The organism is Epilithonimonas tenax DSM 16811 (assembly GCF_000428485.1).
GTDB classification, from domain to species: domain Bacteria; phylum Bacteroidota; class Bacteroidia; order Flavobacteriales; family Weeksellaceae; genus Epilithonimonas; species Epilithonimonas tenax.
Genome location: NZ_AUAA01000018.1, coordinates 1 through 57,671, shown reverse-complemented (window position 1 = coordinate 57,671; position 57,671 = coordinate 1). Strand labels below are relative to the sequence as shown.

The window sequence follows — 57,671 nt, the reverse complement described above, 5'->3', positions numbered from 1 at the left end:
TACGGTCTAAATAGGGTTCTATAATAATATCTTTAGGTAAAGATTTTTGAATAACTGGCAATTTTTCTTTGATGCGATTTACAACGTCGCTACTGTTTGACCCCTTGAGCATCATCACCACACCACCTACGGCATCTACTTCGCCATTGTAGGTCATTGCTCCATATCTTACCGCATTTCCAAAACGTACATCTGCCACATCTTTAATAAAAATTGGGATACTTCCTACATTATTTTTCACACTGATGTTTTTTACATCATCCAATGAAGTTACCAATCCAATCCCTCTAATGAAATAAGCATTTGGTTTCTTATCAATATAAGCACCACCTGTATTTTGGTTGTTTTTTTCTAATGCAGTAAAAATATCAGTAATGCTTACACCCATAGCTTTTAAGCGATTAGGATTTACAGCTACTTCATATTGTTTCAGTTCGCCACCAAAACTATTTACTTCGGCAATTCCAGGTGTGCCGAAAAGCTGGCGGGCAACAATCCAATCCTGCATCGTCCGCAGTTCTTTAGCATTATATTTTTTCTCACTTCCTTTTTTAGGGTGAATGATATATTGGTAAACTTCGCCCAAACCGGTGCTTACAGGGGCAAGCTCCGGTGTCCCAATTCCTTTTGGTATTTTTTCTTCGGCATCTTTCAGTTTTTCATTAATAAGCTGACGGGCAAAATAAATATCTACTTTATCTTTAAATACTACAGTAATTACCGAAAGCCCAAACCGTGAAATGCTTCGGGTTTCTTCCAAATCGGGAATGTTGGCAATACTTTGCTCAATGGGAAAGGTTACTAATTGTTCTACTTCCTGACCTGCCAACGTAGGGCAAACCGTAATAATCTGTACCTGATTATTGGTAATATCGGGTACAGCATCAATGGATAATTTGGTAATACTCCAACTTCCCCAAATGATAAGTAACAAGGTCATTATTCCAATAACGAGCTTGTTCTTGATACTAAATTTTATAATATTATCTAACACGTATATCTGTTTAAATTTTTGTAATAGAAAACTTGCTTCCCCTTTAGGTAAGCCCGCAGATAATTAAATAACTAACTAATGAGGTATATAATGCCTATAATTATTTGTCTAAATGAATTGTGTATTGTGTCGTACGAGGGGTACTAACAACAATACCGTAAACAGTAAACATATAATTAAATTTAGCTTGCAATATCCTTCAATAGTATTTAAAAACTCTGCAAAAATTAAACAGTAAGCTTAGGGGGTTGCCAAATATTTCCATAGAAATTGGAAATGAAAGATAATTCTCGAACAGGGAATTTGAGTAGAGGATTAATAATAGGTTTCTTTACTTTAAGTGCAAAAACATCAAATGTTAAATGAACGGGTGTATTACAATGGCTACAAGTGCAAAAAGGGCTGCAAATATCATTGCTTTTTGTTTGATTATTAGCACGTCGCACAAACTCATTTTTTTTTGAAGTAGTGTTTGTGTTCATACCACACGCATCAGTACAAGGCATTACGGATAGTGCCAAGAAATAGAATGTCAATATGAGTCTTAAAATTTTCACCTTACAAAAGTATTAAATTTTAATTTATGTTTTACTTTTAAAAGATAAAAGGAAAGAGTGGTTCAATAGAAAATTCATTCCGGCTATTTCACCTATAACATTGTATGCTTTGCTGTTTACCATAGTATCGATGTTTAGTTTGAAGGGAGACAAAATTTTAGAGCTACCAATGGACGTTGTTAAAGTTGCTATACCATTAGTAATTTACTTTGTTCTTACATTCTTCATCAGTTTTTTCATTATTAAAGCATTGAAATTGCCTTACGACAAAAATGCATCTATTGCTTTTACAGCCACTGGAAATAATTTTGAATTAGCTATTGCTGTTGCTATAGCGGTTTTTGGAATCCATTCTTCACAAGCATTTGTTGGGGTCATCGGCCCTCTTGTTGAAGTACCTGTTTTAATTTTATTGGTTAGGGTTAGTTTATGGTTAAAAAGAAAATACTATTCTTAAAAAAATATTAGCTGAAACTCTAAAAAACAAGTTCCGCAGTTTTTTCCCCTTTTTGCAAAAAAGGCAAGATCGTCTTTGGATATCAAACTTGAAAAGTTTGTATATACAAAGACACATCTTGCTCAAAAAAAGCCGCTTATTTTTCGGAGTTCTGAAAAACGATTAATAGTATTGATAATCAGCAGTTTTGATTCTTTTATTGTTTTTATTGGAAATGTGTGGAAGTGAAGTCTGAGCATACGAAAGTAAATAATAAATCCTTTCAAAGTGATAATTTATCTATCGTATTGTAGATCAAATCGTAAGGATTTTGACCTGTACTTATCTTAAGCAGGTGACCTGTATATGATTTACGCAGGTATGAACTCCAGCTGTATGTGTATTACGCAGGTTTGATGATCGGCATGATTCTATTTTATGATGATGATCTGTATCTTATTTACACAGGTATGAATTTAAAGCTGTATTTATTTTATGCAGGTTGATGACTAGTATAATCCTTTTTATACAGTTTGCAGGGAAAGCTACAGCAGAGTTCACAATACATTCCGTCAAATTAAAAAAGGGAAGAGAACCTGACATCCCCTCAAAGCTTTTTTGTTCGGAAAAACGTAGGACTTTAGACTTTGGAATTGCGTTTTGCAAAAAAGCGAAGTGGCTTTGAAAGGACATCCAACAAAACCAACCCTAAAAGCAACCGCCATCATTGCCCGGAAATCAACAACAGGATATCTTTACTGAATTACCGCCAGATAAAAATAAACATTGTAAATATTATTGAAAATGAAAAAGAGCGGATAAAAAAAATGATCCGAATTTGCAACATTTGGTGCAACAGGGGTAAACTTCACTAAATATTTTTTTAAACAATTTTGGTAGTTAAAATATTAATCGTAATATTGCGATGTATAATTTTTGATAAAAATGGGAGTTACAAAAACTGAAATATACACGGAACAGCAGAACCGTTTAGCAACTTCGCTAAAGGCATTGGCTCATCCTGCACGCATAGCTATCCTGCAATATATCATTAAACAAAATGCCTGTATTTGTAATGACTTGGTAGAGGAATTGGGATTGGCACAAGCTACCATTTCGCAGCATTTGAAAGAACTAAAAAACATTGGTATTATCAAAGGAAATATAGAGGGAACCAGTGTATGCTACTGCATTGATGAAAATGTCTGGCAGCAGATTAAGAAGGAACTCAATACTTTCTTTGTTGACGATATAGGTATTGATAAATGTTGCTAAGCATTTATTTTAACCAAATCAATCGTAATAATGCAATATAACAATTAAATAATGAAATTATGAAACTATCAAAAATCAAAGAAATCTTACCAACATTAGAGCATGTTGAATTTCAATTAGAGAACGGAACGTTTGTTCCCGAACATTTCCACGTTACCGAAGTTGGGCAAATCAATAAAATTTTTATTGATTGTGGTGGTGTAATCCGCAATGAAAAAGTTGTCAATTTCCAATTATGGAATGCTGACGATTACGAACATAGATTGAAGCCAACCAAACTATTAAATATCATCAAACTATCCGAAGAAAAATTAGGTATGGAAGATGCCGAAATTGAAGTAGAATATCAAATTGATACTATCGGGAAATATGATTTGGATTTCAACGGAAAAACATTCGTACTGAAAAGTAAAACAACAGCTTGTCTTGCTCAGGATGCTTGCGGTATTCCTGTCGAAAAGCAAAAAATAAAATTATCAGCGTTGAATAATGCTTCCTGCACACCTAATTCAGGATGTTGTTAAACCCTTTAAATCAATCAAAATGTATAAGAATTTAGTTGAAACAATAAACAATGTTACTACTTTTCAAAACATCAGTGAAGAACGCAAAAATATATTACGACCACTGATAGATTTTGTACAGCAAAAAGTAAACAATAGTCAGGAAATAAGTATCAACTTCATTTGTACCCACAATTCCCGAAGAAGCCATTTATCGCAGGTTTGGGCACAGGTAGCAGCAGCACACTATGTTATCCCAAAGGTACATTGTTATTCGGGTGGTACAGAAGAAACGGCATTATTCCCGAAAGTGGCAGAAACATTGACACATCAGGGATTAAGTATTTTCAAAATAGCAGATACCGACAATCCTGTATATGCCATAAAGTATAGTGATAATTCTTTGCCGATTGTTGGTTTCTCCAAAAAATATGATAGCCCTTTCAATCCTGTATCAGCGTTTGCAGCTATTATGACCTGTTCACAGGCAGACGGCGGATGCCCTTTTATTGCAGGAGCAGAAAAGAGAATACCTATCACATTTGAAGACCCTAAAATTTCAGACAATACACCGGAACAATCAAAGGTCTATGCTGATAGAAGTTTACAGATAGCAACGGAAATGTTCTATGTTTTTTCAATGATTAAAATGTAGCCGATGCAACCAAAACTAAAATTCTTAGACAGATACCTTACCTTATGGATATTCCTTGCAATGGCAGTAGGTATAGGATTGGGATATATTTTTCCCGGTATTTCAAAAATTACAAATGCGCTATCCGTAGGCACTACAAATATTCCGTTGGCAATAGGTTTAATATTGATGATGTATCCGCCATTAGCAAAGGTTGATTATTCATTATTGCCTATGGCGTTTAAGGATAAAAAAGTAATTGGTATATCCTTATTGCTGAATTGGGTTATCGGTACAGTGCTAATGTTCGGGTTAGCCGTTTTATTTTTAAGGAATGAACCCGATTATATGACAGGTTTGATACTGATAGGTTTGGCAAGATGTATCGCAATGGTAATCGTTTGGAGTGATTTAGCTAAAGCAAACAGAGAATATACAGCTATGTTAGTTGCATTAAACAGTATCTTCCAGATATTTACTTACAGTTTTTTAGTATGGTTATTCATCAACGTATTACCTGCAAAATTAGTATTAGCCAATTTCAATGTAAGCGTATCAATGAAAGATGTTACCGAAAGCGTATTGATATATTTAGGTATTCCTTTCTTGGCAGGTTTTTAAGCCGATACATCCTTGTAAAATCAAAAGGTATAGAATGGTATAACCGGAAATTTGTACCCAAAATATCGCCCATTACATTGTATGCTTTACTGTTTACTATAGTATTGATGTTCAGTCTGAAAGGCGATAAAATAGTAGAGTTGCCAATGGATGTAGTAAAAGTAGCAATACCGTTAATCATCTATTTTATACTTATGTTTTTCGTGAGCTTCTTTATCAATAAATCTCTTAAAGTTCCTTACGATAAAAACGCATCCATCGCATTTACAGCCACAGGAAACAATTTTGAATTGGCAATAGCCGTAGCAATATCGGTTTTCGGTATTCATTCGCCACAGGCATTTGTGGGCGTTATCGGCCCATTGGTGGAAGTTCCTGTACTGATATTATTGGTACGTGCAAGTTTGTGGCTAAAGAAGAAATATTATGACCAAAATGCTCATTGATGCTTTGAATAAAGAAATGATATAAAGAAAGTCAGCAAACTACTTGACCAGTTTTCCATTTGGCAGATATAAATTTAAGCAATATTAAAAATGAAGAATTGGACAACGCAGTGGATAAATACATCAATTGACAACTGTTCTACAATTACAAGAAAATATTAATTGTAATTTTATAGAGCTTATTTTAAGCTAATTTCAAATAAAGCACAAAATATATGACAACACTCTTTATAAAAAATATGGTTTGCAACCGTTGTATTATGGTAGTGCAGAATGAATTGGAGAAGCTTGGATTGACTGTGAAAAATATAAAGCTGGGAGAAGTTACCTTGGATAAAGAATTAGCTGAAAACGTTAAAACCAATTTAGTGCAAGCACTGACTGTATTAGGTTTTGAATTAATAGATGATAAAAAAAGCCGAATTATAGAAAAAATAAAAAATATTATTATTGACCTCGTTCATCATCAGGATGGCGAAACAAAATACAATTTGTCGGATGTTTTAAATAGCAAGATACACCACGACTATAATTATCTCTCTAATTTATTTTCAGAAATTGAAGGCACTACTATCGAAAAATATTTTATTGCCCAAAAAATAGAGAAGGTAAAAGAATTATTGGTATATGATGAACTATCTTTGAGTGAAATTGCTTTCCGTTTAAATTACTCAAGTGTAGCCTATTTAAGCAACCAATTCAAAAAGGTAACAGGACTTACCCCAAGTTATTTCAAGCGAATACGAGAGGATAAAAGAAAACCTTTGGATAAGGTCTAAGTAAATCTTACAAATCATTCCCAAAATTCCACAACGAAAAAATGGAAACAATACGGAACTTTGTATCATAAAACTCATACAAAATGGTACACAAATATCAAGTAACAGGTATGACCTGTGGAGGTTGCGAAGCAAAGGTGAAATCAGCTTTATTAAAGGTTGAAAATGTGACAAATGTTGAAGTTTCAAAAGATGAAAACTCAGCTACCCTGACAATGGATAAACACATTCCAACTACACAATTGCAAAAAGCATTAACCGTTGTTGGAAAATATACCATAGAAATGAGCAATAACAAAAGCCCACAACATACCACGACAAATGAACCAGTGGCAAAATCCTGCTGCTCTGCTCATTCTCACGATGATAAAAAAACAATCGAAGTGACTAGCAATATAAAAGGCAAATACTATTGTCCAATGCATTGTGAAGGCGATAAAACTTATGATAAAGCTGGCGATTGCCCTGTTTGTGGAATGCATTTGGTAAAAGAAGCAGAATTGAATGTAAAGAAAACGATGTACACCTGCCCAATGCATCCCGAAGTTATTCAAGATAGTCCGGGTTCATGTCCTATATGCGGAATGGATTTAGTACCCATGGAACCAAGCGATTCCGAAGAAAAAAAAACCTATCTGGATTTGCTTAAAAAAATGAAAATTGCAACCCTCTTTACGGTGCCAATTTTTATTATTGCCATGATGGAAATGGTACATAACAATCCGTTATTTCAAATAATGGACAGCAACATGTGGAACTGGGTGCAATTTCTGTTTTCAATTCCTGTTGTTTTCTATGCTGGTTGGATGTTTTTTGTACGAGCTTGGAAATCCATAATCACTTGGAATCTAAATATGTTTACCCTTATCGGAATAGGAACTGGAGTTGCATTTTTGTTTAGTATTGTAGGAATGCTGATTCCGAATATCTTTCCGGAAGAATTTAAAACCGAACACGGAACCATTCATCTTTATTTTGAAGCAGCAACAGTAATCATTACACTGGTCTTGTTGGGACAATTGTTAGAAGCAAGAGCACATAGCCAAACCAGTGGAGCTATAAAAGCGTTATTACAATTAGCACCAACCGAAGCTACTTTGATTGGTGAAGGGGGCGATAAAGTGATTTCCATTCATGATATTAAGAAAGGTGATTTATTACGCGTAAAACCAGGAGATAAAATTCCAGTTGACGGAAAAATAACCGATGGTGAAAGCAGTATTGATGAAGCAATGATTACAGGAGAACCAATTCCCGTTGACAAAAAGAAAGACGATAATGTAATTTCGGGAACAATCAACGGGAACAAATCATTTGTAATGATGGCCGAAAAAGTAGGTTCTGAAACATTACTTTCTCAAATTGTACAAATGGTTAACGATGCTTCTCGTTCAAGAGCACCCATTCAAAAATTAGCCGATAGTATTTCTAAATATTTTGTACCCATTGTAGTAATCATTTCAGTAATTACCTTTTTTGTTTGGGCACTATTTGGTCCAGAACCAGCGAAGGTTTATGGATTTATAAATGCCATTGCAGTTTTAATCATAGCTTGTCCTTGTGCTTTAGGTTTAGCCACGCCGATGTCTGTGATGGTGGGTGTGGGCAAAGGAGCACAATCTGGAGTATTAATTAAAAATGCCGAAGCCTTAGAAAATATGAATAAGGTGGATGTTTTAATAACAGATAAAACAGGAACGCTAACTGAGGGAAAACCTTCTGTAGAAAAAATTTACGCATCAACTAATAACGAGGATGATTTATTGCAAAATATAGCTTCCTTAAACCAATACAGTGAACATCCATTGGCACAAGCAGTAGTCAATTATGCCAAAACAAAATCTATTTCATTAATTGGAGTCAAAGATTTTGAAAATGTTACAGGAAAAGGAGTTACAGGAACGGTTACCAATAGAAAAGTAGCATTAGGCAATAAAAAACTAATGGAACAGGTTAAGGCAACTATTTCTGACGATTTAGAAACCAAAATTATTGCAGAACAAAAACTTGGTAAAACGGTTTCTTACATTGCTGTTGATGATGTTACAGTTGGTTTTGTTTCAATTACCGATGCGATAAAAACTTCGAGTGCAGCAGCGATAAAAGAACTAATGCTCCAAGGTGTAGAAGTAATTATGCTTACTGGCGACAATGTTAATACAGCCAAAGCAGTAGCGGATGAATTAGGTTTATCTTCCTATAAAGCAGGATGCTTACCCGAAGATAAACTCAACGAAATTAAACGTTTACAAGCAGAAGGGAAAATTGTAGCTATGGCTGGTGATGGTATAAATGATGCTCCGGCATTAGCACAAGCCAATATCGGAATAGCTATGGGAACTGGAACTGATGTAGCCATAGAAAGTGCCAAAATAACTTTAGTAAAAGGCGATTTATTAGGTATCGTTAAAGCAAAAAATTTGAGCCATGCTGTTATGAAAAACATCAAGCAAAATTTATTCTTTGCCTTTTTCTACAATGTGCTTGGTGTTCCAATTGCAGCAGGTATTTTATATCCGTTTTTCGGAATTTTATTATCTCCAATGATTGCAGCTTTAGCAATGTCTTTAAGTTCTGTATCGGTAATCGTAAATGCATTGCGATTACGCAGTTTTAAACTTTAAATGAATTATTCAATAAACAAAATGGAAAAGAATAATCAAGACTTACGATTCAAAACAAATATTAACTGTGGTGGATGTGTAGCATCTGTAAAACCTCATTTGGATAATACCATGGTATAATATGCCATTGGGAAGTAGATACAACTAAAGACAAGGTGCTTACCGTAAAATCAGAAGGAATTACACAAGAACAGGTAATTGAAACTGTACAGAAAGCAGGTTTTAAGATAGAACCATTAAACAAAGATAATTTCCTTATCCTAATAACCTGTTTAGTTATTTAACTTATAACAAACACTTTAGGTAATTAACTGTATATTTATTTTAATAAGCATAAAAAGGACTATGCAGACTAGTGATTTAGATATTTTATCTATAATTCTGTGTTTGCAGTTCACGAAAGTGCAAAATATAGCAATTAAAAGAAATAATTTCATAATTTTGTAGTGTTGAAAAATTTGAGTAAACATATCAGCTTTGTCATCTTACTATGTTTGGGCTTTTTCCTAATGCCAAGCATAAGCTATGCTTGTGCAAAAAAAACAACTAAGACAGAGCAAAAGTCCTGCTCAAAAGATCAATCTGCAAAAGCAGAACATAAAAGCAGTTGCAAGGACAAGTCCTGTAAAAAATGCAAAAATGGTCACGACTGCGACGGCAATTGTAAGCACAGTTCATGTGGATGTAGCACTTCTTCATCTTCTGTAAGCTTACCAATACCAATAGATTTAAAAACAGCTAACCCTTTTGCTGAAATTAAAAAGCAAAAATTCGGTTTCAAAGAAGCCTACTATTCTTCAGGCTACTCTTCCATTTGGCAACCACCTAAAATAAGCTAAAACGATGGCTTGTTAGCCATACGTGTGCCTTGTCGAAAGCTGAATCCAGTTTTCGCAAACTCTTCGTATATCTTATTAAATTAAAAAAAATAAAAATGAAATCAATATCAAAAATATTGATGGTAATCATCGTATTACTATCAGCCGTAAACAGTTTTGCACAAATCAAAAATGCAAAAACAGAAACTGTAAAAATATATGGCAACTGCGAAATGTGTAAAACAACCATCGAAAAAGCAGGAAATTTAAAAAATGTAGCCACGGTAGATTGGAATAAAGATACCAAGATTGCTACACTCAACTATGATGGTAAAAAAACAAATCAGGACGAAATATTGAAACGCATTGCCTTAGCAGGTTATGACAGTGAGAAATTTTTGGCTCCAGATGATGTATATGCAAAATTATCCGACTGTTGCCAGTATAAAAGGGAACTAAAACCAGTTGCAAAAACCAGAGATGCAGGTATGGATATGAAAAATGAACACGCCAACCATAACCAAAGCGATATGGCTCAAAAAAATACCACTGAAACACAAAATGTACCGCAATTAAAAGCCGTTTTCAATAACTATTTTTCAGTGAAAGATGCGTTGGTAAAAACTGATGCAGGTACTTCTTCCGCAAAAGCTACCGAATTGGTAAAAGCCATTAAAGCAGTAGAAATGACAAAACTTTCCAACGAAGAACATACCGTTTGGATGAAAGTAATGAAAGATTTAACTGCTAATGCAGAAAAAATTGCTATAGCAAAAGATGTTACCAAACAAAGAGAAATTTTCGCTTTACTGGCTAATAATATGTACGAATTAGCCAAAGTTTCAAAACAAGAAACACCTGTTTATTATCAACATTGCCCAATGTACAATAATGGTAAAGGAGCAAATTGGCTAAGCAAAGAAGAAGCAATTAAAAACCCGTATTACGGCTCTCAAATGCTCACTTGTGGCAGCGTACAAGAAACTATTAAATAACAAATAAAAAACAATTGTTATGGAAAGTATGAAAAACCAACACGGAATGCAACATACCCAAAAGAGTGAAGAAAATAATCCCAATCATTCTTTAGCAATGTACAAACGCTTTGCTATAATGGCTGTTGCAATGTTTGTAGTTATGTACTTTATTATGTATGCTATGATAGACGGATTGGACAATCTTATCCCGAACATCAATAATTTATATATGACCCTGCTAATGGTTTCGGCAATGTTGGTCATTGAAATATGGATAATGAAAGGAATGTATCAAAACAAAAAAATCAACCGGGTAATCATTACATTTTCCCTTGCAATTGGTGTTTTTTCTTGGTTTGGTATTCGGGAGCAAATAAATGTGGGCGACAAACAATTTGTAAAAGGTATGATACCACACCACGCAGCAGCAGTGCTGATGTCTGAAAAAGCAAAGCTAACCGACCCCGAGCTGATAGAGTTGCAAAAAAACATACTCGAAACACAGGCAAAAGAAATCGAACTTATGAAGCGTAAGCTGAAAGAATTTGAAAACAAATAAATAAGATAAATTCCTTTAATAATATTAGAAATAAATAAAATGAAAAATATAATTTTCTCAATCATTACATTAGTAGCAATTGCAGTTGTAACAATTTCCTGCAATCAATCTTCAAATAAAAATAACAACCAGCAAACTAATGATAGCACAGCCATAACTGAAACCCAAGATTTGTCAGCAGCAACACAAAATGATACAACAGCTGCCGTTACTTCAAGAGATACACTATCTCAAAAGGTGGAAAAATCCGCTGTAAAAGAGCAGGCACAAAACTTCTCTATTGAACCAATTGTAAAAGATTATCTGGTTTTAAAAAATGCACTCGTTGCAGATAATGACAAAGCAGCTGCTAATGCAGGAAAACAACTTTTTGCTACTTTAAGCAAGGTGGATATGAAAACCATAGCTGCAAACAAGCATAAGGAGTTTATGGATATTTTCGAAAATGCTAAGGAAAATGCAGAACACATTGGCGATAATGCAGGCAAAATAGACCATCAAAGAGAGCATTTAGCATCGTTAAGTAAAGATGTTTCCGACCTTATTGCATTATTTGGGACTACACAAAAACTATATCAGAACTATTGCCCAATGTACAATGATGGTAAAGGTGCTGTTTGGATTAGCGAAGCTAAAGCAATAAAAAATCCATATTACGGTAATCAGATGCTTACCTGTGGCTCTGTAAAAAAAGAGTTCTAAATGAAGAAAGTATTAAAGATAATATTGGCAATAGTTCTGTTTATTTTTATTGGAATACAATTTTATCAGCCTGCCCTTAATGTAGATAAAGGGCAGGTTTACACAACAGATTTTACCCAATTCTATAAAATGCCTGTTCAAGTAAAAGCGATGTTTCAAACCTCTTGCTACGATTGCCATAGCAACAATACCAACTATGTTTGGTACGATTACATACAGCCCGCAAGAGCATTGGTAGAGAGCCATATCAAAAACGCAAAAGAAGATTTGAATTTCAACGAATGGGATACATACTCAAATAGGAAGCAGGAAAGATTATTAAACTCAATTAAAGAACAAATCGAAACTAAACAAATGCCCTTATCATCATATACAATGATGCATAAAAATACAAAACTGAATGATGAGCAAATCAAAGTATTAACCAATTGGTTAAAAGAGCAGGAGTAAGTTTCAAAAAAAAAATATCAAAATGAATATACCTAAAAATATTACGATCAGGTTGCTGCAAGCAGTTTTTATACTGTTATGTTCGCAATCTCTCTTTGCACAAAAAGTAGTTCGTTACGAGTTGTATGTAAAAGATACGCTTGTCAACTACGCAGGCAAAGAAAAAAGAGCCATTTCCGTAAATGGTCAAATACCAATGCCAACGCTTACATTCACAGAAGGTGATACAGCCGAAATTGTTGTACATAACCAATTAAAAGAAAGTACCTCATTGCATTGGCACGGAGTGTTCCTGCCCAACAAAGAAGATGGTGTGCCCTGGCTTACACAAAAACCTATTAAGGCAGGCACAACGTATACCTATCGTTTCCCAATTATCCAACACGGAACGCATTGGTATCACTCACATTCTGGTTTGCAGGAGCAAATTGGGATGTATGGTAGTTTTATAATGAAGAAAAAGGATGATGATAAAACCTTTAGAAAAGGAATTGACGATTTGCCGACCGTTCCAATTATATTAAGTGAGTGGACAAATCTTAACCCCGATAATATCAACCGTATGCTACACAATGCAAATGATTGGGCGGCCATTAAGAAAGGCGCAACACAATCATATGTTGAAGCTATTAAGGAGGGAAAATTAGGGGTAAAGGTAAAAAACGAGTGGAAGCGGATGCTGGCGATGGATGTCAGTGACATTTACTATGATAAAATCCTAATAAATGGTAGCCATAGCACCGATTTGAAAACAATTGATGGTAAAAAGCTAAAAGCAGGCGACAAAGTCAGATTGCGTGTTTCCAATGGAGGGGCGTCTTCATATTTCTGGCTACGGTATGCTGGAGGAAAAATTACAGTAGTAGCGAATGATGGGAATGATGTTGAGCCTGTAGAGGTGGACAGGTTAATCATTGCCGTTTCTGAAACTTACGATATTGTAGTGACTATCCCTCAAGATGGTTTGGCTTACGAGTTCTTAGCAACAACCGAAGACAGGACACAATCTGCGAGTTACTTTATAGGTGATGGGGTCAAACAGCTTATTTCTCCACTCCCACGATTGAAGTATTTCGAGGGGATGAAGATGATGAACGATATGATGAAAATGAATGGCGATTTGAACGATATGGGCATGAAGATGAGCCTTAACCAAATGGACATGAATGTAGTGATGTATCCCGAAATTACCGGAGATGCAACAAAAAAAGCAGACCACAGTAAGCATGAGGGTATGGATATGGATAACGACGCTAACCGTTACAACGCTAATGCCTTGGGAGACATCAAAACATTAAATTATGCTATGTTGCAATCACCTTATAACACCTCTCTTCCAAATGATGCGCCTGTAAAAGAGTTGAAATTCACACTTACTGGCAACATGAACCGCTATGTATGGAGCATGGATAATAAAATACTTTCGGAAACTGACAAAATACCTGTAAAAAAAGGAGAAATTCTACGGATTACCATTTATAATAATTCAATGATGCGGCATCCAATGCATCTTCACGGATTTGATTTCAGGGTGATAAACGGAAAAGGCGAAAAATCGCCGCTTAAAAATGTGTTGGATATCATGCCTATGGAAATAGATACCATTGAGTTTTTAGCAAATGAGGAAGGTGATTGGTTCTTTCATTGCCATATATTATATCACATGATGGCGGGAATGAACAGGGTCTTTGAAGTTGGAGACTACAATAACCCCTATCTACCCGATAAGGCAAAAGCCTATAAAGAATTGCAAAGAGAAAGTAATATGCCTCATTTTATGGCACAAAACGATTTTGCAACCAATGGTAATGATGGAGAAGCTATGCTAATGAATGCACGCTACCAATTAGGTACAGAATGGCGTTTGGGCTACAATGATATGCACGGTTATGAAGTAGAAACTCATTTAGGACGATATATTGGTAAAATGCAATGGTTTATGCCATTCATCGGTTTTGACTGGCGTTACCGCAGACTCGGTATTGATCAGCACGAAAAGAATTTGTTTGGGCAAAGAAATGAGAAAGACACCCGCAGACAGTTTAGCTTAGGATTTATCTATACGCTGCCGATGCTGGTCAATTTTCAGGCAGAAGTATATCATGATGGAATTGTGAGATTGCAGTTAATGCGTAAAGATATACCAATTTCAAAAAGACTAAGAGGTGGTTTTATGGTCAACACCGATATGGAATATATGACAGAGCTAAAATATATTATCAATAAAAATGTGGGTATTCGTACACATTATGATAGCGATATGGGCTGGGGTATTGGGTTATCTTTAAATTATTAAAACAAAGGATAAACAGCTAAGCCAGGAAACCGAAAACGTTTTTTCAATCCGTTTGAGCTGTCTCAACTATTTACCACAATATTACAATTTAAAATTGCACATGACAATGATAGAACTGATAAAGGCAACACCCGCATTTCCTGTCAGGGAAATTGACAAAGCAGTTCAATTTTACAAAGACAAATTTGGTTTTGATTGTCGGCACAAGGAAGACACTTTTGCAATTTTGGTTCGGGGCAACATAGAACTGCATTTGTGGGCTTCCTGCAATTATAGTTGGAAATGGAAAAGCATTTTTCTATTTCTAAAACCGATTAGTAGTGGGGCAGAAAGCTTTTTAGCAGGAACACACAGTTGCAGAATTGAAGTAAAAGGAGTTGAAGAGCTGTATAAAGAGCTAAAAGAAAAAGAGGTGCTTCACAATGAAAAAACAGAGATAGAAAGTACCTATTATGGCACAAGAGAATTTGCAGCATTAGACTTATACGGAAATCTTTTATCCTTTTATGAAAATGTATAAAAAGATGTTTTTGTATTTTAGTATTTGCTTAAATAAACAATTTGCTTATCTTTGTACTTATGGATAATCTTTCTTGTATAAGGCAGCAGGCGGACGTTAAGCAGATAATGCGTTGCAAAGACCGGATTAGTGAAATCAAAGGAACAGTTGATTATTTATCCAGCGGACTTGAGTTAGCGGGTAACAATGTAAGACTGAAAATACTTTTTCTTCTTTATGAAGAAAAGAAACTTTGTGTTTGCGACCTAAGCGATATTCTCAGTATGACCATTTCGGCAGTTTCTCAGCACTTGCGAAAACTCAAAGACAGAAAACTCATTGAAACGGAAAGACAAGCGCAAACTATTTTCTATTCGTTGGCAAAAGAGTATGAAAAAATGCTCAAACCTTTTTTCAAAATCCTTAACGAAAACAAAATTTTGGAAACAATATGAAAACAGAAAAAAAATTAATCGGTGCAGGACTTTTGACAGCAATTGCTTCGTCCTTGTGCTGTATTACGCCAATTTTGGCTATAGTTGCGGGTTCAAGCGGAATTGCTTCTACCTTTTCGTGGCTCGAACCTTTTCGACCTTATTTTATTGGTATGACTGTTTTAGTTCTTGGCTTTGCTTGGTATCAAAAACTGAAACCTCAACAACAAATTGACTGTAATTGTGAAACAAATCAAAAACAAAATTTTATGCAAACGAAATCATTGTTAGGAAGTATTACCGTAATATCAGTTTTACTTCTATCATTTCCGAGTTATGCTCACATCTTTGTTCCGAAGACAAAAATCACGGCAATTGTTACTTCGACTTCTAAAATTCAGAAAGTTGAATTTACTATTAAAGGAATGACTTGTTCAGGATGTGAACATCATGTAAAGACAGAAATTAGCAAACTAAAAGGCATTGTTGAAGTTATTGTTTCTTACGAAAAAGGCAACGCAATTGTAAAGTTCGACAACAAACAAACCAGCATCGAGCAAATCGAAAAAGCTATCAACTCTACTGGTTACAAATCACTAAAAAGCAAAATTATTTCATAATGGACATCATTTTAATATCCGAAATAACTTGTCCAACCTGCGGACATAAGAAATCCGAAGAAATGCCAACTGATGCTTGTCAATTTTTCTATCAGTGTGAGAGTTGCAAAACAACTCTAAAACCTATAAAGGGAGATTGTTGCGTGTTTTGTAGTTACGGTACAGTAAAGTGCCCACCTATTCAAGAGGGAAATGCTTGTTGTAAATAACTAAACCACTATGGACTTTCAGTCCATAGATTTGAACAACGAATGAAATTCGTTTAAAAAACTCCACAGATGCACAGATAATAAAATATTAAAAAATTCATTTTATTATCTGTGCATCTGTGTCGAATAAAAAATTTATAGAAACTGAAATTCTTGCACTGAAAGTGCATAGTTTCAACTAACTATTTTAATGCTTAATTGAAACTATGCACAACGAGTTTTCTATAGTCAGTTAATACTTACAACCTTTTTTCAAAAACAAACCAAAGCCAAAGTCCGGAATTGTTTTAGAAATGGGGTTGTTCCGCTTTCCGCAAAAATACGTTTCCGACCGCAGGGAGGAATTGCATTTTTGCCGCCCAACTTTTGGTCAGGCGGTTTTTTATATTTTTATCAGTTGAGAATGGAAATTTTTTAGATTAAGGAAAAAACCTCTGTTTTCAGTCAGTCCGTTGCGAAACAAGTTCCACAATAGAGAACATCCCATTTGTGCTAATGTAGAATTAATAAACAAATCCTGCTTTTCTAATGCTTCTGCTAAACTGCAACTTGGTGTATCATCTTGCGTTTCAGACTGCAAAAGCAGTTCTCCAAATTCTTCCGTCACATAAGGAAGATTCGACGTTGTTTGATATTTTTCGGAATCAGGTTGTTTTATATTCTCAACTGTAGAAAGCAAAACCTGTCCAGAATATCGGTTGTTGCCAAAATCCATCCAATATTTAGCCTGGTTTCTGTATAATCTCCTACCCTCTTTCAATTCATTCAGAATATCAGCAATTTCAAATCGTGATTTGACATTATCAACACACGACATATAAATTGCGGACTGCATATTCTCTTGGATTCTTCCTAAAGAATCTCTTTCAAACTTTCTGACTTCGGCTTTCCAATTCGTTCCAGACCATCGGTTTGCCCGATTTATCAGTGCAACTGCCTTTGGTAATCCTACTTCACATTCTGCAAAACGCTGTCTGCCTTGATTCGCTTCTGTGACAATATCATCATCCCACAACCGCACCTGTAATCCTGCGTGTCCCAATTCAATCAATGAATGGTTCATTTCGATCAAGGCGGTCAATACTTTAGAACCTGTACCACCTGCACCTATGAGGTTTACCATTACAGGATTGGTAGGATTTAAAAGGCTATCATCGGTAAAATGGACTTTTGTTTTTTCAGATTGTATCATTAGAGTAGATTTTTTAAAGTTAGATTTGAATTGATTAGAATATCTGTCGGAAACGGCTCTTTTGAATCAATAAGGCTTTTCCAAAGGATTACCAAGTTTCCTTTAATCGGATTATGGCTGTTGACCAAATGGCTGAAATAAGAATTGAAAAAATAGTTTTCCCATTTCTTAGTAAACTCTTCGAGTGATGCGGAACTTTTAATGTTTACGTCGACCGTTCCCATACAAACACTTCCGCTTTCGTAAACATTAAAGAACGGAGCGTGAAATAGTGGTGTATCTGTATTGGGGCGTTGGTCTGTCTCCAATGCGAATATTTTCATTCCCTGCTTATTGGCACACCATAGCAAAGGTGGCACATTCGCTAAACCATTTGGAATGGAAAGCTTTTCGGTAAATAGTAACTGTCGTTCCTGTGCTTTTGTGTACCAGACCACTTTTCCATTTTCCGATGTATCTATAAATAGTACAGTTTCAGAAATAATACCACTTGGTCTTAGAAAATCTTTTTCTTTCTTATTTTGAATATTTAAAGATTTGGAGAGTCGTTGTGCCTCCCTTACAGTCAAAGGGTGGGCATTGACAGGGTTTCCATTAGGGTCAATATCAAAATGTTCAACATAACCATCGCGATTATAATCTTCTGTCTCATAAAAGACCAGTGCTGATTTAGGATAGTAAAGTGTTCCAAAATTATTGGTTATGTCGGTTTCTTCGTTCTTAATTGTATTGGCTGTATTTCTCATAGCTTGTTTTTATAATTGAATTATTTGCGCCGTGTATGCACAGATTAGTTGAGCAATCGGCACAATTCGTTTAAGACCTTAAACAACTGATTTTCAAAATCAAGGTTTTTATCCAATATATCACTTCCGTCAAAGGTTTTAAAAATCATTGGTTGCTGTGTTTCAGCATATTCGTTGAACTCATTATTGACCATACTCGTTAGATTATCATAAATCAATCCGTCACTCTCGGCAAAAAAGGAAATATATTTATCCATTGCGATAACAGTTTCCTCATTATAATTGTCATCTCCCTCCATTTCTGAGGGCTTGTTTGCATTATTATAGTGGGCATTTCTGAAAATGCTTTCATTAGGGTAATCACAATAAAGTTTAAAGGTTTTTTCTGCCAATTGAAGGCATTCTTTATCAAACCTGTTTTTCGGTATAAAACGTTTCAAGCGTTGCTCAAAAAAAAGAAGATTCTTAGCATTGGAAATTTTTTGTCCCATCATATCTCCGATGATTTCCGCCCGTTGAAGTTCTTTTTTGCAGATGTGGTTATCTTCTATTTCTTCGTCCTGCTCTATCCAATCAGTAAGCATTTCGTAATTCCAATAGAGATAAGAATCTTCCTGTCTGTAATATGGAATATCTACATTTCTATACAGATAAGTGCATACGGACAATAGTAAGCAAGCTGCTTTTCTGTGTACCTTATTGCGGAGCAATTGATAAAGCGGTACGACGGGAACATAAAACAAGGTTGCCCCTGTGTTGCATCTTTCTTCTATTGCAAAGCAAGTCTTACTCCCTTTTTCTATCAGCCTAACACTCTGCCAATTTTCAGTCTTGGTTTTCAACTGCGTTTCAATATCTCTCAAAGCAAGGCTGATATTGTATGGATAATTAAAATGCTGTGTCGGCATTGGGGTTATATCATAATGCTTTGCTAATTGAGAAAGGGACTTATAAAAATCCCTTTCTGTTTTAGCAGACTTACGTTTGCCCTGTGTTATTGTTATTTCATTCTCCTTTAATTTCGGCATAAAGCAGGTTCTCAGAAAAGCATTGGAAGTTGGGAGATTGGAACGGATTTCCGTTGGTCTTTCTGAACTTCCGAACTGTCTTTTATCTGATGCATCCATTGTGCGTATTCCCTCAATTGTAAGTGAAGTTGCCTTTGTTTTTTTTCTTCGGGAGGTTGAATTGTCCCCGATATGGTTTTTCGTTGCATTCATTTTATTTTTGTTTGTCAGTTTATGGTTGATGGTTGTTAGCTTTTAGATTGTAATTCTATCAACTGTCAACCAAAAACCATCAACTATTTATTATCCTTTTGTTCCCATCACACTTTCAAATTGATATTCAACAGCATCATCCTTGATTTTCGGTGCTGAAATTTTTGAAGTGGTCAGTATCGGGTACGTGTTGGCGTAAAAGTTCATTACTGATTCTACGCTCCATTTTGGTTCAGGGTCAGGTAAACGTATTTCCTGTCCGTTATCTTTGAGTATAAAAACTCGGTCTAATAGGGTTGCAAGTAACATTTATAATATTTTTAAGATTCAACATTTTCATTGGTCGTTTCAGAGAATAGGCTTGGTGCAAAATGTTTCTCATATTCATCCTGCTTTTTGCGGATGATTTCAGCATAATCGGGAAATTCCGATACTTTTGGAAGAGCTGACCACGCTTCTTTGTATTTGCCGTCTTTTTCGAGTTCTTCGGCTTTTTGCAAGGCTTCTTTGTACTTTTTATCTTTGCCTTCCTTTTCTTTTTTCTCCTTGTCGGATTTCTCCTTTTCCATTGCCGATTTCTTCTTGGCTTCTTCGACCTGTTTCATAAAACTTTCCATATCTACCATTAAGCCCGATGCGGTCTGCAATGGTGTCGAAATACTTTCAAAAAATCCGTTGTCCAATTCTTCCGCTGTCCCCCTTAAATTGAGTGGCGGAATCGTTTTCCTTGCCTCGTCTCCGCATTGCTCATTGTTGAGCAATACGGAAAGAACGAAACTGTTTTCTGCCCCTTGTCGGAGTGTGATTTGCAAATCTCCTGTAAGATTGAGTTTGCCTATCTGTCTGAAAAAATTGGTTTGCATAATTTTGTTTTTAAAATTGATTTTTTACTATTTCTGTTATAATTAATTTTATATTCATTATTTTGAATAATGCTCTGTAATAGGTTTCTTGCGTTTGTGGCATTCCAATCATCTTCTTTGGTCATATCCAAATAGTGTAATTTTTCATATTGTTTTACCATTTTGGCAATAATGTTCAATGCTTTATACTCCGTTTTGTCTGCGAGATTGCTCATATTGTTTTGATTTTAGTAGTTTTCCGTACATATCTTTCCAAAACCTTCTCAGTCTTTTATCTAATTCTGAAAATTCTTTGTTTGTATGTTCATATTCCTTACTCTGCTGTAATTTGGATAGCTTCATCAAGATTGGTTACTTTAATCTTGCAACCGTTTAAGTCTGTTACTCTCATTGTTGTTGAGTTAATTGATATAATGAAAATTCTTCTGTCCAAAATTCTTCGCCTGTCTGTTTTCCAAAAGCGTTGTAAATGGCATTTCCGTTTTTATAGACTTGCATTTGGTAGCAATTCAGATTATTTTCGGGTTGCAAAAATTTTTTCAAATCCTCTTTTTCCAATTCGATAAAAATCCTGCTTCTCTCCGAAAGCCATTCTTCAACTTAGGGATAATTTTCTTCCGAAAATTTGAAAAACTCTACATTGGTATCGGCATAATTCAGCCATTTTAAATCATAGTCATTTTCCAAAGGCTTTACGGCTTCGAGCCTTTTCTTTGGGATTTCTTTCCATTCTCCCGTAATGTGGATAATGGCAAAATCGCCATTATCCCATTCACTGTTGGTCATTGATTTTATCAGTAAATATTCTGTTTGTTGAAGTGATGTTTTCATTTATGCAATTTTTTGTTTGTTATTATTTATTTTCCTGTCTAATAGGATTCTCATAATCTCCTCTTTGTAATCGTAATTTTCACCTTCGAATTCGTAACAATCTGTATCTACATTGTAGATGAAGTCTTGAAAGTCACATTGATTGAGAAAATAATCCTGTAAGATTTGGTTTTCGCATATGGTCTTGCCAAAAACCATACAGCCAGATTCTTCGTAATCCAATACAAATCCGACATCGTAATGATTTGCAACAATCCATAATGCTTCGATATTTGGGCTCCATCTTGTCTCATAATGGAAAGAACATTCATCTGTTTCACTTCGATAAATTTCACAGAAGTAACCGTTTTTGCTCTTGACAAAATCGGGCAGTTGCCCAATATTTCCCTTAGTTTCCTTTTCTATCATTTCTTGAAATACATTCGAGACTTTGTCCAAAACCTCTCGATTTCCTGTGAATGTTACTTTATTGTTGCACCAATTTGCCATAATATTTGTTGTATAATTGTTGTTTTCGTAAATGTATGTTCCGCTTGTTTTGAAAGGTTCTTTTCCCTCTGTAAGGCGGATTTCTGATTTGAATTTTCTTGAAAGACTTTTTGCATACCGTATTGCTGTCGTTCTCTCGCAATAGAATTGGGAAAAGATTTCCACCTTTTCCCAATCATTCTTATCACTTTTCGGCTTCATTTGAAAGTTATATTGTGCTTCCATATTTTGAATGCTTTTAGAATGGTAAATCATCGTCCGTATCTTCCGCAAAAGCATTGGATTTCTGTGGCTGTGAAGCTGGTTGTTCTTCTGTGTCAGACTTTTTTCCGCCTCCGTGTACTTTGATGTTAGAAGTATGGAAATTCAACCCCGATTTTATTTCTCCATCTTTTCCAATCCACGCACTCGCACTTGCTCTGCCTGTAAGCTCTACTAATGTTCCCTTCGTTAAAATCTTAGCTACGTTGGCACTTAGCCAATAGGAGCAGTTATAATAAGTGGTCTGTTCTCTTAGTTCGCCTTGTTTGGTTTTAAATCTGTCATTAATGGCTAGTGAAAAATTCACGACCTGTTTGTCATTTTTTAAAGTGTTGATTTCTGCGTTTTTTGTAATTCTGCCTACGATGTTCATAATGTTAATTTTTGATTGTTAATAATTGATTTTCGAGTTTGTTAAAATTTTCGATTTGATTGATTTGGTTTCGAGGACACTCGTTTTTTTTTCTGCTTATATCCAATTGGAAAAGCAGAATTATTTGTTGTTTTATTTTGTTGTTTTTTCCGTTGATGTCAAAGACCGTCTGCGATTTAATTGATTCGTATAACTGAGGTTCCGTCTTTTTCTTTGCCGATGATCATAGGAAAGTATCAGGCATATAAAACCACAATCCTCCAAAGCTTTGGAGGATTGTGGCTCGAAATATTTTTGTCCGAAGGATTCAGGAGTGTCTGAAAAAATTATTGGAACTCGTGGAAAGAATTTTTATAGAAACCCAAAAATATTTTTTTAGGTGAATGATGCTGTCCTACATTTGCAATAGTAAAAAGCCAAACATCAGTTAGAAGTGATTAAATAGACGGTTTTGATAGTAGGAAAAATAGAAAATCGAACATTAGCTAATCTGTTTTTTTAAGGTTTAACCAGTTTTATCATTCTTAAAATATAATTTCTCGTTAAAATTATTTTCAGAATTTTTACATTTTACTTTGTTGCACAAAACCACTCGTTCAAATCCTTAAAATCTTTGTACAGCAAAGAACAATCTTCTACATTTTTATACTTTTTCTGAATAGTTTCTTTAGTTGCATTTCCATTTGGGTCATTGTCCAAGAAAAGTGAAATTCTATCATATTCTTTCAACGATTCTTCAACTTTGAAAAGCATCGCCGTAGAATTGAGAATCAAACAATCTGCAATTGAACATTCTGCACTTTCCAAATTTTTAAAAGTTAGGTAATCAAAAAAACCTTCAAAAACTACAATTTCATTGGAAGTAATCAAATCATTTTTCATCAATGTAACATCTTTTTTGCCCAAACATATCTTTGAATATTTACTTCGGATTTCAACTCCTCCTGAATTATTAAAAAAGCCAATTCCGAAATATTTCTTACCATTCAACATATACTCAATTTCTTTTACCAAATCTTTTTGTTCACAAACTTTTCGGGATTTTAAATATTGGATTAAAGCAGGGTGCTGAATTTCATTTACTTTTATGATTTGATAATTTTTGATTTGGACAGCTTCTTCAATCTGAGTATTATTTTGAACTGAGAAGTCAAATTTTTCAAGATACTTCAAAGCATCAGAAACTGAACATCGATTCATTTGCTGAACAATTGAAATAACATCATAACTTTTCCCGGTTCCGAAATCAAATGCTTTATTTTTAACGAAATCAACCGAAAAACTCGGGATTTTCTCTTCCCTGTCGAGCGCAAAGTAAAATGCAGTTTTCCGATTCTCTTTAACAGGAAAAAGGCTGAACGATTCCAAAACTGTTCTTATATTCACTTTTTCTTTTACTTCTTCGCAATTCATTTTTTTTCTTTTTTAAAGCAAATTTTTTATCCGCATTTTCCTTTTTAATAAAAAAAACTTTTTAATTACTTTTAATATACTTTTAATGAGGCATTGCATCCTCTTATGGCAAAGGTTTTGAGCCACTTTTTGAGTGAGCGCAATTCCGAATTCCGGTGAGCGCAATTCCGAAAGTAGAGTGACCGCAATTCCGAAAAAACAACAGTTTTCGGGTGAGTGCAATTCCGAATTCAACTTTCTATTTTCATTCATTTTTAATATTATACTCGTAGTTATCCACATTTTTAATGGTTATCCATATTTTTAGTGGGTTTTGAATTTCGGAGTGAGCGCAATTCCGAAATATCACTCAAAAATTTTGGCACTTTAACATTTTCTTAACCTCAGTGACCGCAATCCCGAATTCCGGGTGAGCGCAATTCCGAATTCAAATAATTATCGGGTAACCATTTGGTAATAATTCTCCCATTTTTGTACGCCGATAAATTTGTATGATATGTTCCTGAATTTCATTCAGAAATAATTTTCCTTGAAATTCCGTAGATTTAATTTCTTTCAATCGAGCCGTTCGGATAAATTCTTTGAATGCCTTTTCTATCAAAACTCTGGTTTGTGGAACGTTTCTGTATTGATGGGAAAACTGGAGCATTTCATTTTCGTACAGACCATATCTTTTTCTGATGTAGCTTAATCTTTGGGCAATTTTTTCCCTATGGTTCAGATACGCTTCGCTTGATTCCAATTGTTCTCTTTTGTTTTGAGATAAATTGTTGTTCAAAATGGTTTTGGTTAAATAAGGAATAATAAAGATCGAATCTCCCCTGTACTTGTAATTGAAGGAAAGCGTATTGAATGTATTCAAACTGACTCTTGCAGGTTTTAAAAATTTGAAGCAAAAATCCTTGGAAGTTCTATACTTCAATCCAAATTTCTTGTTCAGTGTGGACAGTTTTAAAACGGCTCCGTTTTCAGGCAGTTTTGCAAGCCAGATAGCGAAAATAATATGCTTATTGTTCCTGATATTGTACACCAAATTGTACAAAACGTAATTGTATTCCGGAATAACCATTAGCTTCTTAAGCCAATAACTACTGATTAAAAACGTGGTGTAACCTCTCTGGTCATAACTAGGTATAGAAATTAGTCCACCAAAAGTTCTGATTTCCTTGCCTTTAGAATTAGTAGATTTATACCAGCTCATTTTGAACTTCGTAAGAAATTCATAAGCATCTACCACCTGCTTTGTAGATCCACTTGGCGAAATTTTGCTGTTCCTGATTTTTAAGGAAGCGAAAATATTGTTCTCGGTTTCAAACTCTTCATCAAACAAAGAAAGTTGTTTAGGTCGGTCTTCAGGACGAAATTGCTCATTGCTGATAATAGAAACTATATTAAATATTACCCGAAGTGCATTGATGGGAATATCCGCAGCCTCGTGACCTTCGAAAATGAAATCGTCTACGAAACGGTTGCCCAAGCGAATTCTCTCAGGATTTACTTCATTATTATTTTCAAAATTCTTGCGGATCAACCGTAAATCCTTTTCCGGTACAGCCATAATAGCGCTTTAAATTGGGATTGGAAATTTTAATTTTTCTTGATACATTTTAAATGATTACTCGATTAGTAATTTTATATCAACTCGATTTTCTCGCTTACAAGGGTTTTGGATCCATCATTGAGGTGATAATATTTGTAGATATGAACGCCTTGAACTTGGAAGACCCTTTTCTCGACTTTACCGAAATTCGGGATCTTCACTTTTTGAATTCCTTTGTACTCGGCAAGCATTCCGTTGATGGTTACTTTTTGACCGGGTTTTAAATCTGATAGTGTCATAATTCAATTTTTTAGTGTGTTCTTATCCTAGACATTTGCCTAGGTTTCAAAGGTTGCCGTTTTGGGATTTTGGACGTTTTATATCCGGAATGGATTGAAGTGAAAGTTGATGGCTTTCCGTTTGACTATTCATAAAAGGTAACGTACTTTTCAATGAAGATTTCCAATTGGTAATGGGTCTATCAGAACTATTTTTCCAGCCATTGTTTTTCCAGTTTTCATATTTCGATTGTATTTCAGAATCTAACTCAGGCACGTAAATTTTTAATGTTTCCGCATACGTTATAAATTCTTCGAAAGACGGAATATTTTCATCGTTCCCTTTTTGAGTGGTTGGTTGTGGTTTTGAGGATTGTATTGTTTGCGATAAATCGCTTTCAATTTCGTGATCAATGGTGTTTTCAGAAAAATTTTGAACGGGACGATCTGTAAGTAATGAAACTCCGGATTCTACTGTTTTTTGAATCAATTCTTCCTTTCCAATTTCTTCTTTACTCACCATTTCAGGGCTAGAAATTTGTGAAGGATAATCTCCTATTAACCTGTATTTACACGCAAGTCCGCTTGTAGCTTGGTATTGAATTAATCCTAAATTCCGGAGCTTTTCTTTAGTGGATTTTACTGTTTTCCGAGTGACTCCTAATTCTATGCTTATGACAACATCTGAAATTTGAAAATCACAAGAGTCATTGTCAGAACCAATTTTCAGCAGGTATAAATACATTGAAATTCCCGTTGTTCCAATTGATGTTTTTTGGTTGAAATCCCAAAACCGCTGCATTAATTCAAGGTAATGCATATTTATTTTTGCGCGAAAAGCGCTAATGCCTTTTCTTTATCAATGATGATAATGTTTCCGTTTTGAATGATGGCATCATCCAACAGTCCTGAAGATTTTATTTCCGAGGCTTTCGAAATAGAACATCCCAGCATTTTTGCCAGACCTTTCAATCCGTATTCATATTTTTTTTCCGAATTAATTTTTTTGGAAACCTCCAAAAATTCTTCAACAGTTAGTCGCCATATCGGAGTTTTGGGATCTATATTCTTCATCTGTTCTTAATTTATAGATTTTTTCAATTCAGAGATCCAATTCCTCGCAGCAGCCTGCCAGCATTTCATTGGTTTCTCATTACTCAATTTCCAGTTTTTAGATTGATAAAAAGAGAAAAAACAATCTGCTTCAGCAGATGGGAGATCCCGCTCAGTAAAATATAACTCAACTTCATTGAACACCGGAACTAAAAAGCGAATCTCATCTTGTAGTAAGAAATTTTGATTTTGAGATATTTTTTTTTCACCTACTTTTTCACTTTCAAAATCAACGATCTCGATCAAGCTTCCTTTGTATGAATTGTAACTTGGCGAGTACCGTATAAATCCTGCGCGACAAAGTTCTCTGATGCACTTATGGTAAGTTGCGATTGACCTGATCTTACTTAACTTCATCACATCTTCCCGGCTAATCCGAAAAGAATTCTGAAACCGGTTCAAACTCCAGAACTGGAAAAGTGAAACATACATACTGATATGAGAGGGATACAATCGATCATCTTCAATAACACGCTCAAAAAAAACGATGATATTTTTATTATTCTTCATAATTCCGTATTAAAAATTAATGTTTTTTATCCGTGAGCAATTTTTGGATGTCTTTATAATTGTAATACAGGGAGCCCCCTATCTTGCTGTACGATAATGTTCCGTTGATCCTCAGATTTTGTAAGGTTCCTGAAGATATGTTAAGAAGCTTCTTGACCTCAGAACTCCGAAGCCATAATTTTTGCTCTGTCGTCTTACCCTTGAGTAATATTTCAATGCCTTCCAATAGTTCAATTTTGAATTGCTGAAGGTCTTCTTTGGTGATAATAGATATTGCCATTTGTCAATTATTTTGTTCGACAAAATTTCAAAATCACGCTTAATATCTTTCGGTAGTTTCTCGGTACTACCGAAAGATTCTCCTATACATCCTTTGCATACTGAGTTTTAGATCAATGGTTAATGGTGATTAACTGATTTTTTTTGAAATTGTAAAAGAAATATATAATGCATTGCGATAAGCCACACTTTTACTGGATTATAATTCAATATTTATCTAAATTTTTTATTTTGTCCCATTAAGGCTATTGTTTTGCCGATATTTCTAAGAGTTATATTGATCGAATTCAAATTAGCTTGAAGTACTTTTAACGATCATCTAAGTAGAAATCTCGCTGATATTGATGTATATCAAGCTGCTCTATGATAAATCACACAGAAGATCTTTCGGTAGCTTATCGATACTACCGAAAGATTTACAATTACAATTCCTATGAAATACTCTATTTTCATAAATTAAGTTGAATTATGAATAATGAAAGACTCTACATTAATACATATTAATGTTTAGCCACATAAAAACCAATACAGTCTTAATTAGTGAAAATAGTATATGGTCCTATTTAAAATTGGAGAATTTTGTGTAGAAACTAATTGTTCTCCTATAGGTCTAAATCATCCAAATACTGATTAAAATTATGCTGAAGCAATGACAAAAATTTAGTTCTGTCTATTTTTCTTAACCGTATTTCGCCTAAAGTCTTGTGATAATTACCCAGATTAATATTTAGTGAATTTTCTGCCCAACGGAAAATTTCCGCCAGATCTGAATGACCTCCATTAAAACACTTCGTTTGATGAAGTGCATACAACAACTCAATAAGAGCAACTTTCGGAGCCGTCCATTCCAGATTCTTAATATGTGCGATAGAGTTTTCTTTACTGTCTTTTGAATCAATTTTATTTGTTAAATATTGTTCTAAAAGATCATTTGCCATTATTTGAGAGACAATATGGTCGTGGGAGGTGGAAAATTCCTCATCATAACTGTACAGTTCCGGACTGAGCTTCAACTTAAAATCAAATTTGAACCGAACGAAATATTTTTTGTCCAGGTATGTCGATTTACGACGATAATAACTGATGAATTCTCTTTGCTCATTATAGAAATATAAAAGATTGGATCTCTCGTTTTCATAATACGATCTTAACGCCTGCGAATCAGCATAGGGTTTTGAGGCTTCTAAAGCTAACACTTTGGAATAGTAGATATATACTGCTACGAACTGCGGTTTGGTATTTTTAAAGAAATATATTTCGTTACTCCAGTCCGAAAATTGATATTGGCGCAATAGGTCTTTCAATTGTCTTATAGAGGCGTCTGTTTCCATCAGAATTTCTTCTGCCCGAATCACAATATCATTCTCACTTCTGTTGATCTGATCTACTGCTGTTGTAAGATCTTTCCAAAGCTGATCCACTTTTTTTTTAAAATTTTGTCCGTTCATACGTTTTTCAATTTTTTGTTAACGTAAAAATCGGGCTAAAAAATAAAAAAGTCAGGTCTTCTTTAATTCTTCCTGTCTCATTCTGATAAAATCTCTAGGCCTGATACTGTTGATCTCGAGAAAGTGTGCTGAGAAGATCTGCCTGTTCGCCATCCCACATATTTTGGCGAGTGTTTCAATTTTATAACTAAGATATATAGTTTCCTCTACAAGTAAATTGGTGATATATCTTATCCTTAAAGCTTTAAGGTATGTTGGAAATGTTACATCAAAGTGTACATTGAGTACATATGATAAATGGGTGCGGTTGCTTCCTATCATTTTGGCAACAATGTCAAGTGTTAAATTCTGCTGAAGAAATTGTTTTTCGTCTTCAAAAATCTTTAGATTTGTTTTGATGTCCTCGATAATTTCCGAACTGTATAACTCTAAAATGTTTTCATCAGATGAAGCGGGTGCTATGACGTCGAAACTAATGGTTTCTTTTGAGGTATTTAATTTTTCCAGCACTTCCTGATACCTGGCATTCAATTCCTTTTCTCTTTTCCTGAACCTCCAAATAAAAAAAAACAAGATTACCAGTCCTGCACCAATGGAGGAATATAAAATAACTTGATGACCTCTGATCATCTGCTTCTTCTCTTCTAATAGATTCTCCTTATCATACTCGCTATAAATTTTGTCCGTGAGCATCACAAAGTCAGCATTAATAATGGAGTCAGCCTTTAACAACTGATCCCCGTAATACATCTTCCGTTCAGAATCCCCATTTTTTTCAGCATCATCAATCAGATACAAGTAACTTGATCTGATCTCAGGGGTAATAAACCAAAATTTATTGACCAGCGAATCAACTTTATTAAAATAGTTTAACGATTCAGCTCTATTTCCCTTTGATCTATATAGTTTCCCTATATAAAAATAGACGCTCGTCAATGATGCATAATCCTGATTGCTGCTCAAAATATCACGTGAGAGTTTTAATCGCTTTAAGGCTTCATCTGTATTTCCTTTTCTCAGCAGCTGAATACCCTTTCCTTTCTGGAAATATCCAAACTCAACTACAAGCTCGTTATTGTTATGAAGTCTTTCCAGCCCAATATTAATCAGAGAGTCTTCCTTATGATATAGTCTTAGATTTTTATAACAAGTGCTTAAGCGATAAATACTGTTAAAATAACCTGATTCATTATTGTACCTAATGTTCCGATCTAAACTCTCTTTGGCATTTTTTTCAAAAAAATCAGCTGCCTCTGAAAAATGTACAGCTGCCTGCTTATAGTATCCCAAATAGCTTTTGATCATTCCCAAATGATAGATGATCTTATTCTTAAGGTAACCATCTTTTGAATTTTTTGAATATTTGAACGCTATCAGATATTCTTCTAAAGCTTTTTTATATTGTCTTAGATTATAGTAATAAATAATTCCTTTTCCTGCATAGGCTCTCGCAATCTGATCCTGGTCGTTTGATTTTACAGCGGTGACAATGGCACTGTCAGCATAAGATAATTTCCTGCTGGTTTCTTTGCTGTAATAGATGGCTTCTTCGTAACCTCGGATCAATTTTTTAAGGTTATGGTCATTTTTTGCTTTGTCAATGTACATTTTGACAAAAACAATTGCCCTTTCATCATTCTCAGAATAAGAATCGATCAATCGGGAAATCTCTTTGTAAGATTGTTGCTGTATCTCTTGACCTTGTGTCATAAACACAAACAAAGTGAATAATAGCGTTAAAACTCCATTATAATAATGCATTATGATAAGATATATACAAATTTAACAAAAAAACCACAATCAAACGCTTGTTCAAACTTTACACCCAAAACAACTAACTGATTATTAATACGATACACCTTAATTTTGTTGGTAGGATTGATCAATAGTTACATTTAATGTATCAATCGATGCAACAATAGTTTTTTTTAATTCCCTAACCCTCCTAATTTCGACATCAGAATTCTAATCAATATCAAAAACCGGCCGGGATAACTTTAAAACCATTGTTAAAAAAATGAAAAAGTATATCTCACTTTTAAGTCTAATAACTGCATTCTGTATGCAGTCTTGTGAAAGATCTGAGTCTGATTTAAATACAACAGAACAGAAACAACAAAATATGAAAGTTCAAAGCAATAAAGAATCTGCAAGGATTCAAAATGGCATTGCAGAAGAAAAAGGTTCTGACAATATGGATACAGGTGATGATGATGAACCGAAAAAAGATAAGCAGCACTGGAGGATGGCGCAGGACACGATCTGGTAAGGATAATTTCTGCTTAACTGATACAGTTTCAAAAAATGGAAAATCAGAAAGTGATCTTAAGCACCGGAAAGAGATGTACGGAAAGTGGAGAATGGGAGGTTGAAGGAAGGATAAGCACCGTAGTTTACCTTTCAAAAGGCGAAGTACTGTCCACCTACTGTGGGAAAAATGTCAAATGGATATTAGTCAGAAAAGGATAAATATTAAGATTATGAAAACCATCAAAACAAGATTTGTAGAATTCACAAGCTATTTTTTCATACTGCTGTTTTGTTACGCCAGCATCAGTAAGATAATGGATTTTGAAAATTTTCAGATCCAAATTGCACAATCACCTCTCCTGAGTGCCTATGCAGTTTTTATTACATACGGAATTTTGATCCTTGAACTTTTGGTTTGTTTCCTTTTGATCTCTGAAAGAACAAGGTATATCGGTTTATATGGATCCTACATTTTGATGGTTTTGTTTACTGTCTATATTTATTTGATTCTTAACTATAGTGAATTTGTTCCATGTTCGTGTGGTGGCATTCTTGAAAAGATGGATTGGAACACGCATTTAATTTTCAATCTGATATGTATATTGATTGCTGTCTTTTCTATAATTTTTTCTACAGACCATCAGATGATCAACAGAGCAAAGATGAGCTTAATCCTTGTAGTGACAGCTTTTCTATGCTCGGCAGGAATGTTTTTTCTGTACAAGCAGTCAGAAAATATTTTAAAGAGGGACAATGGTTTCCAAAGGAGATTTTTGCAGCATCCCATTCTGAAAGATGGTACTTATGATTTGAAACTGAATTCGTATTATATTGCAGGCTTCTACGGTGATACTTTATATTTGGGCAATTATACCGCACCTTTTTCGATTACAAAAATCACCGATTTGTCTTCATTGAAACAGCAGAATTTACGATTGGACCGAACAGACATCAATTTCAGATCGCCGATATTGGAAGTCGCTGACAGTATAACATATCTGTATGACGGAACAATACCTATCGTTTTTGCAGGACAAACCGGAAAGAATGAGCTAGCGGAACAAAATGTTGGAAAGACCTATTTCAGAAAAATAAAAAGCCTTGATTCAGATCATTTTGTAATCGGTGCTTTTCACCGTCTCAAACAGATACAGACTTTGGGGATTATTGCCAAAGGTCATAAGGATTCAATAAAGCTAAGACCCGATTTGCTTGAGAAAAAAAGTGAAGGATTTTTTGAACCTGACGGGCAGTTAAATTACGATGCTTTTACAGGAAAGGTGGTCTATGTCTATCATTACAAGAATCAGTTTGTCGTTACAGACTACAATCTGAAGTCAAAGAATGTCTACAAGACCATTGACACGGTCAAAACACCGCATCTGGGATTATCCGTCTTATCTGATGGAAGCCGTAAACTGAACAATCCGCTCATCGTCAATGAAGGATCATTTGCTTACAAGGGAGTGCTCTTTGTTCGATCGGACCGCAAGGGAAAACTTGAGAAGGAAAAGGGTAAAAGAGCCATCATAATTGATCTCTATTCTACACAAGAACAAAAATATCTTGGAAGCATAAATATACCGAACAGATCCGAAGAGCAGCGAATACAATTTGCGATAAATAAAGACCAAATGTATGTAATTATTGAAAATGAAATAATCAGATATCGTTTTGCGCAAAACATCATTCAACATTTCATTTCAGGGGAAGCCGAAAACCTGAACAAAGAGTAGGCACCAACAACAAATTTTAACATCATGAAAAAAATGAGACAAATCGTATTGCCATTGGCTATCCTATTTATTGGAGCCGGTAGTGCGTATGCTACCAATGTAGCATCCAAATCTGCTAAAGCAGAAATTCCTGGTTGGAAAATCGATCTTGCAAACCCTAGCGCTCCATGTGTCATGACGGAGCAGCAATGTACGACAGACAATACAGGATTTGTATGTACGGTCAGTGATGCTTCCGGTGTTCACGATCTTTATCAAACAGGATGCGAAACGGAACTCTTCAGAATTCCTTAACCTCCTTCATCAATTAATTATTAAAAGAAGGGTGCTATTAAGCACCCTTTATGTATTTATGTATCCAGGAAATATCTTTATAATCCTTTAAATGATAATTAAACCAGTCTAAAATCTTGACGGTCAGATCTCTTTGTGTTTCTTGCTTTTTCATCGCATGACCCTCTTTATCATAAAATAATGCAATCACAGGTTTTTTATATTTCCTCAAAGCGATAAACATCGATTTTGTACCATCAGGGCTGACATTACCATCGTCTGTCCCAGTCCATAAGAGCATTGGTGCGGTGACATTCTGAGCATACATGATCGGATTATTCCTGATATATTTTTCAGGGTCTTCAGCAACTGTTGATCTAAACCAGTACTGCCGTCCTTCATATCTGTAATAATCTGGCGCATGAAAGTTATAATTATAGGCGTAGTAGGTGCGGATTACATCTGAAACAGCCGCTCCTGAAACATACGCCGCAAAACGATCGGAATGAGTGGCTATAAAATTGGTTTCATATCCTCCGAATGACTGTCCCATCAAACCGATTCTATTCATATCCACATATTTTATTTTTTGCAGTTCATCCAAAGCATTATTGATACTCTCCAAAGCAGATATTCCGGCACCTTTATCAGATTGTGAGATGTCGGCAAGCAACACTGCAAACCCCTCCTCTATCAACAGCGGAATATTGTAACCTGTCGGATTTGCAAAAGATGGTCTCAAAAACCTTTTGGTGAGATATTCCTGTTTCTCATAGATATGCATCACAACAGGATATTTTTTAGAGCGGTCAAAGTTCAGCGGCATATACAACGCACCGCTGATCTTCTCACCATCCGAACCCTTATAAGAAATCCTGATCATCTCAGTTTGCTCAAACTTTTGATCACCGCCATTTGACACATAAAGTTTTCTCGGATTTTCTTTTCCATCCCTTACAATTAATGTCGGACGCTTATTATAATTTTCAGCGATCCAATAATAATGTTCCCGTTGACCCAACTGCTTAAATTCAGTGATTTGATTAGGAGTCGAAGATAAAATTGAATGGAGTTTCCTATTTTTCAAATAGGCATAGGATACATTTTGATCACTTAGATTCGTGATCTTGACAACCAAAGGTTTCTTTAGATCCGCTGTCCTGAAATCTCTTTTATTTCCGATATCTGTATACACACGTTTAAAATCGATCAGTTCGATCATTGAGTTTTCTCCCTTAACTACTTCCCTGACCTTTCTGTTAAAGAGATTCTGCTCAGCAATCGTATTGCCCCCGACCCAAAGGACATCGTTGTCTGAAGTAAAATAAGGCATCATTTCCCGAGAAACATCTAAATCCACTATTTGGCATTTTATTGTGTTATAGAGTTGCCAGTTATTCTCCTTTTGAATAAGGAGGTACTCACCCGTCGGAGAGATCACCATTTCTTTCTGCACATCGGAGATAAAAGTGTACTCATCCACAGCGGCATTCCACAAAAAAAGTTTATCAAAACCTTGTCCTCCTGCCTTATCCATCTTATCCACCTGATCTTTGTCGACCTGATTTATTAGATACAGGTCATTACCTACTGCCGTTTCCCCAAAATAACCGGAACGGGTCATCAAATTGGTCTTTGCAGTGAATGGGTTCCAGTCAATCTGAATAGCTTTAAGTATGGAGGTATTATGCGCCGCAAGGTCGAAATCTGTTCCATACCAAACATCCACCATTTCTTTTTTGGCTTTTAACTTTTTCTCTAGTTTGATAACGATCTGGTGATCGGAACGTGACGGACTGAGCGTCATCTGATCATAATCATTGTACTTACTGATGTCCATTACATATTGCTTTTTGTCCGGAGCAATGTAGTAGATCTTAGATTTACCATCGTTAAGGCTATGAACCACAAGACCATTTTCCTTAGTTCCTGACGGAACTACATTTTTCAGGTCTTCCGTTGTTGAAAAGACATTTACAAAAAGTCCCTTTTTCAGTAACAGAACTTCATTCAGATCACCCATCTTTCTTCTGACGACCGTTTGATCATTTTTTGCATATACATACTGAACATCAGCAATAGTTTGCCGGAGATTCAGATCGGTATCAAAAACTTCTAACAAACGGCCTTCCTTTTCTGTGTACAATACGATCAAGGCATTAGTCTTATCATCATATAGAAATTTGCTGACATTCTTCAAAGACTGGGATTTCCCTGTTTCAGGATCGAGGTATTCCAGCATTTCTCCGAATTGGATTGCCAGATGATTCCCAACAAACATCATTAAATTGATATTTTTCCTTTCCAACAGAATATCTTGATTCAATATACTCTGCAGTTTCAGATTTTTGGAACCATCGCCCAAAACAGAATACCAGGCCAGCCATTTGCCATTATCAGAAGATTCAGGGAAACGAATTTCCTCAGTTTCCCTTACCAACTTTGCAAGATGTTCATAGTTTTGAGCAGATAGTTTTCCGGTAGTCAGACTGACGAACATAGTCATAAGCAAAGCATATAAACTGTACTTCATTACATATCCAAAGGATTTGAACTCCTGTCCTTCTACATTCCAAATTTCTGAAAACCTCTTGTTAAATCTTAAAATACTTACACTTTTATCTCTCTTACTAATATCCATCATTCTGTGGCGTTAGATTCATGTTCAAAAGCATTTCTTTCTGTGGCAACGGAAAGAATTGGTTGGTTGCTTTCCAATTGACCTTTACAGGTTTGAGCTGATCCAGCTGTCCCCATCTTTTCAGATCTAAAAACCTGTTGCCGTGTTCTGCAAAAAACTCTTTTCTTCTCTCATTCTTTATCTCCTCCATCGCCTGAGACTGTGAAATCGAAGTAGTTAATGCAGTCAGTCCTGCCCTCTGTCTGGTGTAATTAATGAACGGTACTGCCTGAGCGGTCTTGTTTTGTTTCATAAGAGATTCTGCAAGCATCAGATAAACATCCTCCAACCTGTAAATGACGGAGTATTCAGTACTATTGGTCGTTGTAGTCACCTTGTACTTGGTCTGCTTATAATTCGTCTGGGAACCGAATACCACTGCTACAAAATATTGTTGTCTGCGGAGATCACCCATAGAAAAAGAATTGATAAGATCAGGGTTAAGGACAAAAGATGTTGGTGCTGAAACAAAATTGTAGAGCAATGCTTCATTGGTTGGGTCTGTGTTATTCTTAGGCTTCAATTGCCAGATGATATGCTTTCCTGTTTTCTGAAAAACTTTGGACAGGTCATTTTGAAAAACATAGTCCGCATTCTGAATGACTGCCTGACATAGTACTTCCGCTTCCTGCCAATTACCGATCAGCATCTTCATCTTGGCCAGCACCAGATATCCGACCCCCTTATTTATATAGATCCGCTCCGCATTACGATATGCTGTCGGCAGCAGGTTTACCGCCTCAGACATATCTGTTTCAAGCTTTATCAGAAACTGATCCTTTGGCATTCTGTTCAGTGTACTGTTGTACACATAGTCTGTAGTATCGGTATAAGGAATTTCTCCATAGATCTGGTACAGGTAAAAATAAATCAGAGAACGGATCATCAGAGCTTCCCCTTTGATCCTGTCCTTTGCCGATTCAGAAAGGCTCTTTGATCTTTCCACGCCTTCGATAATACTATTCGCCATATAGATTTGCTGATAGGCATTTGTCCAGACCAGACTGACTGTAGAATTCGTTGCAAGGGGCTGGTTGTTGTAAATATCCAGGATCGCATTCCCTGCGCTGGTAAAGACACAGGTAATATCATCGGAATAGGTTCCCAGCAGAGCACCTGAACCGTCTGATGTACCGCTGATCACAGAGCCGGTCCACAGACCTGAATACAAACCTGCCAGGGCGGCATCTGCCGTTTTTTCGTCTTCAAAGATCATTTCAGTGGCCAGTTGGTTATTCGGGAAATCAGTTTCCACAAACTTCTCGCAGGCAATCGTACTGAGTAGAGCGGCGAGCATCACGAGCAGATACATCATTTGATTAATTATATTTTTCATTTTCTTTAAATATTAAGAGTATAGTTTTTATTTGCATATCAAAGGAATTCAGTTTCACATCAGAACGTCACCTGAAATCCCAAAGAATACGTCTTCAAAGGCGGCAGATAACCTACCAGATAAAATTCCGGGTCCATTCCGAAATAGTCGGTGATGGTCAGAAGGTTTTGTCCCTGAAAATAGACCATCGCTTCCTTGATCCCCATTCTATCTACCGGTATCCGGTAATTGACCTGTACATTTTTCAGCCTGATGTAAGAGGCATCACTTACCGCAGCGGTAGAATTCTGAAAGAAACCATGCAGTGAAAGTTTCTGAGGATTATAGCCCGCTGAGTATTGCATATAGGTTCCTTCCGGATTCGAGGGCGACCATGCATCCAGAACCTCGACAGGCTGGTTGCTGAGTGTTCCCGGCATCAGCATCTGGCGGTTGTAATTCCAGTTCCTCTGTTTAACGAACTGCCACAGGAAGGAAGCTGACCATTGACCGAACCTGAACTGGCTTGACCATCCGCCAAACATCCGGACGCCAAGTTTTTCCACTGCCTTGTTGTCATCTGGAGAATTGATCTTTCCATCACCGTTGAAATCCTTGAACTTATATAATCCTGTTGCAGGATCGATTCCCTCATACTGGTACACTCTCGCAATAGTCGTCGGATAGCCAATAACATATTGATTGGAGTAGGTCGAACCTTCGAGGTTCGGAAACTCTACCAGCGTGTTTCGAGGAATACTCAGATTGAATGACGTATCATATCTGAACTTTCCATTTTTGAGTACCTGAATCGACGTGTCAAATTCCCATCCCGTATTCCTGATCTTTGCAGGAAGATTGGACTGTATCGAGGAAAACCCCGTAGTTGCAGGAAGTGGAATACCCACCAGCTGATTAGATGAAGTATTTTCATAGTACGCTCCTGAGAAGTTAAAGCGTCCCTTCCAAAATCCAAGTTCCATTGCCACTTCCTTTTTCACCGTCTTCTCCCAGCTGAAATTGGGATTGTACAATCGTGCGGGATTAAGCCCGGTCTGTCCGTTATAGATATTGGAGGAAATGATATAGGTGTTGAGGTATTGGTAATCCCCTATCTTGTCATTTCCTGTCGTTCCTATACTTCCTCTGATCTTACCTAAGGTCAGCCATTTGGAATCTCTCAGGAAATTCTCTTCCGAAAACAGCCACGCCCCTCCTAATGCCCCGAAATTCCCGAAGCGATTGTTGGGACCGAAACGGCTTGAACCATCCCGTCTTCCTGTAAGGTTTAGGATATACCTTTTTTTAAGCTGATAATTAAATCGGGCAAACACTGCGGTATAGTTGTACTCACTGCGTACCTGATCAGAGATGGTCTTTACACTGGCAGCGCCAATATTGTCGATCAGTGCATTGCTTTCAAATCCCCTTCCCGTTATCGCACCCTGATCAGATTGCGTCTTTTGAAGAGTAGTCCCTACCAAGGCCTCAAACTGATGGTTCCCGAACTGATACGTTCCGACAACCTGCGGTTCAAGTATGTAGGAAAAGTTCACCTGATTATTCTTTGATGAGGTCGAGTTCAGGCTCGTCTGACCCAATGCGGGGTTATTGATGGTGTGGGGCTTCAGTGATCTCTCCTCGAAATTCTGATAGCTGATCCCGGCATTCATCTTGACCGACAGAAAAGGAAAAAGCTTGTAGGAGACGTTTAGCCCGTTGTTAAAAAATGCGGTCTTATTGATATACTCACTGAGGAATGAGGCTACAGGATTCGTAAAGGTGCCGTTTTCCCAGTTGATATTTCCGGACGTATTGTACAGTGCAGGCGCATTCGGACTTAAGGTGATGCTTTTCAGGGTAAGGTCATCGTTCTGAACATTGTTCTTCTGAAAGGAGAACATGTTGACAAAATTGAACTCCAGTCTCCTGTCAGGCGTAAAATAAGAAAAATTGGCATTGACGTTATCCGTCCTGTACCTGAAATCAGCAGGAAGAACCGTTGACTGTTCATTATGACCATAGCTTATATTGTAGGAGGTGATCTCAGAACCTCCGCTCAAAGACAACTGAACGGCATAAGCATCAGCTGTTCCGCCGATCAGTTCTTTCTGCCAATCGGTATACCTCGACTGGTCCCAGGTTCCGTTGATATCATACATAGTTGCAGGATATGGCACATTATCATTCTGAAATCCCTGTTTTCTCATGCTGATATACTGTTCCGTATTCATCAGCTCCATCGGTCTTGTGATCCTGCTTAAAGAATAGGAAGTGTTCAGTTTCAGTTCGGACCTTCCCTTCTTCCCTCTTTTAGTGGTCACAATGATGACCCCGTTGGCTCCACGGCTTCCATAGATAGCCGTAGCATCGGCATCTTTTAGAATCTCAAAGCTTTCAATATCATTTGGATTGATCGCATTCAAAGGATTGATCGATGACCAAGGAAGGATCCTGTTGGAATACAATGAAGGCGTTTCAGAAGCCTGAGGAACACCATCAATAATATATAGCGGTTCATTCCCTTCCCGACGGATACTGTTCTTACCCCTGATCTGAATATCAAATCCCCCTCCAGGTGTTCCCGAATTCTGAGTGATCGAAACCCCGCTCATCCTACCCTGCGCTGAAGCAAGGACATTGGTGACAGGTTGATTTTCGATGTCTTTGGCTGAGATCTTGGCAATGCTTCCTGTTCTTTCTTTGTTTTTGACCTTATAATAACCTGCATTGAGAACAACTTCCTCAATTTCCTTTTCTTTACCTAATGAGATATTGACGGTTATCCTGCTGCCTAAAGTGATTTTTCGTTCGGGATAGTCCGGATGGCGGTAAATGATTACGGGATTTTCTCCCGATACCTGAACACGGTAAACGCCTGCTGCATTGGTCACAGCCACTTCTTCTTTACCTTCCTGAAATACGGAAACACCTTTGACTGGCTGGTTATTTTCCGTGACAGTGCCTGTAATGGTGCGCATCTGCCCTATTGCTACGCCGGAGACGAGCAAGGTGAAGCCAAAAGCCATTTGAAGATGACTTAGGTTGCAAAAGCTTTTTTTCATACTTTTGAATAGGTTTAATTCGTTAGACTTTGCTCTTTCCTACGCTAGCAGTCAACTTTTGTGGAAAGGGCTTTTGTTTTTCTATGGTTACGTTACACTTTCTGTTTCTTGAATATGTTTTTAGCGTATCTATTTGATGATGCTTGGGAGGAAGCTTCAGTAAGGACATAGCAAAACCTCCTGCCCTAGCACATCTTGAAATAATATGAATGAAATCGTGTCCCGTGTAAGCTGTAAAGCCGCAATGAGTAAACTCATTGTAAAGTGTCATTTCTAAATGAGAAAACATTCTATTGAAATCTAAAAACAACAGTAACCATATGCATTATACAAACCGTTGAATTTTTTTGTCTTCAGTATTAAATTCCCTTCGTGCTGAAAATAATTTGGAAAATCAAAAGAAAGCGAGTACTTTTAATGTGCGAGTTTAAAGCGTAGTCTGGCTTTCCTTTTACTTTTAAAGGAATTTCGGAGTTTGTCGATAATATGTAGGTTATACCAATCCAGCATTTTGCAAGCAAAACTGGCATAAAGCTGTAATTTTTTTCTGTTATGCTGGCGGACTATTCCGGTGGGCAAATAAGCAGAATGGTTGAAAATGTCGTCCTCATAAATATTATTTTATATATGGAACGATGCGTTTAAGATGAGGAGTTAAATGCAAAAATAGCATGGAACGGTCTCACACTTTAGAACCGAGGGCGACCAAACCCTTCTTTAAATTTTCATCTAAAGATTACCTTCTAAAGCTAACGTGAGAACCGCTCGCATGCCGTATGCAAAAGTAAGAAACTTTTAGACATGGAGCGATTTCACGATAATCTCGAAGGTAAAATTGGTCTTTTCGGTCCGAGATACATCGTTTTAATTTCCCTATATGGGCTAATTATCAATTCGCTAGAACAAATATAAGAATAAATTTCAATACACCAATATATAGGTGTGATTTTTTAAAAAAATTATGGAAAAAACTTTTGTTTTTGAAACAACTCAATTTGATTATGACTTCATTAATCATATTAAGAGACTTAGAATGGAGAAAGAAATTTCTCAAGAAAAATTAAGTTTAAAAATGGGCTTAACTAAAAGCTTTGTCGGTAATGTTGAAAATATAAAGGAAAATCATAAATATTCTACACGCCATATTGCTTTATTAGCGAAAGCTTTTGGATTTTTAAACATTTCTGAATTAATGAATTTTCCCACACCAAAATATGATAAGATTAAAGTAACTGTGAAGCAGATTTATAATGAAAACGGGACCAGAATTGTAGATATTGAGATATTGAAAATTGAACCTCTTTAATTTACAGAAACCATAATCTATTCGCAACACAAACTAATAATCCAAAACTATATTTATGAATGGAATTAATTTTTCTCCTCAAATTTGGTGGAATGCTATGGATCGAGCTGTCGAATTCGCTAATCATATGGGAAAAGATCTAATCCAAGATTTTAACTTCAAAAAATGGTTGCAAATCGGCGCTATTGAGCATAATTGCTTGGAAATTCATCTCGTTGCTCAGTTAGATGACATCCTCACCGACAAATACGATTATCTGCAAAGTAACGAATATTACCATAGAGTATTTTTTAAAAATATGTATGGAAAAAATATATATGCAAGTACAATTGCAGATTTAGAAAGCAAAATGTTTGGTCAGGAAAATCTTCAAATTGAATATGAGTTTGGGGTGGATGCTCTAAATCATTATATAACTATGCATTTTAATAATTGGTTATTCTTTGGAAAATATGATGATTGGTTTCGTTGGAGAATGTACTATTATTTTTTACTGAATAAACTGGATGATGATCTTAAAAGTATTTATAACTACTATTTCAGTATGGTCTTAGGGCAAATCAACTTGCAAACTAATTTCTTCAATTCGATAGAGCATTACAAAAGATTTCGTGATGAGTATGAAGAAATAAATAAATAAATACGCGGAGTCATCGTTTTTGTCATATCAGGAAAAAATAAAATTAAAATAATTGTACACTTATATCAGTTTTAAATACATAATTTAAGTTTGAGCAATTTGGAATCGAAAGTATTTGAGATATACGATAATTTCTAATTAATTCTCAATCACCTAGGAAATCGTATATTAGATCCAAATAACTTCATGGAAACAAATGATAGAGAATTTATAGAGATTGTAGCGGATTATATGGAAGAAATTTCCAATTTTATAATCAATTCGGAAAAATCACGAGAAGGTTCCGAGGAGCAGTACAAGTTGGCTGAAGCCGAAATTGAAAAGTTACCAGACTTTAAGTTGATATTGGACGGTCTTATGTTGACAATTTCAAAGAATTTCCATACACCTGTTAAGAATCTTGATGATAATATCTCGTACCAGATTGGTGTATCTGCATCTTATATAAGGACACATTTTTTGATTAACAATTTAATAATGTCCGGTGATATAATTGAAGCATCAACTTTAATTAGAAAGCAACTTGAGGCACTCACCAGGCTAATTGAGCTTGAGAAAAAAGAGGTTTCTAAGCTAGAAAAGAAAACACCTAATGTAAATAATGTATTTAATAATACCACGAAGGAGTTGTACAGACAACTTTCCGAAATTGCACATTCTGGAAGTAATAATGTCATAAATTTAATATCGCATTTTGACGAAGGTCACAACCGGGCGGAAGCATCTATTTATCCGAAGTTTACATCACATTCTTTAGAGTGCTATAAATTTCATTGTTTTATTGCACTAGGCTTTTTGGGATATTTCATAAAATTTGCAATGAAAGTATATGGTGAGGATTATGAATATGAAGAAGATATAGAAGTATTTTTGGTTCTGATTGACATTCACAAAGAAATTGATTTTTTAAATAATAAATGATAATATATTTAAACTTAGGTCAAATTTTTCCAACTTGCAAATAGGAATAAATTTTGTATTTTTGTAAAGCACAATATATTCTATAATGAAAAAGACGATATCAAAAGGAGAGAAGCTGAACTGGAAACCATTGAGAACAGTAGTTTCTGTAAAGATTTCTGCCGCAGATCTTAAGGGCAGGAAAGTTGTTGTGTCCGCACACAGTTCTAAAAGAGTGATAAATTAAACTTTAAAAATTTGTACGAGTTAAAATTCATACAGAAAGATAATTGTAAAGATGGTTCCGACCATCTTTTTACATATATATACAAATTCTTCTGTACCGATATTAAACTGCATTATATTATTAGGGCAGAGTATCATAATGGAAATGTAATTGCTCTCAAATTTTATTGTAAAAAAGACCGGGGAAGCGACTATAAGTACAATAAAATTATTAATAAAAATACTTTCAAAACTGTTGTCAAAATACTAGATACCTGTATTTCCTTAATTCCGACCTTGCTTGATAAGCATCCTGATTGTAGTTTTGGGTTGTGTTCCGCAAGATCTATCGATTTTTCTAATCCTAAAAAGTTAACTGAGCATTTACCAAATAATCAGAGGTTTCGGGTCTATTCTCAGTATATTCAGAGTAAAGTAGGTAACGAGACATTTTCCCATATTGAATATCCATCGATCAGCTCATATATGTTACTTAACAACAATGTTCAGGATATTGACAAAGAGGAAAGAAATATTATAGAAATGTTTGAAAGGACTTACAGAACTATTCCTGACATTACAAATCAATAATATTTTATAAATTGTTGAATTAAATAAGGAACTATGAAAGCTTACGAAAGTATTAAAGAAATATTATCTTTTTATCAGGTACACTGTGATGAACCTTACTATATATCTTCAGGAAAACTCATTTTTGAATTCCCAAAAAGACTGTTCCGCATGGATTTTTATGCATTCTGCATCTGTGTTTCCGGTAGTATTGATTTAGAAATTGATAATCACCATTACAATATATCCCAAAACGGATTCCTGATATCTGCTCCGTCAACAATTATAAAATTTGTAAATACCAGCAAAGATTTCCGCATGAAGGTTCTATTCTTTGAAAAGAATTTCCTGCTTAAGAACATTTCTAATCCATTTTTTATCGAGAATCTGTCTCTATTCAATAAAACTACCTTTAATGTAGTTATTTCCAACGAAGCAAGTAGTAAACACTTAATCAATTTGTTGGAATATCTTCAGCAGCAGACCACGAGGAATGGTCGTTTTACAGAAGATATTTTTCGTACTATTATTATTAATATTTTATTGGAAGTTGCAGTTCTAATTGATGAAGGCAGAAAAGACAACGCATATCCCACTCCACAGGATAACAATCATATTTTTTTTAAATTCAATGAATTGGTGAAAGAAAATATTTTGCAGCATAAGGACGTACAATACTATGCGGACAAGCTATTCATTTCCAACAAATATCTTATTCTGATTGTAAAAAAAGCGACCGGCAAAACGCCGCATCAGATTATTGATGAGGCCTTATTAAAAGAGGTTTGCGTTCTGCTCGGCTATCCAGAAAAAAATATTTCTCAGATTGCTTTTGAAACAGGCTTTAATTCTACCTCTGCATTCGGCCGTTTCTTTAAAAAGCATGCGTCAATATCGCCCCAAAGGTACCGAAGACAACAGCATTTTTAAAAAAGAAATTCCGTATATGATTTTCGAATTTAGGGATACCAAGGAATTAATGTATATCAATACCTTTATCATATAAAAATAACCTAAAAAAAATATCATATGAGCAATTCGAACAAACATGCATATTTCATCGGAGGCGGATTGGCAAGTCTTGCCGGCGCCGTATATCTGTTAGAAGACGGAGGCTTTAAAGGCGAAAACATTCACATCATTGAAGCCCTGCCGATTTTGGGCGGTAGCAACGATGGTGCAGGAACTAAAGAAAAAGGGTTCATCTGTCGTGGCGGGCGTATGCTCAACGAAGAAACCTATGAAAACTTTTGGGAATTAACATCCCGTATCCCTTCTCTGGATGTCCCGAACATTTCCGTAAAAGACGAAATTCTGGCATTTGACCACGCGAATCCGACAAATGCAAAAGCGCGGTTGATTGACAAAAACGGAAACATTTTACCTGTAACGGATATGGGTTTCAATACTCAGGACCGGATGAAATTTTTGAAATTGTTTTTTGCCGATGAAAATGATTTAGACAACATTACTATTCGTGATTGGTTTGACGATCATTTTTTTACAACCAACTTTTGGTATATGTGGCAAACCACTTTTGCCTGGCAGGAATGGAGCAGTATTTTTGAATTTCAACGCTATATGAAACGTATGCTGTTGGAATTTTCAAGAATCGAAACACTCGAAGGGGTTACCAGAACACCATACAACCAATATGAATCCGTTATCTTACCGTTGAAGGCATTTCTGGACCAGCATAAAGTGGACTTTTCATTAAGAAAAACCGTTACCGATTTGGATTTTGCCGATGATGATGGCATTACCGTAACGGAAATAGAATGCATCAATGCAGAAGGAAACACAGAGAAAATAACCGTGAATGAAGGCGATTTGGTATTCTTTACCAACGGATGCATTACAGACAATTCTAATAACGGCGATTATAACACGCCTGCAAAATATTTGCCGTCAAATCCGCCAAGTTTTGCATTATGGCGTGAAATTGCCAACAAGAAACCCGGCAAGTTGGGTAATCCCGACCCGTTTTTTACCAAACCTGACGAAACAAAATGGTATTCTTTCACACCAACATTCAAAGGAAATAAATTTCTGAAACTTATTGAAGAATACACTGGCAACAAACCGGGCAGTGGAGCTTTGATGACATTTAAAGATTCATCGTGGCGAATGTCAATTGTGGTGGCTGCACAACCGCATTTCAAAGCGCAAGGCGATGATACTACTATTCTTTGGGGCTACGGATTATATCCAGATGCAGTGGGAGATTATGTGAAAAAGCCGATGATTGATTGCACGGGCGAAGAAATTTTGACAGAGTTGATTCATCATTTGCATTTTGAAAAACACGAACAGGAAATAAAAGATAGCGTTATCAATGTTATTCCGTGTATGATGCCTTACATCGATGCTTTGTTTCAGCCAAGAGCTAAAAAAGACCGTCCTGCAGTTGTTCCTGAAGGCAGCACCAACCTGGCTCTTATCAGCCAGTTTGTGGAAATACCGGAAGATATGGTATTCACAGAAGAATATTCGGTTCGTGCAGCACGCCTTGCGGTCTATACCCTGCTCGGACTCGATAAAAAAGTAACACCAGTAACGGAACACTGGAAAAAACCAGACGTGCTGGCAAAAGCCATTCATACCTCTTACAGAAATTAAACAAAAAAAATTTTGTTAACGACAATATTAGATTGACAATTTAAATTAATACAAAAAATGAAAAAAATCACACTGGCCATTGCACTTTGTGCAACTACTTTCGCTGTAAAGGCGCAAATAACGATTGACCCTGAAATAGGTCTGAATTTTAATAAAATAAAGACAGAGGTAGGCGATAATTCTTCCGAATCCGATGACTCCAAAACGGGGTTCCGTATCGGGGCAGGCGTTAACATCCCTTTGTCACAAGGTTTCTACGTAAAGCCCGGTTTATTTTACAGCAACAAGGGCTCAAAAACCACTACCAGCATCGGAGATTTCAAAACCAGCATGGATTACCTTGAAGTCCCTGTTAATCTCGGATATCAGTATAAAATTGAAGGAGGAAAGTCCGGAGGAATTTTTGCAGAGGTAGGGCCTTACATCGGATTTGGAGTAAGCGGTAAATATAAAGGAGAGAATATCCCAGTAATCGGTTCTCAGGAAACCGACATCAACTTTGGTAGTGGCAGCGATGAAACTAAAGGATTCGATTGGGGATTTAATTTCGGTGCCGGATACGAAACACCTTGGGGAATCTATCTGAAAGGACAATATGGCCTGGGATTAGGTAATCTTTCCAATATAGACAACGTAACATCTTATAACCGTGGATGGAATCTTTCATTAGGATATCGAATCTCTCTTTAATCAATAAAAGAGATTTTGTATAATAACCAATTTATCTAACTTTATTCTGCTCTTACTTTTGTCAAGGGCAGAATTTGTTTTTGTGCAAAACCAACCGACTATGGCAAGGCATACATCAGGCTATATAATCAAGCAGAAAATTGGCAACTCAGGTTCGCACACGCTTTTTTATGAATTATCCGAACCAATAAATGAATCACCAAAGGCTACGGTTCTTATTCTCCACGGGATGCAGGAGCATAGCGGTCGTTATAAGGATTTTGCGGAATATCTGGCGAGCAATGGTTTTGCAGTTCTATTATATGACCATCTCGGACACGGAAAAACGGCGGAAAATCGGGAAGAACTTGGCTATTTTCAAAAAGAAAATCCCAAGCAGCAACTGATAGACGATGCCGCAACGATGGCTGCATTTTTAGAAAACAATTACCCTAACATTCCTCACTTTTTACTAGGTCATTCTATGGGGTCTTTCATTGCAAGATGCTTACTTCAGAATCAGGAAGCCGATTTTAAAGGCGCAGTCATCGTGGGAACGGGAGGAAAAATCAACGGAATCGGTTTGGCTAAATTTTTCCTGTCCATTAAGAATATTATTGCCCCAAAACACAGGAGCAAATTCATCAACCAAACTTTTTCAAAAATTAATAATCAACATTTTAAAGGCGAGAAAGATGGCGACCTTACCAGCTGGCTGAGCCTCAGCAAATCCAACCGTGAATCATTTTGCCGGGACAGCCTATGCGGAGTACCTTTTACCAATAATGGTTTTTACGCATTAGTTTCTCTAAACCAACAGGCAACGGAAAGAAAATGGGCAGAAAAATTACCAAAAGAATTTCCCTTTCTTTTTGTAAGCGGAGCTGATGATCCGATAGGAGACTTCGCAAAAGGGGTTGAAAAAACGGTAACACAAATGCAAAAAGATGGATTTACAGATGTTAAAATTAAAATTTATCCTGCTATGCGGCACGAAATACTTAATGAGGATATTAAAGAATATGTATATGAAGATATAAGGGATTGGCTCAATAAAAAAATACAGCAATTGGAAAAGTAGACTAAAAATATTTTAATTTAAAAAAATAATTTGTTAATGATTAAAATACGTAGTTTTTTACAGGAAACAGGCAATATCACACAGTTTACCAAAAATTACTTTCTATTAGGTTTCCGTCCACCATATGAAATAAAGGAACTGCTCGCACAATGCTATCTCATAGGTTACAAATCTTTGGGGCTTATTGCCATGACAGGCTTTATCATCGGCTTGGTTCTTACGATGCAGCTGCGGCCAAGCCTCGTACGCTATGGTGTGGAATCCCAGCTGCCTGTAATGGTAGGCATTGCCATCATCCGTGAAATAGCACCCGTAATCGCCGCTCTCATCTTTGCAGGTAAAATTGCCAGTAGCATCGGGGCAGAGCTGGGCTCGATGCGGGTTACCGAACAGATAGACGCAATGGAAGTAAGCGGTACACATCCTTTTAAATACCTTGTTGCCACACGTGTCCTGGCTACAACATTTATGCTTCCCGTACTTATCATCCTGGCGGATGCCATTTCACTATATGGTGCCTGGATAGGTGTTAACATTGGCGGTACAACTAGCCTGTCACTTTTCTATTCACAGGTTTTTGACTCCTTGGATTTCAGTGACATCATACCAGCTTTTATCAAAAGCTTTTTTTTCGGTTTTGCAGTGGGAATCGTGGGTGCCTATAAAGGCTATAATGCAGTAAAAGGAACACGGGGCGTGGGGAACGCCGCCAATTCAGCGGTCGTGCTCTCCTCTATCCTTATCTTCGTTTTGGACCTGATTGCGGTACAGATAACCGGCATTCTCGGATATAATTAAATCATCATTATGGCGGAAACAAAAACAACAGCAAACGGCAATAATGACAATGGACCGGCCATCGTCATTGAAGATATTTATAAAAGCTTTGGTGAAAAAAAAGTGCTTAACGGTTTTAACCTAACGGTCGATAAGAACGAAAATGTTGTAGTTCTCGGAAAATCAGGCACGGGAAAATCTGTGCTTATCAAATGTATCGTCCGGCTTTTAACACCTGATAGCGGTAGGATAATGATTTCCGGGCAGGATATTGTCCAACTGGAAAATCAAGAGCTGGACAAGGCACGCTCAAAAATAGGTTTTCTTTTTCAGGGAAATGCCATCTATGACTCTATGACCATCCGCGAAAATCTGGAATTCCCTTTAAGAAGACGGTGGTTCCGGCTGAAGCAGGTTGAAATTGACGCACGGGTTGAAGAAGCACTCGATAGTGTGGGGCTTAAACATACCGTAGACCTTATGCCATCCGAATTGTCGGGAGGGATGCTGAAAAGAATAGCTCTGGCACGTACTGTCATCCTCAAGCCGGAAATCATCCTTTATGATGAACCTACCACCGGACTTGATACGGTAACGGCAAAAGAAATAGACAGCCTTATCATGGATATACATAGAAAATACAAAACATCATCAATCATTATCTCACACGATATGAACTGTGTGAAAAATACGGCTGACAGAGTAGTCTTGCTGCTTGACGGAAAATGCTATGCACAAGGTACTTATCAGGAATTTGAAAGTTCTGATGACGAAAACATTAAACAATTTTTTGATTAAAATATGAATAAAAATAATATCAAGCTCGGCTTATTTGTAATTTCGGGGCTTATACTTATGATGGCTGTTTTCTTTTACATTGGCAGCGGTTCGGGTATTTTTACCAGCAAATTTGAGCTCAGGGCAAAATTCAAAAACTCTAATGGGCTCAGGGAAGGAAGCAATGTGCTATTTTCAGGGATGCAGGCGGGTTCTGTAAAATCTGTAAAATTGTCCGAAAGGGATGATATAGAGGTCATTATGCTTATAGACAAAGATATTGCAAAGCATATAGACAATAGTGCCAAAGCCTCGATTGGAACAGAAGGCATTATCGGCAATGCGGTGGTCAATATTTTACCTTACGGGAAGCCGGGCAGACCGGTGCAGGAAAAAGAATATCTCACGGCAGATACCAAACCAGGTGTGGATGAAATACTCAACACGCTATCGGCAAGCAACAACAATATACACGATATATCCAAATCTCTTAAAAACACTGTGCATAAAATTGACAGCAGCCAGATTTTAAAATTAATTAATGACAAGGCATTTGCCGAAAACTTAAAATTATCCATCCTGAAAATACGCCAAAGCACGGAAAATATAGAAAACCTGAGCAGTACTGCAGAAGCCATCATTACGTCTACACGCCAGGGAAAAGGAGCAACGGGACTTCTCCTTGCCAACAAAGATTTTGAGTCCCAGCTTAAGCAGACTTTCAATAACGTCAATGCCGCCAGCAATAATCTTAATACAGTAAGCAATGAACTTATCACAGTTGGTAAAAACCTGCAGACATTCAGTAAAAATATAGAAAATGGAAAAGGACCGGTAAATGCCCTTATCACTGATACCGTTCTTACAAAAAACATCAATAACAGCCTTTACAATATCGAAAAGGGAACCGAAGGCTTCAACCAGAATATGGAGGCTCTGAAGCATAATTTTCTCTTCAGAGGTTACTTCCGCAAACAGGAAAAAAAGAAAAGGGAAACCGAAAAACACAATCTCCAAAGATAACATTATTGGAATATCAGCACATACAATTAGAATTTTGGGATATATAAAGTGAAAGCAATATGTGTAACTTTATTAAACAAAAACAAGGTTATTTTATCATATATTATAAACTAAAAAAATCTAATTATGTATTACAGTAATGGGAATTACGAAGCATTTGCCCGCCCGAAAAAACCGGCAAATATTGAACAGAAATCTGCCGTACTTATCGGTTCTGGATTAGCTTCATTGGCCGCCGCAGCTTTTTTGATACGCGATGCGCAAATGGAAGGAAACAAAATCCGTATTCTGGAAGAATTAGCTTTACCCGGTGGCAGTATGGACGGTATCTGGAATGAGCAGAAAGGCTACATCATACGAGGCGGACGGGAAATGGAAACACATTTCGAAACCCTCTGGGATTTGTTCCGCTCGATACCCTCATTAGAAACGGAAGGCGTTTCCGTACTGGACGAATATTATTGGCTCAATAAAGAAGACCCTAGCTTTTCCCACGCCCGTGTTATCGAAAACCGTGGAGAAAGACTGCCCACGGATGGCAAGCTTACACTTTCCCAGAAAGCCATCCACGAACTTATAGCGCTGGTTCTTCTTCCTGAAGAAAAACTACAGGATGTACAGATAGACCAGGTATTTACAGAAGAATTTTTCCAATCCAACTTTTGGACCTACTGGGCTACGATGTTCGCATTCGAACCCTGGGCAAGTGCGATGGAAATGCGCCGATATGTTCTTCGTTTCATCCATCACGTTGGCAGCATAGCAGATATGTCCTCACTACGCTTCACGAAATACAACCAATATGAATCACTGATTCATCCGTTGGTAAGCTACCTTGAGTCCCACGGTGTTACCTTCCAGTATGATAGCCAGGTTCAGAACATACTTGTAGAAAATGAAAACGGCAAAAAAGTAGCGAAGAAAATCGAATATATTAAGAATGGCAATGCAGAAAGCATCAGCCTGACCGAAAACGACCTGGTGTTTGTTACCAACGGCTCCATTACCGAAAGCAGTACATACGGTGACAATCATAACCCTGCTCCTGTTGCTGACGGCATTGGCGGAAGTTGGCAACTTTGGCAGAATCTGGTAGACCAGGATGATGCCTTTGGAAAACCCGAAAAGTTCTACAAAAACATTCCCGAAGCCAACTGGGTAATCTCCGGAAGCATTACCTTCTTCGACGAAAAAGTGATTCCGTATATAGAAAAAATAACAAAAAAAGACCCAAGAAGCGGTTCTATAGTGACTAGCGGACCTGTCACAATAAACGATTCTAACTGGTGGTATGGCTTTTCCATCAGCAGACAGCCCCACTTCAAGGCTCAGAAAAAAAATGAAGTAATTGTTTGGGTTTATGGGTTGTATTCTCATAAACCAGGAAATTATATCCAAAAGAAAATTACGGAAGCCACGGGGATAGAGCTTTGCAAAGAATTTTTATACCATATTGGTGTTCCTGAAAATGAAATTGCAGAAATTGCACAAGCTGCCAACAGCATCCCTTGCCGTATGCCTTATATCACATCTTACTTTATGCCTCGTGCATTGGGAGACCGCCCATTGGTGGTTCCGGAGGGTTCTGTGAACCTTGCTTTTATCGGTAATTTTGCCGAAACTGGAAAAGACACCGTATTCACGACCGAATATTCCGTGCGTACAGCAATGGAGGCAGTTTACACCCTTTTGGATGTAGACAGAGGTGTCCCGGAAGTTTTTGCTTCTTCATATGACATCAGGGTACTGCTGAAATCCATCTATCACCTTAATGACAATAAAAACCTAAATGAAATTGAATTTCCTTGGTTGATTTCAATCCTTGAAAAATATGGTGTCAAGAAAATAGAAGGTACTTATGTTGAAGAGATTTTAAAAGAAGCCAAGTTGTTATAAAAGATTTTTTTAATTTAATTATTTATACAATTATAAAAAGAGGCTGTTACAAAGCAACAGCCTCTTTTTATTTTGAAAATGAATCTACATATACTTTTCTAATTCCCCTCTGTTGAAATCCATTTCTCATCTTTAAAATAAAAGGGAAATTTCCTAGAAATAGCAGTATCACATAAATTTCCAGGATATTAGCATTTGATTTTCGATTTTCTTATTTATAATATTTTACAATTTATAAAACTCCGGACTGAATGCTTCCTCCAAATTCTTTGGTTCTTTACGTTTTTTGTGGTTTAGTTCGTGTCTTGAGATTGAAGATGTTACATACGCTGACTGCCGTGAACGCTGTAAATTCCCGATCGGTGAATTCTCTTCGATGGTTCTAAACGGTGTAAAAGACAGATTTTCCATAATTTCAAAATTACCATCCTCAGGAACCGTTTGTTTTGGTATTGTGATTTTTGCCACCGTACGGAATGGTGATAATTCCTGCGACCATTCTTTTGTAAGGTCATTCACAGGCATTTCTTTCAGGTCTTTGCAAAGTTGTATTTGCAACTCAAATGTAAGTTCTTTTTGAGCTATTTCTTTGATAATTCCTTTTCTGTACGGCCATTCTGCGCTGTCTAGATCAATATCTTTTTCCGTGATGGCGTTCTTGGTCTGCTCAGTTGGGATCACTCTTACTTTGGCGATATAATCACCGTGGCGTACCGCTCCCATACTGTAAAATTCGTAAAGAAAACTGTTGATGGAAGGGATTTTTTCAAAAGTTTTAAGAGCGCCCAATTCCTTCAAAGCCTCAAAATTTGGAAATGCTTTTTTATTTTCGGTGACCCAAAGTGTGGCAAATTCCAATTTTCCCAAGGCTCCCTTTTCAAAGAAATCATTTAGCTTTAAAAAAAGCTTTGAAATGAAAACATAATGTTCTGCCGAGTTACAGAAAAACACGGGATTATTAATCAGGTTAAAATCAACATTGGGAGAATCTTCCTCTCCGGGAGATAATTTTTTGCCATCTATCCCAAAAATCTTTAAAGCAAATCCTTGTGCATTACCGCTTAGTTTATCGGGCAAAACTCTGGACGAACCATTGGAAAAGCGAACTGCTGCCTGGTGTGTTCCGGGTTTCGCATAAATGCCCTGCGCCAGTTCTTTGGGCAGATTATCCAAAATTTCAACCTCTGCTTTCAGCACTGCATAGCCATTGGCGTGCGCATCTCTTGTATGATGGGTCGCCCTGCTTAGGTTTGGCGTATTTTTGATGTATTCGCGGATATCGTTATTAATGGTGGTAATATACTCATCGAAATTTTCTGGAATTTCTTCCACTTCGTAACTGTACTTGATGTATTCTTCCATAGTGCTTTTTTTTATTTTAATTCGCTAATCCATTTTAGAGCAGAAATGCTTGGGATAAAACAATATTCGCCGCCTTTCACGATGTTGTAGGTCTGCAAACCACGGTATCTTTTGATGAGGGGTTCTCCCGGTGCAGAAAACAGTGCGTCTTCGTCCTGTACACCGATCATAGGATCTTTTTCTGTTCCCAGATTTTGGGCGTTACCATCGTTTGCCCATTGTTTTTGAAGAAATTCCAGTGTTCCCATTGCATCAGCACTAATGCCAATAAAGTACTGTCCACGTTCCTTACCGTCATTTTTGGTTACCTCCGGCGGAACAATGTCGCCAAAAGTTACACTTTTTCTGATAATCCTGTGCAAACGTTCATCCTCCAAAACAAAAGATTTGGAATCTCTTGGGTTCATCCTGCGGATATGCGAACTGAACGGACACTTTTTACCGTACTCATCATTCTTGAAAGAAAAATCATTGTTTTTTTGCATATCATCTCCTAGCGATTTATCATCCTTTTCGGGAGCTAAAACCAAAGGTGCACCACTTCGCCAGCGACCTACCATTTTAGCAGCCAAGAGCTCTCCCTCTTCCGGCGAAGAAGAATTTTCTTTAACGAACTGATTAAATTCCGCCACTTGGCTCTGGTACTTTCTGAAAACCATAAAAGAACCGTTCTTCCCTAAAACTTCAGGCTGTGGAAACGGCTTTATGGTACCGGCTTCTCCAGGATAGCCCAGTATAAATTCGCCTGCTTTAAGCGGGCGGTCAAATCCAGCCGGAACTTCTATCCCACTGCCTTCAATTTCCGGGTTGCTAATACCGTCTCTGAATCCGAACACATTTTTAACCTCTTCAGATACGCTGAAATTGTGACTCAAGATTACTTCTATGCCTCTATTATCAGCCAATTTAGACCGAAATTCCTCCAGCTTGCTTTTCCACGCCTCTTCATTGTTGGCGATAATCGCCGCAGCGATGTGAATATGCGACCTTTTAAAAACCCTTTCCCAGTTTTTGGGGTCATTGACACCAATGTCATATAGAAAACGGGAGCGGTCTGCCATTCCTTCCTTGAAGGATTCGGGGAAAGTCTCAAGCGACTCTTTAGGCACGCCGATTTTTTCCAGACCTTTATAAGTGAACGTCAACGTAACCGATGCCCCTTCATTCTTATGCCAGTCTTCCGCAGAACTCACAATCGGCAAGAGTTTTTGGAGCATTTGTCTGGCTGCCACAGCATCTTTGATTTCAATGATTGCCACCGTTCCGAAATACGGAATAGGGCGGCTTCTGAGAATTAAGGCCTGTATTTCGTTCAGCTCAATTTCTACTTTATTGGGATTGAATATCCGCTTTAAAAATTCCAATGCCATACTTAGATTTTATTTGCTTCGTCAATCGCCCTATTAAGTCCGGTAATGATTTTATCATTTCTCCTCACATCATTTACAGTAAGATGCGGAACACCAACATACCAGCCGGTCGCGGTAATCTGATGGTCTAGAATGAACTGTTTTACACTCGGGTCTTTTATGCCCGGCCAGCCTTCCACATTACCGAAAATGATGTCCATCAGCTGCGGAATTTTTGTGGCGAAATCATCAATATAAGCATCCCAGTCGCCATCATAAGCCGTGCAGAAAAGAATCTTGGTATCGTTATCAAATAAAACGATACGCAGGTCGTGCAGTGTTCCTACTTTGGTTGCCCCTTTCAGGTTTCCGCCTGCAATTTCCATTATGGTCCTGAGGTTTTCTGCACCTCCCGGTTTAAGGTCTGCCATCGCCGTTAACTCAGATACACGCCCAGAGCGTAACCCTTTTTTGCCGGCAGATGTAGTGGAATGGTCGTAACCATCATCAATACCTTCACTGAAATTCGCCTTTGCCAATTCGGCAGTCAATTTGATTTTGTCTATGAAACCCATAATTCAGATTTTTGATTAATTATTCACATTGTTTTTTGAGATAAAAACAATAATTTTCAAGAGTGTACTACAAATGTAAAGCCACAGGCAGCCTTAAAAATATACCAAAATTCGTATATTATGTACTAAAACTCCCTAATCCCACCTATTTGCTTTAAAAGCTTCAATTGATAAAAGGAAATATCTTATCTTTAATCTTGTTGTAATTTTGAGAGAATAAAACCTATTTAACTATAAAAAATCAATCTTTATAATTGAGATTTATCAATATTATTTATACTGTTGATTATTTCTTCAATATCAGAGTTATTTACACTAAAAATTGTATCAAATATGTGTTTTACTGAACTTAAACCTTTAGTTAAATTAGCAGTTAATTCAAGCTCTTTAAAACTTGTTATCAATGAGTTAATTTTATAAGTTAATTCTTTTTCTGTAAATACTATGTTATTTTCTAAAGAATGAGAATCAAAATTTCTTTTGATTATTCTTAAGTTTATAATTGAAGGTGAAAATAAAAATTTGCTTAAAGAACGTATAAGTCCAAAAGAGGAAGTATTCATATTTTTATGAGGTAAAGACCCAAGACCAACCACGTGATACTTTTGACGAAGTGACTTACTTATGAAATAAGCATCTCTCCAACTCGTTGTTAATATAGCAATATCGGATAATTCAGCTTTACCATCACTTATAAGCTTGGCTATGGTATTAGCTATGTAATCATTATTATTGTCATATTTGGTTTCACAAATTACTATATCAAAATTAAAGTCTTTGTACTTTGAATCATTCTGTAATTCAATATGATCTTTAAAAAGAATTGAGTATCCTTTAACTATATTTGTAGTAGAACGATATGTTGTATCTAAATTTTCTATTTCTGCTTGAAAATCATATGATGCTCTACTGAATGCATTATCAATAGCTCCAGCAAAGGCATATATTTTTTGTTTTTCATCTCCAACCATAAAAAATGTACAATCTTCAGATTCATTTCGAATAGCCTTTAAAATTTCGTATTGAAATATATTTGTATCCTGAAACTCATCAATCGATATTTCGTAAAATTTATTTGCTATAGATTGTGCAACAAAATCATTTTCAGAAACAATCTTATATGATTTGAATAAAATTTCATTGAAATCTATTGCCTTTTTATCTCTTAAGAAATTGAAATATAATTCAGAAATATATATCCACGATTCAATGTTATCAGTATTTGAACAATCTAAATCACCATTTAAAAGTCTTTTTATTTTACTTAGTTCATCAAGTGGATTATCTCCTAACTCAATATCGGAGTTTATTTCTATAAATTCTTTCAGCTCATCATATGAAATTATTCTTGGCTTATGCCATTTGTAAATCCAAGAAAAGGGTCTTAATATAAATTCAAGGCAAAATCTATGAATTGTACCAATAAATATATCTTTATCATCGGTATTTAATCTATGGATATACTAATTTAACTCGTAGTGCATTATCAAACTAATGCAATTTTAATATTATTCATTTTTCTATTAAATACAAAAACATTTACAAATTGAATGAAAGTTAATGCTGTTATTTTGCTCAATATCCTTGTTTTAAA

At 36.3% G+C, this 57,671-nt stretch carries 58 protein-coding genes and 3 pseudogenes (1 of these 61 running past the window's edge); 33 read left to right on the top strand and 28 right to left on the bottom strand.

The window, feature by feature from the left end:
* On the bottom strand, window positions 1-994 hold the 5' portion of the coding sequence (locus F564_RS0110550) for a CusA/CzcA family heavy metal efflux RND transporter (protein WP_028122612.1). Its footprint begins 3,371 nt before the window's first position; only the first 994 of its 4,365 coding nucleotides appear in the window; it begins with the start codon at window positions 992-994; the stop codon falls past the left edge of the window.
* Window positions 995-1,221: 227 nt separating this feature from the next.
* Window positions 1,222-1,551: a DUF6660 family protein gene (locus F564_RS21205; RefSeq protein ID WP_394330632.1), complete on the bottom strand. Its 330-nt coding sequence runs from the start codon at window positions 1,549-1,551 to the stop codon at window positions 1,222-1,224.
* A 46-nt stretch (window positions 1,552-1,597) separates the two neighbouring features.
* Between F564_RS21205 and F564_RS19120 the strand changes: the two are divergent.
* From F564_RS19120 to F564_RS20965, 17 genes and pseudogenes are all read left to right on the top strand, one after another.
* Window positions 1,598-2,008, top strand: a pseudogene (locus F564_RS19120) (arsenic resistance protein); the annotation flags it as partial.
* A gap of 924 nt (window positions 2,009-2,932) precedes the next feature.
* Window positions 2,933-3,262 carry an ArsR/SmtB family transcription factor gene (locus F564_RS0110515; protein WP_028122609.1) on the top strand — a complete coding sequence of 110 codons (330 nt, stop codon included), beginning with the start codon at window positions 2,933-2,935 and terminating at the stop codon, window positions 3,260-3,262.
* Between the two features lie 59 nt (window positions 3,263-3,321).
* Window positions 3,322-3,786, top strand: coding sequence for a DUF6428 family protein (locus F564_RS0110510; RefSeq protein ID WP_028122608.1), 465 nt, complete (start codon window positions 3,322-3,324; stop codon window positions 3,784-3,786).
* 19 nt (window positions 3,787-3,805) lie between these two features.
* On the top strand, window positions 3,806-4,420 hold the full coding sequence (locus F564_RS0110505) for an arsenate-mycothiol transferase ArsC (protein ID WP_028122607.1): 615 nt from the start codon (window positions 3,806-3,808) through the stop codon (window positions 4,418-4,420).
* Window positions 4,421-4,423: 3 nt separating this feature from the next.
* A pseudogene (gene arsB, locus F564_RS19115) lies at window positions 4,424-5,466 on the top strand (ACR3 family arsenite efflux transporter).
* 215 nt (window positions 5,467-5,681) lie between these two features.
* Complete coding sequence (locus F564_RS0110495) at window positions 5,682-6,245, top strand: helix-turn-helix domain-containing protein (RefSeq protein ID WP_028122606.1); 564 nt, start codon at window positions 5,682-5,684, stop codon at window positions 6,243-6,245.
* Between the two features lie 83 nt (window positions 6,246-6,328).
* Window positions 6,329-8,869 (top strand): heavy metal translocating P-type ATPase, encoded by a 2,541-nt coding sequence (locus F564_RS0110490; protein WP_028122605.1) that lies wholly within the window; start codon window positions 6,329-6,331, stop codon window positions 8,867-8,869.
* A gap of 525 nt (window positions 8,870-9,394) precedes the next feature.
* Window positions 9,395-9,577: a hypothetical protein gene (locus F564_RS0110485; RefSeq protein WP_028122604.1), complete on the top strand. Its 183-nt coding sequence runs from the start codon at window positions 9,395-9,397 to the stop codon at window positions 9,575-9,577.
* A 226-nt stretch (window positions 9,578-9,803) separates the two neighbouring features.
* On the top strand, window positions 9,804-10,682 hold the full coding sequence (locus F564_RS0110480; RefSeq protein ID WP_028122603.1) for a DUF3347 domain-containing protein: 879 nt from the start codon (window positions 9,804-9,806) through the stop codon (window positions 10,680-10,682).
* Between the two features lie 19 nt (window positions 10,683-10,701).
* The gene (locus F564_RS0110475) at window positions 10,702-11,223 is read left to right on the top strand and encodes a DUF305 domain-containing protein (RefSeq protein WP_028122602.1); all 522 of its coding nucleotides are present in this window, start codon (window positions 10,702-10,704) and stop codon (window positions 11,221-11,223) included.
* Between the two features lie 39 nt (window positions 11,224-11,262).
* Window positions 11,263-11,925 carry a DUF3347 domain-containing protein gene (locus F564_RS0110470; RefSeq protein ID WP_028122601.1) on the top strand — a complete coding sequence of 221 codons (663 nt, stop codon included), beginning with the start codon at window positions 11,263-11,265 and terminating at the stop codon, window positions 11,923-11,925.
* Window positions 11,926-12,375 carry a heme-binding domain-containing protein gene (locus F564_RS0110465; RefSeq protein WP_028122600.1) on the top strand — a complete coding sequence of 150 codons (450 nt, stop codon included), beginning with the start codon at window positions 11,926-11,928 and terminating at the stop codon, window positions 12,373-12,375. It begins immediately after the preceding gene.
* 22 nt (window positions 12,376-12,397) lie between these two features.
* Window positions 12,398-14,671, top strand: a complete 2,274-nt coding sequence (locus F564_RS0110460; protein ID WP_028122599.1) for a multicopper oxidase family protein — start codon at window positions 12,398-12,400, stop codon at window positions 14,669-14,671.
* Between the two features lie 106 nt (window positions 14,672-14,777).
* A complete protein-coding gene (locus tag F564_RS0110455; RefSeq protein ID WP_198417452.1) occupies window positions 14,778-15,191 on the top strand; it encodes a bleomycin resistance protein in 414 nt (137 codons plus the stop codon).
* 59 nt (window positions 15,192-15,250) lie between these two features.
* Entirely contained in the window at window positions 15,251-15,625 is a 375-nt protein-coding gene (locus F564_RS0110450; RefSeq protein ID WP_028122597.1) for an ArsR/SmtB family transcription factor, read from the top strand.
* Window positions 15,622-16,224, top strand: coding sequence for a mercuric transport protein MerTP (gene merTP, locus F564_RS0110445; protein WP_028122596.1), 603 nt, complete (start codon window positions 15,622-15,624; stop codon window positions 16,222-16,224). Before F564_RS0110450 ends, merTP begins: the two co-directional genes overlap by 4 nt.
* A complete protein-coding gene (locus tag F564_RS20965) occupies window positions 16,224-16,433 on the top strand; it encodes a GDCCVxC domain-containing (seleno)protein (protein ID WP_072410579.1) in 210 nt (69 codons plus the stop codon). Before merTP ends, F564_RS20965 begins: the two co-directional genes overlap by 1 nt.
* Window positions 16,434-16,815: 382 nt before the next feature.
* Here the strand turns inward: F564_RS20965 and F564_RS0110440 are convergent, their stop codons facing one another.
* The 18 genes from F564_RS0110440 to F564_RS0110345 form a co-directional block, all read right to left on the bottom strand.
* Complete coding sequence (locus tag F564_RS0110440; RefSeq protein ID WP_028122595.1) at window positions 16,816-17,622, bottom strand: PRTRC system ThiF family protein; 807 nt, start codon at window positions 17,620-17,622, stop codon at window positions 16,816-16,818.
* A 2-nt stretch (window positions 17,623-17,624) separates the two neighbouring features.
* The gene (locus tag F564_RS0110435; protein ID WP_051259640.1) at window positions 17,625-18,371 is read right to left on the bottom strand and encodes a PRTRC system protein B; all 747 of its coding nucleotides are present in this window, start codon (window positions 18,369-18,371) and stop codon (window positions 17,625-17,627) included.
* Between the two features lie 44 nt (window positions 18,372-18,415).
* Window positions 18,416-19,498: a hypothetical protein gene (locus tag F564_RS0110430; protein WP_228373891.1), complete on the bottom strand. Its 1,083-nt coding sequence runs from the start codon at window positions 19,496-19,498 to the stop codon at window positions 18,416-18,418.
* 183 nt (window positions 19,499-19,681) lie between these two features.
* Entirely contained in the window at window positions 19,682-19,900 is a 219-nt protein-coding gene (locus tag F564_RS0110425; RefSeq protein ID WP_027379053.1) for a PRTRC system protein C, read from the bottom strand.
* Window positions 19,901-19,911: 11 nt separating this feature from the next.
* Window positions 19,912-20,454, bottom strand: a complete 543-nt coding sequence (locus F564_RS0110420; RefSeq protein WP_028122592.1) for a PRTRC system protein E — start codon at window positions 20,452-20,454, stop codon at window positions 19,912-19,914.
* Entirely contained in the window at window positions 20,427-20,669 is a 243-nt protein-coding gene (locus tag F564_RS0110415; RefSeq protein ID WP_028122591.1) for a hypothetical protein, read from the bottom strand. Before F564_RS0110415 ends, F564_RS0110420 begins: the two co-directional genes overlap by 28 nt.
* A 385-nt stretch (window positions 20,670-21,054) precedes the next feature.
* Window positions 21,055-21,285, bottom strand: coding sequence for a hypothetical protein (locus tag F564_RS20440; RefSeq protein ID WP_051259639.1), 231 nt, complete (start codon window positions 21,283-21,285; stop codon window positions 21,055-21,057).
* Window positions 21,286-21,999 carry a DUF1281 family ferredoxin-like fold protein gene (locus tag F564_RS20755; RefSeq protein ID WP_159437613.1) on the bottom strand — a complete coding sequence of 238 codons (714 nt, stop codon included), beginning with the start codon at window positions 21,997-21,999 and terminating at the stop codon, window positions 21,286-21,288.
* A gap of 13 nt (window positions 22,000-22,012) precedes the next feature.
* Window positions 22,013-22,408 (bottom strand): single-stranded DNA-binding protein, encoded by a 396-nt coding sequence (locus F564_RS0110395; protein WP_028122590.1) that lies wholly within the window; start codon window positions 22,406-22,408, stop codon window positions 22,013-22,015.
* A gap of 570 nt (window positions 22,409-22,978) precedes the next feature.
* Window positions 22,979-23,821, bottom strand: coding sequence for a toprim domain-containing protein (locus F564_RS0110385; protein WP_028122589.1), 843 nt, complete (start codon window positions 23,819-23,821; stop codon window positions 22,979-22,981).
* A 427-nt stretch (window positions 23,822-24,248) separates the two neighbouring features.
* On the bottom strand, window positions 24,249-25,379 hold the full coding sequence (locus F564_RS0110380; RefSeq protein WP_028122588.1) for a hypothetical protein: 1,131 nt from the start codon (window positions 25,377-25,379) through the stop codon (window positions 24,249-24,251).
* A 74-nt stretch (window positions 25,380-25,453) separates the two neighbouring features.
* Window positions 25,454-25,660, bottom strand: coding sequence for a hypothetical protein (locus F564_RS0110375; RefSeq protein WP_028122587.1), 207 nt, complete (start codon window positions 25,658-25,660; stop codon window positions 25,454-25,456).
* Between the two features lie 46 nt (window positions 25,661-25,706).
* Window positions 25,707-26,459 carry a ribonuclease H family protein gene (locus tag F564_RS0110370; protein WP_028122586.1) on the bottom strand — a complete coding sequence of 251 codons (753 nt, stop codon included), beginning with the start codon at window positions 26,457-26,459 and terminating at the stop codon, window positions 25,707-25,709.
* Between the two features lie 2 nt (window positions 26,460-26,461).
* Window positions 26,462-26,713 (bottom strand): DUF3853 family protein, encoded by a 252-nt coding sequence (locus F564_RS0110365; protein ID WP_028122585.1) that lies wholly within the window; start codon window positions 26,711-26,713, stop codon window positions 26,462-26,464.
* A 6-nt stretch (window positions 26,714-26,719) separates the two neighbouring features.
* A complete protein-coding gene (locus F564_RS0110360) occupies window positions 26,720-27,262 on the bottom strand; it encodes a hypothetical protein (protein ID WP_028122584.1) in 543 nt (180 codons plus the stop codon).
* Between the two features lie 16 nt (window positions 27,263-27,278).
* On the bottom strand, window positions 27,279-27,542 hold the full coding sequence (locus tag F564_RS0110355) for a helix-turn-helix domain-containing protein (RefSeq protein WP_028122583.1): 264 nt from the start codon (window positions 27,540-27,542) through the stop codon (window positions 27,279-27,281).
* 601 nt (window positions 27,543-28,143) lie between these two features.
* On the bottom strand, window positions 28,144-28,989 hold the full coding sequence (locus tag F564_RS0110350) for an RteC domain-containing protein (protein ID WP_028122582.1): 846 nt from the start codon (window positions 28,987-28,989) through the stop codon (window positions 28,144-28,146).
* A 51-nt stretch (window positions 28,990-29,040) separates the two neighbouring features.
* A complete protein-coding gene (locus F564_RS0110345) occupies window positions 29,041-30,699 on the bottom strand; it encodes a helix-turn-helix domain-containing protein (RefSeq protein WP_028122581.1) in 1,659 nt (552 codons plus the stop codon).
* 307 nt (window positions 30,700-31,006) lie between these two features.
* Between F564_RS0110345 and F564_RS0110340 the strand changes: the two genes are divergently transcribed.
* The 4 genes from F564_RS0110340 to F564_RS0110325 are packed head-to-tail and all read left to right on the top strand — an operon-like array spanning window position 31,007 to window position 33,269.
* Window positions 31,007-31,258 carry a hypothetical protein gene (locus F564_RS0110340; protein ID WP_123882493.1) on the top strand — a complete coding sequence of 84 codons (252 nt, stop codon included), beginning with the start codon at window positions 31,007-31,009 and terminating at the stop codon, window positions 31,256-31,258.
* Window positions 31,259-31,293: 35 nt separating this feature from the next.
* Window positions 31,294-31,458, top strand: a complete 165-nt coding sequence (locus F564_RS20605; RefSeq protein WP_154656850.1) for a hypothetical protein — start codon at window positions 31,294-31,296, stop codon at window positions 31,456-31,458.
* 11 nt (window positions 31,459-31,469) lie between these two features.
* Window positions 31,470-32,975: a MauE/DoxX family redox-associated membrane protein gene (locus F564_RS0110330; protein ID WP_034981341.1), complete on the top strand. Its 1,506-nt coding sequence runs from the start codon at window positions 31,470-31,472 to the stop codon at window positions 32,973-32,975.
* Window positions 32,976-33,008: 33 nt separating this feature from the next.
* Window positions 33,009-33,269, top strand: coding sequence for a carbohydrate-binding protein (locus F564_RS0110325; RefSeq protein ID WP_139422684.1), 261 nt, complete (start codon window positions 33,009-33,011; stop codon window positions 33,267-33,269).
* Between the two features lie 37 nt (window positions 33,270-33,306).
* Here F564_RS0110325 and F564_RS0110320 read toward each other — a convergent pair whose 3' ends face one another.
* The 3 genes from F564_RS0110320 to F564_RS0110310 are packed head-to-tail and all read right to left on the bottom strand — an operon-like array spanning window position 33,307 to window position 40,308.
* Window positions 33,307-35,892 carry an alpha/beta hydrolase family protein gene (locus F564_RS0110320; RefSeq protein ID WP_028122577.1) on the bottom strand — a complete coding sequence of 862 codons (2,586 nt, stop codon included), beginning with the start codon at window positions 35,890-35,892 and terminating at the stop codon, window positions 33,307-33,309.
* On the bottom strand, window positions 35,879-37,264 hold the full coding sequence (locus F564_RS0110315; RefSeq protein ID WP_028122576.1) for a RagB/SusD family nutrient uptake outer membrane protein: 1,386 nt from the start codon (window positions 37,262-37,264) through the stop codon (window positions 35,879-35,881). Before F564_RS0110315 ends, F564_RS0110320 begins: the two co-directional genes overlap by 14 nt.
* A 59-nt stretch (window positions 37,265-37,323) precedes the next feature.
* Window positions 37,324-40,308 carry a SusC/RagA family TonB-linked outer membrane protein gene (locus F564_RS0110310; protein WP_028122575.1) on the bottom strand — a complete coding sequence of 995 codons (2,985 nt, stop codon included), beginning with the start codon at window positions 40,306-40,308 and terminating at the stop codon, window positions 37,324-37,326.
* 961 nt (window positions 40,309-41,269) lie between these two features.
* On the opposite strand from F564_RS0110310, the gene F564_RS19100 reads away from it, so the two are divergent.
* From F564_RS19100 to F564_RS0110240, 12 genes are all read left to right on the top strand, one after another.
* Window positions 41,270-41,614 (top strand): helix-turn-helix domain-containing protein, encoded by a 345-nt coding sequence (locus F564_RS19100; protein WP_034981338.1) that lies wholly within the window; start codon window positions 41,270-41,272, stop codon window positions 41,612-41,614.
* Window positions 41,615-41,669: 55 nt separating this feature from the next.
* The gene (locus F564_RS0110295; RefSeq protein ID WP_028122573.1) at window positions 41,670-42,254 is read left to right on the top strand and encodes a hypothetical protein; all 585 of its coding nucleotides are present in this window, start codon (window positions 41,670-41,672) and stop codon (window positions 42,252-42,254) included.
* Window positions 42,255-42,440: 186 nt separating this feature from the next.
* Window positions 42,441-43,175, top strand: coding sequence for a hypothetical protein (locus tag F564_RS0110290; protein ID WP_028122572.1), 735 nt, complete (start codon window positions 42,441-42,443; stop codon window positions 43,173-43,175).
* A gap of 85 nt (window positions 43,176-43,260) precedes the next feature.
* Window positions 43,261-43,401 (top strand): hypothetical protein, encoded by a 141-nt coding sequence (locus F564_RS20600; protein WP_154656849.1) that lies wholly within the window; start codon window positions 43,261-43,263, stop codon window positions 43,399-43,401.
* A gap of 602 nt (window positions 43,402-44,003) precedes the next feature.
* Window positions 44,004-44,879 carry a helix-turn-helix domain-containing protein gene (locus F564_RS0110275; protein WP_028122570.1) on the top strand — a complete coding sequence of 292 codons (876 nt, stop codon included), beginning with the start codon at window positions 44,004-44,006 and terminating at the stop codon, window positions 44,877-44,879.
* Window positions 44,880-44,978: 99 nt separating this feature from the next.
* Window positions 44,979-46,568 (top strand): oleate hydratase, encoded by a 1,590-nt coding sequence (locus F564_RS0110270; protein ID WP_028122569.1) that lies wholly within the window; start codon window positions 44,979-44,981, stop codon window positions 46,566-46,568.
* 57 nt (window positions 46,569-46,625) lie between these two features.
* Window positions 46,626-47,258 carry a porin family protein gene (locus F564_RS0110265; RefSeq protein WP_028122568.1) on the top strand — a complete coding sequence of 211 codons (633 nt, stop codon included), beginning with the start codon at window positions 46,626-46,628 and terminating at the stop codon, window positions 47,256-47,258.
* Between the two features lie 100 nt (window positions 47,259-47,358).
* On the top strand, window positions 47,359-48,318 hold the full coding sequence (locus tag F564_RS0110260) for an alpha/beta fold hydrolase (protein WP_034981335.1): 960 nt from the start codon (window positions 47,359-47,361) through the stop codon (window positions 48,316-48,318).
* A gap of 36 nt (window positions 48,319-48,354) precedes the next feature.
* A complete protein-coding gene (locus F564_RS0110255) occupies window positions 48,355-49,116 on the top strand; it encodes an MlaE family ABC transporter permease (RefSeq protein WP_028122566.1) in 762 nt (253 codons plus the stop codon).
* A gap of 9 nt (window positions 49,117-49,125) precedes the next feature.
* Complete coding sequence (locus F564_RS0110250; RefSeq protein ID WP_028122565.1) at window positions 49,126-49,893, top strand: ABC transporter ATP-binding protein; 768 nt, start codon at window positions 49,126-49,128, stop codon at window positions 49,891-49,893.
* 3 nt (window positions 49,894-49,896) lie between these two features.
* Window positions 49,897-50,895 (top strand): MlaD family protein, encoded by a 999-nt coding sequence (locus F564_RS0110245; protein ID WP_028122564.1) that lies wholly within the window; start codon window positions 49,897-49,899, stop codon window positions 50,893-50,895.
* A gap of 126 nt (window positions 50,896-51,021) precedes the next feature.
* The gene (locus F564_RS0110240; RefSeq protein WP_028122563.1) at window positions 51,022-52,791 is read left to right on the top strand and encodes an oleate hydratase; all 1,770 of its coding nucleotides are present in this window, start codon (window positions 51,022-51,024) and stop codon (window positions 52,789-52,791) included.
* Between the two features lie 225 nt (window positions 52,792-53,016).
* Here F564_RS0110240 and F564_RS0110235 read toward each other — a convergent pair whose 3' ends face one another.
* The 5 genes and pseudogenes from F564_RS0110235 to F564_RS20960 all read right to left on the bottom strand — a co-directional run.
* On the bottom strand, window positions 53,017-54,153 hold the full coding sequence (locus F564_RS0110235) for a catalase family protein (protein WP_028122562.1): 1,137 nt from the start codon (window positions 54,151-54,153) through the stop codon (window positions 53,017-53,019).
* Between the two features lie 11 nt (window positions 54,154-54,164).
* Entirely contained in the window at window positions 54,165-55,523 is a 1,359-nt protein-coding gene (locus F564_RS0110230; protein ID WP_028122561.1) for a Dyp-type peroxidase, read from the bottom strand.
* A gap of 2 nt (window positions 55,524-55,525) precedes the next feature.
* Window positions 55,526-56,077 carry a hypothetical protein gene (locus F564_RS0110225; protein WP_028122560.1) on the bottom strand — a complete coding sequence of 184 codons (552 nt, stop codon included), beginning with the start codon at window positions 56,075-56,077 and terminating at the stop codon, window positions 55,526-55,528.
* Between the two features lie 248 nt (window positions 56,078-56,325).
* The gene (locus F564_RS20430; protein ID WP_394330633.1) at window positions 56,326-57,501 is read right to left on the bottom strand and encodes a UvrD-helicase domain-containing protein; all 1,176 of its coding nucleotides are present in this window, start codon (window positions 57,499-57,501) and stop codon (window positions 56,326-56,328) included.
* A gap of 62 nt (window positions 57,502-57,563) precedes the next feature.
* A pseudogene (locus tag F564_RS20960) lies at window positions 57,564-57,671 on the bottom strand (IS982 family transposase); the annotation flags it as partial.

What these genes read in the sequence shown, in the direction of transcription:
- F564_RS0110515 (WP_028122609.1), top strand. Translation starts at nt 2,933, where the DNA reads ATGGGAGTTACAAAAACTGAAATATACACGGAACAGCAGAACCGTTTA.
- F564_RS0110510 (WP_028122608.1), top strand. Translation starts at nt 3,322, where the DNA reads ATGAAACTATCAAAAATCAAAGAAATCTTACCAACATTAGAGCATGTT.
- F564_RS0110505 (WP_028122607.1), top strand. Translation starts at nt 3,806, where the DNA reads ATGTATAAGAATTTAGTTGAAACAATAAACAATGTTACTACTTTTCAA.
- F564_RS0110495 (WP_028122606.1), top strand. Translation starts at nt 5,682, where the DNA reads ATGACAACACTCTTTATAAAAAATATGGTTTGCAACCGTTGTATTATG.
- F564_RS0110490 (WP_028122605.1), top strand. Translation starts at nt 6,329, where the DNA reads ATGGTACACAAATATCAAGTAACAGGTATGACCTGTGGAGGTTGCGAA.
- F564_RS0110485 (WP_028122604.1), top strand. Translation starts at nt 9,395, where the DNA reads ATGCTTGTGCAAAAAAAACAACTAAGACAGAGCAAAAGTCCTGCTCAA.
- F564_RS0110480 (WP_028122603.1), top strand. Translation starts at nt 9,804, where the DNA reads ATGAAATCAATATCAAAAATATTGATGGTAATCATCGTATTACTATCA.
- F564_RS0110475 (WP_028122602.1), top strand. Translation starts at nt 10,702, where the DNA reads ATGGAAAGTATGAAAAACCAACACGGAATGCAACATACCCAAAAGAGT.
- F564_RS0110470 (WP_028122601.1), top strand. Translation starts at nt 11,263, where the DNA reads ATGAAAAATATAATTTTCTCAATCATTACATTAGTAGCAATTGCAGTT.
- F564_RS0110465 (WP_028122600.1), top strand. Translation starts at nt 11,926, where the DNA reads ATGAAGAAAGTATTAAAGATAATATTGGCAATAGTTCTGTTTATTTTT.
- F564_RS0110460 (WP_028122599.1), top strand. Translation starts at nt 12,398, where the DNA reads ATGAATATACCTAAAAATATTACGATCAGGTTGCTGCAAGCAGTTTTT.
- F564_RS0110455 (WP_198417452.1), top strand. Translation starts at nt 14,778, where the DNA reads ATGATAGAACTGATAAAGGCAACACCCGCATTTCCTGTCAGGGAAATT.
- F564_RS0110450 (WP_028122597.1), top strand. Translation starts at nt 15,251, where the DNA reads ATGGATAATCTTTCTTGTATAAGGCAGCAGGCGGACGTTAAGCAGATA.
- merTP (WP_028122596.1), top strand. Translation starts at nt 15,622, where the DNA reads ATGAAAACAGAAAAAAAATTAATCGGTGCAGGACTTTTGACAGCAATT.
- F564_RS20965 (WP_072410579.1), top strand. Translation starts at nt 16,224, where the DNA reads ATGGACATCATTTTAATATCCGAAATAACTTGTCCAACCTGCGGACAT.
- F564_RS0110435 (WP_051259640.1), bottom strand. Translation starts at nt 18,371, where the DNA reads ATGAGAAATACAGCCAATACAATTAAGAACGAAGAAACCGACATAACC.
- F564_RS0110430 (WP_228373891.1), bottom strand. Translation starts at nt 19,498, where the DNA reads ATGGATGCATCAGATAAAAGACAGTTCGGAAGTTCAGAAAGACCAACG.
- F564_RS0110425 (WP_027379053.1), bottom strand. Translation starts at nt 19,900, where the DNA reads ATGTTACTTGCAACCCTATTAGACCGAGTTTTTATACTCAAAGATAAC.
- F564_RS0110420 (WP_028122592.1), bottom strand. Translation starts at nt 20,454, where the DNA reads ATGCAAACCAATTTTTTCAGACAGATAGGCAAACTCAATCTTACAGGA.
- F564_RS0110415 (WP_028122591.1), bottom strand. Translation starts at nt 20,669, where the DNA reads ATGAGCAATCTCGCAGACAAAACGGAGTATAAAGCATTGAACATTATT.
- F564_RS20440 (WP_051259639.1), bottom strand. Translation starts at nt 21,285, where the DNA reads ATGAAAACATCACTTCAACAAACAGAATATTTACTGATAAAATCAATG.
- F564_RS20755 (WP_159437613.1), bottom strand. Translation starts at nt 21,999, where the DNA reads ATGGAAGCACAATATAACTTTCAAATGAAGCCGAAAAGTGATAAGAAT.
- F564_RS0110395 (WP_028122590.1), bottom strand. Translation starts at nt 22,408, where the DNA reads ATGAACATCGTAGGCAGAATTACAAAAAACGCAGAAATCAACACTTTA.
- F564_RS0110385 (WP_028122589.1), bottom strand. Translation starts at nt 23,821, where the DNA reads ATGAATTGCGAAGAAGTAAAAGAAAAAGTGAATATAAGAACAGTTTTG.
- F564_RS0110380 (WP_028122588.1), bottom strand. Translation starts at nt 25,379, where the DNA reads ATGGCTGTACCGGAAAAGGATTTACGGTTGATCCGCAAGAATTTTGAA.
- F564_RS0110375 (WP_028122587.1), bottom strand. Translation starts at nt 25,660, where the DNA reads ATGACACTATCAGATTTAAAACCCGGTCAAAAAGTAACCATCAACGGA.
- F564_RS0110370 (WP_028122586.1), bottom strand. Translation starts at nt 26,459, where the DNA reads ATGCATTACCTTGAATTAATGCAGCGGTTTTGGGATTTCAACCAAAAA.
- F564_RS0110365 (WP_028122585.1), bottom strand. Translation starts at nt 26,713, where the DNA reads ATGAAGAATATAGATCCCAAAACTCCGATATGGCGACTAACTGTTGAA.
- F564_RS0110360 (WP_028122584.1), bottom strand. Translation starts at nt 27,262, where the DNA reads ATGAAGAATAATAAAAATATCATCGTTTTTTTTGAGCGTGTTATTGAA.
- F564_RS0110355 (WP_028122583.1), bottom strand. Translation starts at nt 27,542, where the DNA reads ATGGCAATATCTATTATCACCAAAGAAGACCTTCAGCAATTCAAAATT.
- F564_RS0110350 (WP_028122582.1), bottom strand. Translation starts at nt 28,989, where the DNA reads ATGAACGGACAAAATTTTAAAAAAAAAGTGGATCAGCTTTGGAAAGAT.
- F564_RS0110345 (WP_028122581.1), bottom strand. Translation starts at nt 30,699, where the DNA reads ATGACACAAGGTCAAGAGATACAGCAACAATCTTACAAAGAGATTTCC.
- F564_RS0110340 (WP_123882493.1), top strand. Translation starts at nt 31,007, where the DNA reads ATGAAAAAGTATATCTCACTTTTAAGTCTAATAACTGCATTCTGTATG.
- F564_RS20605 (WP_154656850.1), top strand. Translation starts at nt 31,294, where the DNA reads ATGGAAAATCAGAAAGTGATCTTAAGCACCGGAAAGAGATGTACGGAA.
- F564_RS0110330 (WP_034981341.1), top strand. Translation starts at nt 31,470, where the DNA reads ATGAAAACCATCAAAACAAGATTTGTAGAATTCACAAGCTATTTTTTC.
- F564_RS0110325 (WP_139422684.1), top strand. Translation starts at nt 33,009, where the DNA reads ATGAGACAAATCGTATTGCCATTGGCTATCCTATTTATTGGAGCCGGT.
- F564_RS0110320 (WP_028122577.1), bottom strand. Translation starts at nt 35,892, where the DNA reads ATGATGGATATTAGTAAGAGAGATAAAAGTGTAAGTATTTTAAGATTT.
- F564_RS0110315 (WP_028122576.1), bottom strand. Translation starts at nt 37,264, where the DNA reads ATGAAAAATATAATTAATCAAATGATGTATCTGCTCGTGATGCTCGCC.
- F564_RS0110310 (WP_028122575.1), bottom strand. Translation starts at nt 40,308, where the DNA reads ATGAAAAAAAGCTTTTGCAACCTAAGTCATCTTCAAATGGCTTTTGGC.
- F564_RS19100 (WP_034981338.1), top strand. Translation starts at nt 41,270, where the DNA reads ATGGAAAAAACTTTTGTTTTTGAAACAACTCAATTTGATTATGACTTC.
- F564_RS0110295 (WP_028122573.1), top strand. Translation starts at nt 41,670, where the DNA reads ATGAATGGAATTAATTTTTCTCCTCAAATTTGGTGGAATGCTATGGAT.
- F564_RS0110290 (WP_028122572.1), top strand. Translation starts at nt 42,441, where the DNA reads ATGGAAACAAATGATAGAGAATTTATAGAGATTGTAGCGGATTATATG.
- F564_RS20600 (WP_154656849.1), top strand. Translation starts at nt 43,261, where the DNA reads ATGAAAAAGACGATATCAAAAGGAGAGAAGCTGAACTGGAAACCATTG.
- F564_RS0110275 (WP_028122570.1), top strand. Translation starts at nt 44,004, where the DNA reads ATGAAAGCTTACGAAAGTATTAAAGAAATATTATCTTTTTATCAGGTA.
- F564_RS0110270 (WP_028122569.1), top strand. Translation starts at nt 44,979, where the DNA reads ATGAGCAATTCGAACAAACATGCATATTTCATCGGAGGCGGATTGGCA.
- F564_RS0110265 (WP_028122568.1), top strand. Translation starts at nt 46,626, where the DNA reads ATGAAAAAAATCACACTGGCCATTGCACTTTGTGCAACTACTTTCGCT.
- F564_RS0110260 (WP_034981335.1), top strand. Translation starts at nt 47,359, where the DNA reads ATGGCAAGGCATACATCAGGCTATATAATCAAGCAGAAAATTGGCAAC.
- F564_RS0110255 (WP_028122566.1), top strand. Translation starts at nt 48,355, where the DNA reads ATGATTAAAATACGTAGTTTTTTACAGGAAACAGGCAATATCACACAG.
- F564_RS0110250 (WP_028122565.1), top strand. Translation starts at nt 49,126, where the DNA reads ATGGCGGAAACAAAAACAACAGCAAACGGCAATAATGACAATGGACCG.
- F564_RS0110245 (WP_028122564.1), top strand. Translation starts at nt 49,897, where the DNA reads ATGAATAAAAATAATATCAAGCTCGGCTTATTTGTAATTTCGGGGCTT.
- F564_RS0110240 (WP_028122563.1), top strand. Translation starts at nt 51,022, where the DNA reads ATGTATTACAGTAATGGGAATTACGAAGCATTTGCCCGCCCGAAAAAA.
- F564_RS0110235 (WP_028122562.1), bottom strand. Translation starts at nt 54,153, where the DNA reads ATGGAAGAATACATCAAGTACAGTTACGAAGTGGAAGAAATTCCAGAA.
- F564_RS0110230 (WP_028122561.1), bottom strand. Translation starts at nt 55,523, where the DNA reads ATGGCATTGGAATTTTTAAAGCGGATATTCAATCCCAATAAAGTAGAA.
- F564_RS0110225 (WP_028122560.1), bottom strand. Translation starts at nt 56,077, where the DNA reads ATGGGTTTCATAGACAAAATCAAATTGACTGCCGAATTGGCAAAGGCG.